Consider the following 44,711-nt stretch of genomic DNA (forward strand, 5'->3'; position numbering starts at 1 on the left):
TATTTCTATCATCATTAAATGAATTTGGTCCTAAAACCTGGGGCATTAGCAATACTCGTGCTTCATATTGTTTTTCTAAAAATAGAATTGTTTCCTGTATACTTTTTATATACTTATTACGATGGGATCCATGATCCTCCACCTCCGGAAACTTCCAATCCCTTACTGTTAATCCTATAATTGGACCTTTATGAGAAATTCTTAATTCATTTATAATTCTATCCACTTCGTTAGATTTTCTTAGCTCCATATAAAATGCAGAATCAGGCACTACTTCAACTGGTGCCTGTATCTCCATTTCCTTCAAAAGGGAATAAGAAATTTTTTCACGAACATAAATTTTGGTCACTTTATCTAGAACTTTCTTGGTAAGATTCTTAATAATTTTATTGTAAAGCGGCCCAATTGATTGGGAATAAATAACAATAGGCTTTTGATAGTCAATAGCTGTTTTAATTTGGACTAGATGCTGAAGAGTCATAACGCTAAAACCATGTGTTAGAAGGAATCCTCCCCCACAACTTACTACCACATCTGCCCATTCATAATCCGGATCCCTTAACATCGGTTTATTTTTTTTATTTTCTAATATTCGAATCATCTCTATGGCTAACTTTAACTTTTTTAATTTTGTTGTATTATCATCAACTAATATATTGTGTATTGCTTCACCAACAGGTATATCATAAGCTTCCTTATCAACTTCAGGAAAACGAGTTTTCACTTTAATATTACAAAAAGGAATATTTGTCCTTAGTGAATCAACCATAGATAAAATGATTCCTGCATCTCCTTTATTTCTAGAAGAATGCGCGTTAATGATTAGTATATTCAAATTAAATTCACCTATCCTTCCATAATCCATAACTTAAGTATGAAACATATTTGCTTTTAAAAAAGGAATTTTATCTACAACCATTCTCCTTAATTTAACTATAACTTTATCTTTTGACTTTAACGTACATATAATATAAACAACTATCCCAATGATAATTTCAATTATTAATAAGTAAACATTTGAAATTGAGTGTAATAATTTTTCCGATATCCATATAGTAATAAGCATAATCAAGCTTGAAATTAGTGAGAAAGTAAATGTCTTAATGTATAAATAAAAACAAGGCCCCAATACTTTACGGATTAGATAGAAATAACTTAGTCCGGTATAAAAGATTTGAAGAATTAGATAAGTTATTGCTACACCTATAAGTCCCCATGTATACGCTGCAAAAATTATCCCAGGGATTTGTGTAAATAATTTTATTACATTAAATTGAAAACTTATTTTAACTTTTCCTGTTGCCATTAATAAGGAGCCTATTGGATTACCTATCGATCTTAATAAACCCACTCCACAAAGAATTTGTAATAATCGAACACTTTCAATCCACTTCTCACCAAATATAACTGGGATAAATAAGTGTGCGGTTATGAATAACCCAAAAAAGATCGGGAAATTTATAAAACTTACAAGTTTTAAAAGCTGAAGGAAACCTTCTTTTAATCGTTCGGAATCATTTTGAATCTTTGAAAAAATGGGAAAGGTTACTCTAGTTATGATTGGATTGATTTTTGTGGATGGCAAAATAATAATGTTGTTGGCCATTGTATAATAACCTAATGCCGTTGGCCCTAATAGTCTTCCAAGCATTATTGAATCAATTTTAGTATTAAAGTAATTAATCGTGCTCTCTCCCATCTGGTAAAGACCAAAACTCAAAAAAGGCTTCGTATCACTTAATTTAAAATGTCTTTGAGGACGATAGTATTTTCTACCATTAACTAATAACAGCAAAGTTCTAAATGTAACGATAATAAGTTGACCTAATACGAGCGACATAACTCCGAAACCTAAATAGCCTAATATAATTGAAAAGACAACGCCTAAAAAGGTTGAAAGAACCTCTACTACAGCTATAAGGTTAAATTTTAACTCTTTTTGTAACAAAGCACGATATTGTTGTCCAATTGGAGTAATAATAAACATTAGAGCTGTTAAATTAATTAAATTACTTAATCTTGGTTCCCTAAATAGATGCACAATTAATGGAGCACTTATCCAAATAAGAATTGCAATTAAAGCTCCCGATAAAATATTTAACCAGTACAAGCTAGATAACTCTTTTTTTGAAATTTGCTGACTTTGTATGATTGCATTTGATATTCCCATATCAACAAACATATCTGCAAAACCTATAACAACCAATACCATCCCCATTAGGCCAAATACAGTGGAATCAAAAATTCGCCCTAACACTATAAGTTGTAATACTTGCAATATTACAATTGAAATTGTTGAAATAGAAGTCCACTTTACTCCTTTAATAGCTTTTTGTTTTAATGACATAGATCATTCCTCTTAATTCAATTTGTTTTATTATGGATGTAAAAAGTTCTATTGAAAAATTTTCTCTAATCTTTTATTTAGTTTGTTTATATCATGTTTTTCGCTAACGGTTCGTCTAGCTGCTTTTCCGATTTGCTCCCAATTTATGTGGTTATCAATCGCATATGCTATTTTTTTACTTAATGATTCGACATCTCTCTCGGGCACCAGCCATCCATTTTCATTATCTATTATAAGTTCTGGGATTCCACTATGATAAGTGGAAATAATTGGTTTACCCATTGCCATGGCTTCCATTAGAACCACAGGAATTCCTTCCATATCGCCGTCTTTACTTGTAATACTCGGTGCCAAAAACAAATCTGCTTTCTTTAATAATTGAATGATCTCTTCTTGTGTTTTCCATCCTAAAATTTTTATATGATTATTCATATTATTTTCTGTAATTCTTACTTCAAGATCCTGTTTTAAAGGACCGTCTCCTATAATCGAAAGTTCAATGTTATATCCCTTTTTAATAAGTTCTGTAACCGCATCAATTCCATAATGAATACCCTTTTTCTCTACTAGTCGAGCTACTGAAATAATTTTTATCTTGTTTAATTCGTAATTTGGTTTAATAAAGTCAAACTTTTCAAGATTAACCCCCATTGAATGGACACTTATTTTGATAGGGTCACACCCTAGTGATTCTAATTTGCTTTTCCAAAAATAGCTGATTGGAAGAAATTTATCTCCAGTTTTAAATAAATAGTTATAAACTTCACTACCTTTAACATTTAAATAAGTTGTCATATCCAATCCATGAAAGGTCGTATATACTCTACCATCAAGAACACCTATATCTTTAAGGATAGTTGCTAATATTCCATTTGGTCCAAAGTGACAATGTATAATATCATAATTTAGTTTTTGTTTATTTTTCAATAGTTTTACTAAACATAACAATGGTCGGAAGGAAAGTACCTCCTTTCCATATTTAAACATGTTTATAGACTTCACGGTTTTTATTGGATTCTTCAACAATGTTTTTGGAAACAACTTTATTGCTCTTTTTATTCTCACTTCTTTGTTTTGCGGATAATCATAATAAATTGTATTTGCTACTAAATTATACTTTTTTACTTCTTCATGAACATTTTCCTGCACATTAGGTTTTTGAGCTAAAATAGTTACAGAATGTCCTTGGTCAATAAGTCCTGTAATTTGATTTAAAATAAATGTTTCCGATAGTTTAGGAAACTCTCCGACAACGAATAATATTTTCATAGTTCTAGTCATCTCCTAGATTAAATAACATTTTAAGCTTGTAATGATTTATATAGCTGTGAAACTTCAAGAACTAATTTAGACATATTAAACATTTCACATGCATTTCCGTAACCTCTTTGGCATATCTCGAAATACTCTCTTTGATCCATCAAATAATACTTTTCTATTTCTTTAGCAAGGCCTTTCGCATCACATTCTTTTATGATTGATCCGCCAGTAGTGATATTGATTATTTCTGGAGCACCTCCAGAATTAGCAACAATTACAGGTGTTTTTACTATTAGAGATTCAATAATAACCCTACCAAAAGGCTCCTTATCCGAAAAGTTCACAGTAATATCACATTGTTTCATAAGTTCCAATGGAAATTTAGTATATCCATAAAAAATTACATTTTTTGTAATTCTATATTCTTTTACCAAGTCTTGTAGTTTTTTAAAATAATCTTTAGAGCCATCTATTGATGTATCTCCTACAATGACCAACTCCCAATTATTTCCTATATTTTTATTTACTATATTTACAGCTTCTATAATTTCCTCATACCTTTTCCATTCTACAATTCTACCAAAGGTCCCTATTCGAATTTTTTTATTCACTTTAAAAACCTTTTCGTAATCTGGTTCCACCCTATCATTTAAATTAACCCCATTATAAATCACATCACATTTTCCAGAGTGTCTTGCAGAGATGGTACTTTTAACAAAATTAGAGATACAGATAATTTTATGAAAGAAGTATGGAAGTAAGTAGTTATAAAAATTTGAATCAAATCTATCTCTATGATGCCAAATCGTTTTGGATTTGGTAATCATCCTAAGCGGAGCTACATACCATGGTGCTCTCCAACCATTTGCATGAACGATATCAATTTTATTTTTCTTAACAATTTTTCTTAGTTTAAAGACTGTTATTAGGTAGTGTAAACCCAACTTATGTTTTATGCTTTCTAAAGATAGATTAATTTCTTTAAAAGGGACAGCTATTTCGTCTAGGTATTCAGTGCCATTTGGACATACAAGAAAAACGTTATATTCTGATGTATCCAAATGGTTAATTAAATGTATTAAACTCTGCTCAGCACCACCTTTCTTCTTTGAATGTGTAACAAAAAGAACATTTATTTTGTTCATAAAAATTTCCCCTTTAAGTAATTAAAACTAGGTACTATCTAGTAAAGGAATGGATATGTTTAAGCTCTTCAGCATGTTCTCTTAAAATCGACTCAAAAGAATATTTTTCTTTAACGCTATTAAATCCTGTTTCACTAATTTGATTTTTGAGTTTTTCGTCATCTAGGAGCTTTATAATGGCATCAGAAAATTCCTGTGCTGAATCTGCTACTAATAAACTAGAAGGATTCAACTTTATTCCCTCCACTCCAACAGAAGTGGTAACAATTGCTGTTTTCATAGCTAAGGCATTTAGTATTTTTATCCTCATTCCGCCTCCTATCTTTAAGGGAACAATAAAAACGTCCGCTTTAGCAATATAAGGTCTTTCGTCATCTACATAACCAGTTATAGCTATGTTATTTGGATATTCATTGCTGACAGCACGAAGCTTTTCTGGTGGATTTTTCCCTACTATATATAGCTTTATTGCAGGATATCTCTTTAAAATTGTTGGAAATATGTCTTTGATAAACCATGTAATACCATTTATATTTGGCAGCCAACTCATGGTCCCTAAGAATACTAAATTGGGAGGTGTTTCTTTATCAGGAATCGATAAAGGATAATATTTGTCCATGTCTACTCCTGCTGGTAAACTTTTCACATGAACTTCGTTGTTCATTTCTCTCATTCTCATTAAATCTTCTTCTGTAATTGTATAAACAGTTTTAAAATTGTACGTTATATTTGCTTCAAACGAAAAAAGTCTTTTATATTGTAATTTAAAATACATCTTTTTTATAAAATTCTTTTCTTCTTTATAGGCTCTTTCAAAGATTGTACTTTCAACATTATGCTGCCTTAAAATCATTGGTAATTCGAAGCCTTGCTTTTTAAGAAATTCAGCATAGTAAGCCATGTGTAAGTGATCTACATAAATCACATCAATATCGTTATTTTTTAAAACCCTTAATATTTCCTCTTCCATATTTTGATCGATATACTTTGCCATATTATATGGCATTTTCTTAAACAAATTTTTAACAGCCTTAATATAGGAATTAGAATAAGAAATTGGAACTAAATGTTTTTCCATTTTAAATGGCAACTTCATAGCTTCCACATTTTCCTCTTTAAATGAGCATAGTATCACATTATGACCATTACGTATCAACTCTTTAATTGTATTAAATGTTACAATTCTCCCTCCGTCATCAGGTGGATATGGATATAAATGTGTCAGGAATAATATATTTTTCAAAGAATAACACTCCTAATTAACTATTTAAATACAAATAAATTGCACAAGTTTAAGTATTACTAACTTCCTCTTTCCCCTTTAATACTTTAAACCATTTATTGAACATTGCACTTTTTGAAAATTCCTTTTGAACAAGTTTTTTTCCATTACTGGAAATATTGTTATTCAATTCAGTGGATGAAACTAATTGTAAAATACTATTTGCAAATTCAGTCTCGTTATCAGTCACAAACATATCCAAACCATTTGAAAAACTTATCCCTTCTGCCCCTATACTGGTAGAAACAACAGGGACATTATAAGAAAGTGCTTCAATTACCTTTGTTTTTATTCCTGTACCAAAAACTAGTGGGGCTACAAATACTGCAGATGTTTCGACTAATCCTTTTAAATCGTCAACAGGTCCAATAACCTTTACTCCATCATATTTTTTTTCTAATTCTCGGACTACTTGAATGGGGTCCTTCCCAATAATATGAAACTCAATATTATTATTTTGTTCTCTTACAAGTGGAAATATCTTTTCGCAAAAATATAATACAGCAGCAACATTATGTGGTATATCCATTTTTCCAACAAAAACAATCCTATTATTTTCATACCTGAGCCGCTTAGACATATTAAAGTTTACCTCATAAGACATAGGTATCCCAATACAGCTATTAGACTTAGTTTGTTCTTTAAAGCTTTTAGCCTCTTTAGGTGAAGTAAATATAAGGCTATTAAATTTTGTAGCAATTTTAATTTCGTATTTCTTTAATAACGCACTTTCAAATTTTAGTATCTGCTTTTGTATCCATTTTCCACTTATTAAGTGTTGAACTGATTTTGGAAAGTTAGATGCTACCCCTCCCAAAATGGAAGGAATATAATCGATATACTTAATTTGTCTCGAATATCTCAAGGATAATAAATCATCATAATTCATTATTAATTTTCCACTAAAGTTCTTAGGGATGTATGGCGCAACTCTAACCATATCATAAATTATGTGTGTTGGATGCTCGTTCTTAATCAAGCTTAATAAGGTGTTATTTGTTTTCCTACTATAATATAATGAAACTTGTAATGGCCACTGCCTCAATATAAGTGAATAAAATAAAATATTAAATATCTTTTCTAAGAAGCTTGGGCGTTTCAATTCTTTAACTTTAGAGATTTTTGTAGGTATATTTTTTAAATACTTTTCGTCGTCCACAAATGATGCATTAATTACTTCAATATTTTTATCAATCTCTTTAATAGTTTGAATATATTGCATTAATATATTTTTTCTCCCATCGTTCGCTGGAAATGGTAATTTATTTGTAATAAATAGTATCTTCAAAATTACTTTCACCTCATCTAAATTTAGGAAGTAATTGCACTGTACCAAAAATAAATATCTAAAGATAGGACATGAATATTCCATATTCTATCTTTAGATATTTATAAATAGAGACAATTGTGACAAAAACCAGTACACAGCTAATTTATTAACAGTACTAACAAAAAGAAGAAGGATGGATTCACCATTGATTTAGATGAAATCCACCATATCTACTGAAGTTGAAAATTTTCAAATCTTTTATCTGCACTGCATTAATAAGCGTTTTTTGATCCAAATAATACTAATACTGTTTTTAATATTATTTTAATATCAAATAGTATTGAACGATTCTGGATATATAGTAAATCTAGATCTACCATTTCTTTAAATCCTACACTATTTCTACCACTAACTTGCCAAAGTCCTGTGCACCCTGGAGTGACCAATAAACGCTGCATATCATACTCTGTGTACTCTGCCACTTCTCTAATAAGTGGTGGACGAGGACCTACTAGACTCATATCTCCTTTAAGGACATTGAATAGTTGAGGTAGCTCATCAATACTTGTCTTTCTAATAAATTTCCCTACTTTTGTAATTCGGGGATCGTCTTTCATTTTAAACATCGCACCAGAAACTTCGTTATATTTTAACAATTCTTTTAGCTTCTCCTCAGCGTTGGAAACCATCGAACGGAACTTATACATTTTAAATTCCTTTCCATTTAGTCCAACTCGTTTTTGACAAAAGAATATGTTGCCTTTAGGATCCTCCAATTTTATTAAAATGGCTATAATAATAAATAAGAAACTAAGAAGTATGATTCCTAATGAAGCACCAATAATATCAATTAATCGTTTTGAGAAAAGATAAGTTTTCTTCTTACTGACAATTTCGTGTTGCTTTTGCTTTAAATAAGAACTATCCTGATTAGCTAAATTATCCAACCTTGACCCCTTCCTTCTCTTTATACCAATACTTCTTTTTTATTAATAGAAGATACTAGATTTTGCAAGTAATCTAGCATGTCATCACGAAGGTCATCATGCTTTAAAGCAAACTCAATCGTTGTCTTGACAAAGCCAAACTTTTCACCGACGTCATACCGCCTGCCTTCAAAATCATAGGCAAATACTCTTTGAATTTCATTAAGTTTTTGAATCGCATCCGTTAACTGAATCTCCCCGCCTGCCCCTGTTTCCTGCCGGCTAAGAAACTTAAAAATTTCTGGGGTCAAGACATACCGCCCCATTATCGCTAAATCTGATGGTGCTGTACCTTGTTTTGGCTTTTCTACAAATTGACTTACTTGATAGCGTCGCCCTTCTTGAGTTAATGGATCAATAATTCCATATCGATGTGTTTCTAATTCAGGAACATGCTGAACACCAATAACTGAAGATAGAGTTTCCTCATATTGACTGATTAATTGGCTTAAACATGGTGTATCACCTTGGACAATATCATCACCTAATAGTACAGCAAATGGCTCGTCGCCGATAAAGTTCCTAGCGCACCAGACAGCATGTCCAAGTCCTTTAGGTTCCTTCTGGCGGATATAATGGATATCTGCTAGATTCGTAGCATATTGTACCCGATCTAATAAATCGTATTTTCCTTTTTCAATCAAGTTTTGCTCTAATTCTAAATTATTGTCAAAGTGGTCCTCAATTGCCCGCTTCCCCTTGCCGGTTACAATAATAATATCCTCAATACCAGAAGCTACCGCCTCTTCAATTATATATTGAATAGTCGGTTTATCGACAATTGGTAGCATCTCCTTCGGCATTGCTTTTGTTGCAGGTAAAAACCTTGTCCCAAGCCCAGCAGCAGGGATAATTGCTTTTCTTACCTTCTTCACCTATATTCCCCCTTTATTGTATTTCGTTTTTCTAAATAAAACTTCAAAAAAATAAATACCTAATGGAAATGTAAATGTTTTCACACATATTCTTTCATTAGATATTTATTTTTTATTTTTTATTTATTATTTATAGGGCATCTACCCCACCCTCAGATCACTCCATCGAGGATGTGCGTCTAAGGTTCATCTTAAACCTACAGTATGACCAAGTACCTCCATTATAAACGGACAGGTAACCTACCTGATCAGGTTTTGATACTCCGTAGGTTAAAAGAATAGGAACCTCTTTTTCTTTTTAATCCTTTCTGGTATTTCCTTCATTATATTTTTGTTTTTCACAAGGAGTTCTGCATTTTCCTTAAACATATATACATAATCCATGCCGTATTCTGATTCTATCAAATCCATTGCTTCCACCATCTTGAAAGCCCGATTTACCACATTATGTGCATCCGAAGCAATAAAATGAGTTAAGTTTGCTTCGATTAACTGTTCTGAAAAGGTTTGAATTTTCTTTCCAAAATAACCGCAAAGACTAGAAGCAGTAACTTGAGTTAGTGCCCCCTTTTCTATCAGATTATACAACACGTCGGGGTGTTCCATTAATTCCGAATTCCGTTCAGGATGAACAATCACAGGTGTAAGACCTTTTACTTGTATATCGAATAATAGTTTTTCAGAGTACCTTGGAACATGGTTGGATGGAAATTCAATGAATACATAACGTGAGCAATTTAAGGTTTGAATTTCATCTTTCTCATAATCTTCAATTATTTCACCATATATTCTTGGCTCCTGACCGGGGAAGATTTTAACTCCGACGCCCTCCTTTTCAAGAACAAGATTTAGAGCATCCACTTTCTCCAGAATAGATTGTTTCCGGTTATTATATTGATGGTTTAAATGGGGAGTAGCAATAATTATATCAATGCCTTCTTTAGCTGCCTGTTTTGCCATTGTTATACTATCTTCCATGCTCTGAGCACCATCATCGATACCAGGTAAGATATGACAATGAATATCAATCATTACTACCACTCCCTAACTTGTTTACTTAATTTGTTCCGTAATAATAGTACTGCTGGCTAGTTTTCATTTTCTTATTATTCAATACAACTCCTAAGAGTTTTCCCTGTGCTGTCTCAAGTAAATCTTTTGCCTTTACTGCCAATTCCTTCTCTGTTTTTCCACTTGAAACCACTAAAATAGTTGCCTCACATTTATTTGCAAGAAGTTGTGAATCTGTTACTGCTAATAGCGGCGGAGCATCAAAAATGATTAAATCAAAAATAGTTTGTGCCTCTTCAAAAAATTGCTCCATGGCTTTTGAGCTAATTAACTCAGCCGGATTTGGCGGAATCGGTCCGCTTGTAAGTACATAAAGGTTTTTCTCAGTTGGTTCATTTACTGCTTTGATTAAGGAGATTTGCCCTGTTAGAACATTGGTGAGTCCAAAAGTATTTGTTTGATTAAATGTATAATGAACGGTTGGCTTTCTTAAGTCTGCATCTACCAACAATACTTTTTTACCTTGCTGAGCAAAAACTACAGCTAAGTTGGCTACAGTTGTTGATTTCCCTTCTCCTGGTCCCGCGGAAGTTACCATCAAAGTTTTGAGTTCACTGTCTACATTTGAAAATTGAATATTAGTTCTTATAGTTCGATATTGCTCAGAAATTGGCGATCTTGAATTCCTTAGGGTAATCAATGTCCTACCATTATTTAATGTCTTTTTCTTATCCTTTTTAAGAGCCAAGTGTCTCACCTCTTAATCTCGTATTCCTATCCTGAAGATTTTTCCCAACTGTTTTGACATCAGACTCATCCATCTTAGGAATAGTACCCAGAACTGGTATGCCAAGAATATTTTCAATTTCTTGTTCATTTTTTATTGTATTATCAAAGTATTCTAGCAAGAAAGCTACCCCTACACCTACCAAAAAGCCAACTACTGCGGCTATTGCAATGTTTAATAATGGTTTTGGTTTAATTGGGGATGGGTTCTCTCCAACTTCCGCGTTTGCAAGAATACTAACATTATCAACCTTCATTATTTTAGAAATTTGTTTTTGGAAGACCTCTGCTGTCTTATTGGCAATCTTAGCTGCCATTGTGGCGCTTGAATCTTGTACTGACAAGTTTACAACCTGCGAATCTTTCTCATTAGCAACTGTAACTTTTTCATTCAGTTCACTTACTGTTAGGTCTAAATTTAAATCTTTAATGACTATTTCTAGAATAGCCGGGCTTTTGATAATTACATTATAGGTATTAATTAATTGAAGGTTAGTTTGAACATCACTAATCTGATATGAAGCTTGTTCATCCTTGGATTTATTGACAAGCAATTGTGTGGATGCTTGATATATTGGTGTTAAGAAAAAGTAACTGATAACACCGCTGACTAGGATGGCAATGAGGGTGATGCTGACTATTAATCTAAATCGTTTGCGCAGTGTTTCCAACAACTCTTTTAAGCTGATCGTCTCTTCCATGTGGTCCTCCCTAAATTTATCCAATATAGAACAAAGTGTATTATAGCACAAATTACTATGATTCGACATAATTTCTAGTTTTTTTCCTTCGCCTGAACTTATTTTACACTGTTTTGTAATTTTTTGTAGTATAAATTTAAAATTGGAAGTAATTTTCAAGTCGAATCTGATATAATGAAATAGCACTTTATAATGGGGGTACATTACTTAATGAAGAATTTTCTCACCTTGTTATTAGGAATCATTTGTATAGCCGTTCTATTTTTCGGCCATTCTTATTGGAATAAACAAATATCAGCATCCGCAACTAATAAAGCTTCCACTGCTATTAAAAAGGAGGAAACAACTACGGCAAATAATCAGCCATCAGCTGATGATACTGAATTGCTTGCCTACACGAAGAATTGGCCTGATAGTGCTGTTGATCGTTTTAAGACTACTCTAGCCGAGAAGAAAACTTTTAAGATTCTTTTTCTTGGATCAAAAGCAATTGGCTCTGATACAGATGGAGTCTTTCCAATTGTGAAGGAAAAGCTTGAAGATAAGTTTGGTTCAGATCATGTGGAAGTTACATACAAAACGTACAAATCTTCTTCTACTCAGTTCGTCAATGCTGACAAGCAGGAAGACATTGCCAAACTTGGAGCCGATTTGATTATTTTTGAACCATTTATTTTAACAAACAATGGTCTTGTTTTGGTGGAGGATACGTTCAAGGATATTGCGACGATTATGGATGACATTCAAGCTAAAAAGTCTGAAACATCTTTTATCTTGCAGCCATCCTATCCCATTTATCCTGCCAAGATCTATCCAAGTCAGGTGGAGCAGTTAAAGCAGTTTGCTAAGAAAAATGACATCACTTATATGGATCACTGGACTGCATGGCCAGACTCACAGGATCCTGCTTTAAAAGAATACTTAACCACTGACCAAAGTGCTCCTAGTGAAAAAGGTGTTAAAGTATGGAGCGATTATATTGTGAACTTTTTGCTTAATGAAGGCGAATCCGAATAAAGGGTTCGCTTTTTTATTTGGTTTGGCTTTTTATTGCCGGATATGCTGAGGCAATTAGCGATGTCAGCCTGTATATCTGTCGGGATAACGCCTCCTTTCTGTCGCATAAGTTTTCTTACTGTCGTTTAAACTTGTATATCTGGCTGATAATGTTATATCTGTCTTATAGCTCTTCTACCACTTATGTCGAAAACTACTCCTTTATCCGCTTACAAAATTCAACTGCTTTCCCGCAAATCATTTGATAGAGTATCATTAACAACTTTTATGGAGGGACTCATATGTACTTTGAAGTTTTACTTGATGCATTACTAGGCGAGCGCGAAATCCTTCATAGCATGGAATGCCCAGTTTGCGGCTTTGATGAAATTTACTACTGTGATCCCGTTACATTGAAGCAGCTTGGAAGAGCGTGCCAGGGCTGTAATTTTGTTCAGAAGTTTGATTTTTAATATACGGGCCATCATAAATGATACCGTTTTCTTCTATTATAATAGTGCCCCGTTAGCACCTCAATCATTCCAATCAGCAGGGTTTATAGTAACGAAGTACCTAAGTCTGGCTGAACGCCTGGCTTTTTTTCTTGAGCTGCGATTCTTTCTTCCGTTTTATAATAGAGAATCCTTGAAATGGAAATAGTATACACAAATGCTTATTAAAGGAGACTGCCCAAATGGAAGATAAGACAAAGATTCGGTTAACCGCCGCGGAGATATCTACCTTGTGGACTCAATATCTGAACGATACACTGGCTGTTTGTATGAACCGTTATTTTTTAGAAAAGGTGGAAGATGAGGAGATACGTCCCATTATAGAATGGACGCTGAATACTGCCAAAGAAAATATTGCTCTCATGGAGGCCATTTTTCAAAAGGAGGATTTCCCTATCCCCGTTGGATTTACAGAACAGGATGTGAATGCGGAAGCCCCCAAGCTGTTTTCCGATACCTTTAAGTTAATGTATTTGCGGCATATGTCGATTCTTGCCATCGCAGCGAATGGAGCTGCTATTAGTTTAGCGACACGGCCGGATGTGGTTGCTTTTCATAAGCGCGTTTTGGGTAAAGGGGTGGAATTACAGGATAAAACGCGCGAATGTATGTTAACCCAAGGGACTTATGTAAGACCCCCTTTCCTCACGATTCCCGATAAAGTGGATTTTGTTGAAAAGCAGCATTTTTTAGCCGGCTTCTTTGGCAAAAAAAGATCTATTACATCCATTGAAGTCACCCATTTATTTTTAAACATTCAAGCCAATGCCGTTGGCAAAGCTTTAATCACAGGATTTGCACAAATTGCCCAAAAAGAGGATGTAAAGAAATTTCTGATGCGCGGAAAAGATCTTTCCGAAAAGTATGTGGAAACGTTCAGCAATATTCTGCTTGACGAGGACCTGCCTGTGCCAATGAGCTGGGATTCCGCCATTCTGGATACAACTGCCCCTGTTTTCTCAGATAAACTGATTATGTATCATGTGTCTGCTATGATCGCGGCGGGAATCGGCAACTTTGGCATGGCTATTGCTGCCAGTCAACGGCGCGATATCGGTGCGGTCTATGCCTCTCAAATTCCGGAAATCACCCTTTATGCGGAAGACGGAGCGAATGTGATGATCAAACACGGGTGGCTGGAGGAACCCCCACAGGCAGATGACCGGGATGAATTAGTGGGGAAGTAAGGGCAGGATGATAAGAATGGTGGAGGAAAAGCAAGGTTGCCGATCTTCGTTTTTTCTGTTCATAGAATGTTCAAACAAATCCATCACTAAAAGTTGTAAAATAGGTATACACCAATATAATGCGATGTGATGGTACCTTTTGAAATTTTTTCTCCTCCGTCTATTCCTCTAGTTGCCATCAAATTTTTCCAGACCTCATGATTTCCTCAAAAGAATAACTCTCTATGGTAAAATGAAGTAAATATTATAAATTGAAGTACAGCCTGTATTTAAACCTAACTTTCTTTAAATCGCATATAGGATTGGTTAAAAGTTTTTAAAAGGAGTGGTTAATGAATGGACCAAAATGAAATGTTTCAACAGATTTTACAAGAAGTTAGGGAATCTAATAAGAAAGTTATGAATGAGATAAACCAGGTTAAAGAAAAAGTTGAAGGTCTGGAAGAAAGGATTGTTGGACTTGAAAATGGGGTTGTTGGTCTGGAAAAGAGATTTGATGGACTAGAAAAAAGATTTGATGGGCTTGAAGATAAATTTGATCGTCTCGAGAGCAAAGTAGATCGAATAGAAAAAACAGTAAATTCCCATACTGAAATATTAAAATCGTTTAAATTTGATGTTGATTATTTAGCCGAAAAGCAGGCTAAAACCGATATGCGAGTGAATCGGATTGAACAGTTACTAAAATCTTAGGGAAATAGGTATCCAAACAATATAGTGGAGGTTTACTGTATGAGTAGTTTTTACAGTAAACCTTTTTATTTTGTTCAGACCTTGATCATTACTTATAAGATATATAATAAATTTACAACTCGCAGATAAGTTCCTTTAACCCGCAGATATATTGTTCAATTTCCAAATTAGATGGCTGCTGGGGTAACTAAAAGTGCCTAATGATGTTATTTTGAGCTGCTCGACTGCCTTTAATTGAGGTCTTTATCTTTAATCGGAGCTGTTCATCTTACAAGGGCGCCGGCTTCTTCATTCCCGGCGCCCTTGGCTATTACTTTATTTCCATTTTCCTGCAGGTAATTTCTTCTAATGCATCCTTATCAATCTCAATTCCCAGTCCAGGCTTATCCGAAAGGGCAATAGCATTTTTCGTAAATGGCAATTGAGCGATATCCTTCGAGAACATCAAAGGTCCGACCAGTTCATGACTTTGAATAGCTTTCTTCGCTGTTGTTAAATGCAGTCCTGCTGCAGTGGCAATCGAGGATTCTACCATTGAGCCGACTTGGCAGGTGATGCCGGCCATTTCTGCGATATGGACCAGCTGACTTCCGCGGTACAGTCCGCCGCATTTCATCAATTTAATATTGATTTTGTCAGCAGCTTTTTTCGCGATGACCTCCCGCATTTCTTTTAAACTGTGAAGTCCTTCGTCAATCATGATTGGGATTGTTGTTTTTGCTCTTACCTCTGCTAGAGCATCAATATCATGGGCCACTACAGGCTGTTCCATCCAGTCAATCCCGCAATCCTCTATTTTTCGAATAACCGAAAGCGCCTCTGATACCGTCTGCCAGCCTTGATTGGCATCGACGCGGATCGGGAAATCTGGTCCGACTGCTGAACGGACGGCATGGATCCGCTCCACATCTTTTTTGGCATCCGTTCCTACCTTCAGTTTAATCGAGGAATACCCCTCTTCTTTCGCTGCCTTTGCCTGCTGTGCCATGACTTCCGGCTCTAAAATGCTTAACACCTTTGGCACGTCCAGCTGGTTATGGAATCTGCCGCCCAATAAATAGTAGACAGGCAGTTCTGCTTTTTTTCCCATTAAATCATAACAGGCAATATCCACCGCTGCTTTGGCGGAGGGATTCTCATACAGCAGCTTATCCATTTTTTCATGAATGGCTTCTATGTTGAACGGGTCCTCGCCAATGACAGCCGGTATTAAAAATTCCGTTAATACCGCGATCACACCGTCAAAGGTCTCGCCTGTTACATGCTCATCAGGTGTAGCCTCCCCGTACCCGGTGATACCTTCATCCGTGTGCAATTCGAGAATGACCGACGGCATATCTTTATAGGTATGATAGCTGATAATGAACGGTTCAATAAAAGGAAGTCGAATTCCGTAAACCGTAGCAGATGTTATTTTCAAGACGCTTCCCCCTTATGTAAAAAATCGATTACGGCTCCCGACAGCAATTTAACCGCCGGCACCAGCATGCTTTCATCAATATCAAACTTTGGATGGTGATGGCCGTATGGAACGTCTTCTTTCCCCACCCCGATAAAGGTATACATCCCTGGAATGCAGTTTGTATAATAGGAAAAATCCTCACTGCCAAGCTGTGGTTTAATTTCAATCACCTTGTCCTCACCAAACAGGTCTGCTGCTTTTCCCTTCATTAATACATATAGTTCCGCATCGTTGACCACAGCTGAATCCCCGTATGTATAGTTCAATTCATATTTCGCATTGTAAGAAATGCAGAGTCCGTGCAAAATGTCATCCAGACGTTTATGAATCTGTTTCGAAACCTCTGGGCTGAATTGCCGGACCGTTCCGGATAATGTCGCACTGTCTGGGATGACATTATAGGTGGTGCCTGATTTCAGTTCGCCGATACTGACAACTGCCTGTTCCAGCGGATGCAGTGACCGGCTGATAATTGTATGAATCTGCACGATCGCAAGGGACGCAATTAAGGTTGGGTCCACCGTTTCATTTGGCATTGAACCATGGCCGCCTTTTCCGAAAATGCGGATGGTGAACTTATCCGCCCCGGCCATGACCGGTCCTTTCCTGACGCCAATGGTTCCTAGCGGGAGCGGCTGCCAGAGGTGACATCCGAAAATAGCATCTACTCCCTCCAGTCCCCCATTCGCTACAATTTCATTGGCACCGCCAGGAACGGTTTCCTCTGCATGCTGGAAAATAAACCGGATGGTCCCTTTCAGTTCATGCTGGCGTTCTTTGAAAAATTGAACCAGCCCGAGCAAAATGGCCATATGACCGTCATGACCGCAGGCATGCATCGTCCCTTTATTTTTTGAAGCAAACGGAAGTCCCGTTTCTTCTTCCACTGGCAGTGCATCCATATCGGCCCGGATGGCTGCCATTTTTCCAGGGTTGGCTCCTTTAAGGTCGACGACCACATCTTTTCCCGTAAATGAAAATGGCTTTAATCCGAGTGATTCCAGTTCCCTTTTGATAAATTCCCTTGTCTTTACCTCTTCATGAGAAATCTCCGGATATTGATGGAAATGGCGGCGGTAACTGACCATTTTTTCCTCTAGATTTGACCAATCCATTGTTTTTCCCCTCCCTTTTCATCAATGGAAACCGATCAAATGGGCAATGGTTACAAAAACTGCACCTAGAGCATAGTGAATGACAATGAGCGGCCAAATCCATTTGACCCATTTTGTCCAGGAGATTCCCGCCAGTGCTAACCCTGCCATGAAGTAACCAGATGTCGGTGTGAAGACATTGGAAATCCCGTCTCCAAATTGGAACGCTAAGACAGCCGTTTGTCTTGAGACGCCCACCAAATCTGACAGCGGCGCCATAATCGGCATCGTTAAAGCAGCCTGGCCGCTTCCAGATGGAACAATATAGTTAATCATACATTGGACAATGTACATACCAAGAGCTGCTAACTGGGATGGCAATGACCCGACGGCACCGGCGAGGCCATGAAGAATCGTATCCATCACCTTGCCCTCTTGAAGAACGGTTAAAATTCCGTAGGCAACGCCGACAACGAGCGCCCCTAAGACAAGGACCGAACAGCCATTAATAAAGGCTTCTGCCATTTGGCTGAATGACATTTTGGAAACCAAGCCGATGGCAATTCCCATAATAATGAACAAACCTGAAATCTCTGGCAGGTACCAGCCAAACTTTATAACCCCAATGGCCAGTGTAATCAGTGCCAAAAGAAGAATAGTAAACGATGCTTTATGGGAGCGGGTAAATTCCACTTTTTCCTGTGTTCCTAAATTGCTCAGTACGGCTTTGCTTTCTTCATGGACAAGACTGCGTTCCGGGTTGGCTTTTATTTTTTTCGCATAGCGCATCACATACCAAATGCTGATGGCTAAAAAGATGGCCCAGAAGATAATCCGCAATTGCAGGCCTGAGAAAATCGGCAGCTCGGCAATTCCTTGCGCCACTCCGACAGTAAAAGGATTCATGAAGGCTGCGGTAAACCCGGCTGATGTTCCGAGGAGCACAATGGCCGCCCCTACCATCGAGTCAAATCCAAGCATAATCACTAATGGCACGATAATCGTGATGTATGGAATCGTTTCTTCAGCAAGACCCAGCATGGCACCGCCAAGAGCAAAGAACGTCATTAGAACCGGGATCAGAAAATGCTCTTTCCCCTCCAGCTTGTGGGAGATGGTATGCACCGCCCCTTCAATTGCACCGGTCGCCCTAAGAATGCCAAATGTTCCGCCGACGATAAAAATATAAAAAATAATGCTGGCGGATGAGACCATTCCTTTATGAATAGATTCAAAGATAGCTAGAAAAGAAGTAGGGGAACTGTCGACAACATGATAGCTGCCATCCACTACAATGGTCCGCCCATCCTGTTCCACCCGGTCATACTCCCCCGCAGGAATAAAATAAGTGCTGATTGCGGCAATAATAATAACGGCAAATAAAATGACAAATACATGCGGGACTTTCCACTTTTTCCGTTGCGGAACTCCTGTGGTTACAGTATCTAAATTGGATGACATGTGGTTCTCTCCTTTTTGAGTAGTTTTTTGTGTGGGTGTGTCGGTAATGTGTCGGTTTTAGTGGTTGGACTCCTTTCTCTTTTGTCATAATGTGTCGTAATTTTAGAATTTTAAAATAATTATAAGTATACTCATATTGGCTGTCAATATAAAGTTTTCTTCATCAGCAGGGGTCATACCGCTAGTTAATGCAGCCTAAAAAAATAGCTCCCGCCATCTGGGAGCTATTTTAATTGAAACGTATAAATGGACCGCGGCCTTCCATGTTCGTATAACTGTTCCTCGCCGATTTTTACAACAAGGTGTTGATCAATCAGCTTTTTCAACAGCCTTTCCGCCGAACGTCGGGTCACGGCAAAATTCTCTGCCAAATCTTCTGTTGTAAACTGGTTCATAGGGAGGCTGTTGACGAACGAGGCAAACTGATTGAACTTCGCCACACTGATTCCCACCTTTTTCGCCAGTTCTTGAACCTTTTTATCATAACTGTTTAACCGGTATTCTTTGTTCTCTTTCTCCCCCAGCGGACCAATGATGGTTTCGTTATCCGTGACAATGAAGGCAATATTTTGGCTCGCGTACTTTTCCGTCCTTGATAACGCCACCTTGGCATTGCGCTTCGCTTCTTTGGAAGTAAGCCCCAATCCGATGCCCAGCTTGAGTTTCTTTTTCAAAAAATGCTGGCGGGGGAACAGCTGGAAATGATGGGTCGCTTTCTCGACTTTTCCCCTCGTGCTGTAAAAAATAAATAGCCCGTCATCAAGATATTGGGCGGAACATTCAAATTCCGCGTCAAAATAAGCGATCACTTCCTGGATCAGGTTGTCTGTCAGGTTCTCTGATTCTAGTAAAATATAACCCACCGCCATCTGGGACTGCTTGGCTTGATAGATTTTGGCCTGGACAACCGCCTCTTCAATGGATTCTACGATATTCTTCTTCGGGTCCACCATTTTCCTGCAGGGAATCCCTCTTGCCTTTAAGGCATCATATACTGCATGAATACTAGTTAAGGTGATATCCACTTTTTCTTCCAAATACAGTTTCTCATGATGGGTTACAATCTTGCTGGTGGAAAAGTGGGACAGTTCTTTGTTGAAAATTAAGGGATAATCAATGATGGATACATGCTCTGGATTCAGGTTAAGGTCATTCAAGCATTGCAAGAGGATCGACCGGTCCGGCAAATCAATCGAAATCCGCTCAAGCGGCACCCCCTCATGATACAGCAGCTGGAAAAGGGAAATCGTCAGCATGTATTCATTAATCGGCATATAGAGACAGGGCTTTTTATAGGCATCTAATGAGCTTTGTGCGTGTGCGAAATAATAGGGAAGCAGTCCGGAAAAAAGCATGACATCACAATAGAAAGCCTGGTCGAGATGATCGACGACCTCTTCCGGTTTCTTATAAATGAAGGGAATCAGCAAAATATCCGGCATGTCTTTCGTATACTCCTGTGCCTGCTCTACTATCGCTTGTGGCCCAAAAAAAGCAATCTGTGTCGGCATCGGTCTATCCTCCTTTTGTGTGGGATTTGGTTGATTCTTATTCTACCGTGTTTGTGGAGGGAAAACCAATAGGGAGATTTTATTCAAGTTGCAGATCTATTTTGGGAAATTGCAGATATAATTGAAAAATCGCAGATATATTGGGGCAACTCGCAGATATATTTGAGAGTCTCAGATATATGGGGCAAAGTCGCAGATATATTTGAAAAGTCGCAGATATATGGGGCAAAGTCGCAGATATAATTGAAAAGTCGCAGATAAATTGCCTCAACCCGCAGATATTTCTGTTTTTAGATGGCTTGGGAGCTGCAGAGGGGTGATAAAGCTCGGTTATCTGCCTCTGTTTGCTATTTTTTAATTCAGAGTGCCAATAGAGTTCGGCTATCTACCCTCTTTTGGCTATTTTTTCAATTCAAAAGGCTGATAGAATTCAGTTATCTGCCTTCTGTTTGCCATTTTTTCAATTTAGAAGGCTGATAGAGCTCAGCCTTCTGCCCTCTGTACCAGTTTTTCCTCCTCAAACACAGATAAAGCCGCCCTGCCCTATTACTTTATTTTTTCAATCTGTGCATTTACCTTTGCCACCGCATTTACTACTTCTTCTGCCTCTGTGCTTTGGATTTCCATACTCTGATTGAGTCCTTCTGTTTGTTTCAGGACATTTTCTACCTCGAGTTTGATGTCCTGTCCATATTTAGCCTGGTCATTGGTTTCAATCATGATTTGTTGAATCATTTTCTTCATGTTGTTAATATTTAAAACAATTTCTTCGGAGGTGAGTGCCTGTTCCCTGGTTGCTGCTTTCATGGTGAGCGATTGGTCGGTGACCTGTTTGACCACATCGATAATGGAGGAGCTGCCACTCGCCTGTTCAGCCGCTGCCATGGTAATTTGTTGAATCATCTCTTTGATTTGCGTGATTCCTTTAAAAATCTCACCCGCTGTAATGGATTGCTCTTTTGCTGAATGCTTTAAAACCGCAGCTTGACTGGATACATTTTCAACGGATTTCGAGAAAAATTCACTGCTTTTCGTTTGTTCCTCCGCCGCCTTGGCCACCTGCTCTATTTCATCTGATACTCTTTCGATTCCATTTGTAATTTTGTGTATGGCCGTATTCGTTTTTCCAACCAGTTCGTTCCCGACACGCACTTTTAAGGCACCGTCTTCAATAGAGTTAACAGCCGTTTCAATTTCAGACTGGATTTTCTCGATGACATCCGTGATTTCTTGTGTGGCTTTTACAGAACGCTCTGCTAGTTTTCTCACTTCATCTGCGACAACGGCGAATCCTTTTCCATGTTCACCAGCATGTGCCGCTTCGATTGCAGCATTAAGGGCTAAAAGGTTCGTTTGTTTGGCGACCTCATCAATTACCTCTATGATGCTGCCAATCTCTTTGGACCGTTTTCCGAGACTATCCATTATATGATTGGCATAGGCAATTGTCTGGGAGATTTCCTTCATGCCGTTCACGGTTTCGTTTAAGGAGTTTGCCCCTTCGAACGCATCTGCCTTTACAGAATTGCTCAATTGGTTAATCGTCTGTGTACTGTCGGCAACCTGCTTAATCGAGGTAACCATTTCTCCCACTGTGACCTCAGCTTCGCCAGCCAAATTGGTAAGCCCATTGGCCTGTTCACTTACTTGCTTAATCGATGTACTCATTTCCTCAATCGCAGCCGATATTTGTTCCACACTTGCACTCGAGTCCTCTGCATTTGCCGCTGCCTGTTCGATGGATGCTGTCATTTGCTGGATTGATGCCGCCGCTATTTCGGCCGAAACATCCAGTTTGTCTGCACCTGTTGCCACCAAGGCGATGGACGTGCTCATCTCTTCCACCGCTGCAGAGATTTCATCCACATCAGATGCCGTTTGATTGGTTTTGTCGGCAACTGATTGAATCGACGCCACCATATCACTTACCGATTTATGAGCCGTATTCATGGAATGGTCTAAGCTTCCTGAACTATGTACATTTTGGTCTATCGCCTTCTTGATTTCCAAAATTGAATGGGTGGTCGTGTTCACATTTTTGGCGACCCCTTCAACTGCTTTTCTAATCATTTTTGTAATGAAAAATCCCACAAGGATACTAAATAGTGTGACAAGCAGAGAGACAAGGACCATTTGCTGGATGGTACGGGAAGAATGATTCTCTGACTCCTTGATAATAGTTTGACTGTCTTTTTGAATGCCGCTTTGAAGCTGATTTAAGGTGGTGATGGTATTTTCCCTAAGCGGGTTCAATACATCCATTTGTTTTTTTATGGCTTCATTATTCCCGGTGATTGAATTGGCCACAAACTTTGGAATGGCATCAGAGTATTGATTAAAATTATTCTTAAAGTTCGCAATCAACTTTTGATCTGCTTGACTGGAAGGGTATTTTCCCATTTGCGCTATATCTGCTTTGACTTTTCGAATCTCCCCGCGTAAATTGGAGGCTATTTTCGACTTATTGTCTGTCTCCAGCTCACTTGCATGCTGGGTAACTAACATACTGACATTGCTGACCTCTTCTTTTAAGTTCGCGATTACCTCAAGTTTCGGCAGTTTATCATTTCCAATATTATGTATTTGATCATTCAGCTGTTTATTATTTTGATAAGCAGCCAGCGTACTGAAAGTAAATAATAGAATAATAATGAAGTAACTTCCCCATAATTTCATCCCCATAGAGGTTCTGATTGAACGAAACGGCCATTTTAGATGTATTTTTCTTAACCTGAACATACAGATCCCTTTCCCTTACTATTTTTAGGAATAATATACACCTTTTGGCCTATCACTCTTTCCTTCTATCAAAAACTTTACAAAGTATTTACAAAAACTCAATATTACTGGGGGACTTTTGATTTATTAGTCAAAATGAATCAAATTGTTGGAGTTGCAGATATATTGGTTGAAATCGCAGATATATATGACAAAGTTGCAGATAAATCACCCAAAATCGCAGATATATTGCCTTAACCCGCAGATATAACGTAGGATTACTTGAATATTGATATCTAGAACCACTCTTACTTACCGAAATTGGGGAAATCTATCCATTTCGGGCAAGTAGACTCCTTCTAGATGACCGAATTGCTTTTCAACCCATCCGTTCGGGCAGCTAGACCTGTTCTAAATGACCGTATTCCCTTTCGACACATCCATTCGGGCAGCTAGACCTGTTCTAAATGACCCTATTCCCTTTCGACACATCCATTCGGGCAGCTAGACCCATTCTATGTGACCGAATTCCCTTTCTACCCCATCGTTCGGGCAGCTAGACCCGTTCTAAGTGACCGTATTCCCTTTCAACTCACCCATTCGGGCAGCTAGACTCCTTCTAAGTGACCGTATTCCCTTTCGACACACCCGTTCGGGCAGCTAGGCCTGTTCCCATTAACCGAAAAGGTATATTTTTTGTCCTTCCGATGACTTCGCTTATTAAAAAGTTCCAAATCTTTTACTCTAGTTTAACCAAACATTGTAAAATAGATATATAAACCATAAAGGGGGATGCTGATGAAGGATTTCCATTGCTGTGCGACATGCCGGCATTTTCGTGCGGAGAAGAAACCAGAGGGCATGAGTTATTTTTGCAGCCGGCTGGGGTATGAAACGAAGACCAACTATAAATTTAATTGCTGGAGTCCTAAGGAGCAGGTGGTTAAGTTAATGAATCAGGAGAACACATCCAAAAACAATACACCTTTAAAAGACTGAACCAACTGAAAACTTCTCGGTTCAGTCTTCCCCCTTCTTTCACTGCTTTCCTGAATCCAGCCAAATTCCGGGCACTCTAGCTTAGTTTTCATTCTGGCCGTTTGAGATTAACTGAATGGCATTTAGACAAATGCAACGATTGAATTCGTCCTTCTTTTAGAAGCCTCCATTAAACCTTTAGAAAATTCCTAATTCACTGTTGAAAAAATGAACAAAGTATAATAAAATAACTTACAACCATAAAACATAGTATTCTTATATGAATTATTTTTTTAATAAGGAAAATGTTGAATGAAAAAAGAGGTGTGTAAATGAATAGTCAAAATCCTCAGATGATCCAAGTTGAAAAATTGTATAAAAGTTTTCCTAATAAGAAACAGACCGTTGAAGTGTTAGGAGATATTTCATTTACGATTCATCAAGGGGAAATCATCTCCCTATTAGGAGAGAGCGGCTGTGGTAAAAGTACGTTATTAAATATTATTGCTGGGTTTGAAAAGGCTGACAGCGGCAGCGTGTTACTCGATGGCAAACCGGTTGAAAAGCCGACTCGAAAATGTATTATGCTTTTTCAAAATTATGGCCTCCTGCCTTGGCGGTCTGTTCTTAAAAATGTGGAATTAGGCCTGGAGGAAGTAAAGCTTCCTGCTGCTGAAAAGAAGGAAAAGGCCTTACACTATATACAATTGGTTGGATTAGAAGGAAAGGAAAACCTTTTTCCACATGAACTTTCAGGTGGAATGCAGCAGAGAGTGGGTATTGCCAGGGCACTCGCGATGGAACCGGAGCTCATTTTAATGGACGAGCCATTTGCGGCTCTGGATACGTTTAATCGCTATCATTTACAGAATGAACTCCTTCGCATCCAGGAGCAGGAAAAGACCACCATGATGTTAGTCACCCATGATATTGACGAAGCGATTTATTTGTCTGACCGAATTTTTATCATGCATCCCAATCCTGGACGTATCCATAAAGAGTTGAAAATTGCTCTTTCCAAGCCGAGGGACCGGAGCCATAGTGATTTTCAATATTACCGCAGTATCATTTTTAAAGAATTTCATTTTAACCGTGCAGACGCACCACTAGAATTTAATATTTAATAGAGGAGAATGATGATGAAAAAGATGTTGAAGTCGGGGATTTCTTTCGTTCTAACAGCCGTCTTATTATTTACTCTGGCTGCCTGCGGATCAAGTGATGCTGCTTCCGGCAAGACCAAAGACGGGAAAAGGACGATTAAGATTGGGTATTTACCGATTACCCATGCCGTTCCATTATATATTGAAAAGGAACAGGAAAAATATAAAGATTTCAATTTAGAACTTGTCAAATTTGGTTCATGGCCTGAGCTGGCCGATGCCTTGAATACGGGCAAAATTGATGGAGCATCGATGCTGGTTACCTTGGCGATGAAGGCGAAAGAACAAGGTATTGACTTAAAAGCAGTAGCACTAGGACACCGGGACGGGAATGTCCTTGTTGTAGGGAAAGATATTGATAGTGTCAAAGACTTAAAAGGGAAACGCTTTGCCATCCCGCACAAATTCTCCACCCATAATATTTTGCTTTATCAAATGCTTAAGCAAAATGGACTTAAATACGATGACATCACCCCAGTTGAGATGCCGCCGGCTGAAATGCCAGCAGCCTTATCAGAAGGGAGAATTGCTGGATATGTGGTTGCTGAACCTTTTGGAGCCGCTTCTGTCGCGATTGATAAAGGAAAAGTCCTTTTCCAGGACAAAGATGTTTGGAAAAACTCCATTGACTGTGCTTTAGTATTGCGCGGTGAGTTCATCGAAAAAGAGAAATCAATCGCGGAAAAGTTTGTCGATTATTATGTAAAAGCTGGGGAAACAGCTGAATTAAAGGATAAAGCTATGCGTGAAATGTCATCCAAATACATGAAAGTGGATCCAAAAGTCTTGGATTTATCTCTTCAATGGATTGGTTACGATGATTTAAAAATTCACGAAAAAGACTACAATGACTTAACCAAAAGCCTTGTAGAGATGAAATTACTAGAAAATCCTCCATCCTATAAAGATTTTGTCGATTCTTCTCTTATTGATAAAGCCAATCCATAATCTATGGATTGGGCTTTCTATGAATCTCTAGAAAAAGCGATGTGAAAAAATGCTAAAGTTTAAAACCATTGTCAATATCGTCATCAGTATCATTATTGTCATTGCCGTTTGGCAATTATTGATTGTCATTGGAGGTTTTGATGCCGCCCTTTTTCCAGCCCCATTACAAGTATGGCATGGAATCATTGAACTGATTAAAGATGGGACCCTATTCGAACATTTTAAAGTGAGTATCCTCCGCTTTTTGGCTGGATATCTTTCGGCAGTGATATGCGCTGTTCTCTTAGGACTTATTTTTGGCAGAATTCCTGCATTATGGGGCGTGATCGACCCAATCGTCCAAGTGTTACGGCCGGTTTCTCCGATTGCATGGTCACCTTTTATTGTCCTATGGTTTGGCATTGGGAATATGCCAGCCATCGTGATTATTTTTATCGCGGCCTTTTTTCCCGTATTAGTCCCTACTGTTGCTGCTGTGAGAAAAGTCGATAGCACCTACTTGAAGGTAGCCCAAAATTTTGAAATGAAAGGGTTTCAGTTATTACGTAAGATTATCTTTCCAGCGGCCTTTCCCTATATCGCAAGTGGACTTCATATTGCGGTGGGGACGGCGTGGATCTTTCTTGTAGCTGGCGAGATGGTAGGAACACAGTCCGGTCTGGGATATTTGATTGTCGATTCAAGGAATAGCCTGCGGCTTGATTTAGTCATGGCTGGGATTATCTTTATTGGTGTTGCCGGGCTGCTTCTCGATAAAGCGGTTGGGCTCTTTGAAAAATGGATCAATCGGATTTGGGGAAGAGCTTAGTTTTCTGTCTTCCCCCAACATCTAAGGGGATTATAAAGTTTTCCATTAAAATATGAAAAGGCTGCCGATTTCAATTCCGGCAGCCTTTCCTATTTATATTTAGCCAATCATTAAATTCCGCAAATCTGTTTTTAATTCTTCCATGATTTCTTCGAGTGTTACTTCTTTGTTATTCCGGCCCTTTTCATATGCCTTTTTTACAATTTCGAAAAACAGAGCATTGTCCGGGCTGAGTTTTATTTCCTCCTTTTTCAATTCAAGGATCCTCCTATATTTTCATAATTACATATTTTACTATAAGGATAGGCGATTGTAAATCAATTACCATTTGAAATTTGTAGAAATTTTGTGAACTTCGTCGATTTAAGTCTATTTCGAAAGGCACATCACGATCATTCTACAAAAACCTCAGAATAATTTTCATTTTTATGAAAATCTTTCCTACAAAACCTAGCAATCTATGGTAAAATTATGAGAAAAACAGAAGAATTAGAGGTGATTTGTCAAGTGAAGAAAACAATCGTTCGGACGCTGTCGACAGCTGCGTTTTTTTCTATTGTGTATGCTGGGACGGCGCACGCGGATACATATCATGTAAAAAAAGGCGATACTTTATCAAAGATTGCCAGCCAATATCATACAAGTGTTGCTAACCTAAAAAAACTTAATGGCTTAACATCAGATCTTATCCACATCAATCAGCCGCTTCAGGTTTCCACTGCTGTTAAAAACACCCAATCATCAACGTCAACTGCCTATACTGTTGTCAAAGGTGATGCGCTAATTAAGATTGCCAATCGTTTTCATGTGACCGTTGGTGAACTTAAAAAGTGGAACAATCTTGGCAGCGACATGATTTATGTTGGACAGAAGCTAAAGGTTTCAGGCAGTGCAGGAGCTGCGTTTAAAACTGAAAACGTGAAACCAGCGGCATCGAAGCCGGCTGCAACCACCACGGCACAGAAACCAGCAGCATCAACCGGAACAGCCACATATACCATCAAAAGCGGCGACTACCTGGGTAAGATTGCTAAGAATGTTGGCACAACCGTTGCACAATTAAAGTCTCTTAACCATCTTAAGTCTGACTTGATTTTTCCTGGACAGACACTGAAGGTGCCGGGAAAAGCGCAAGTGAAGCCGGCAGTGACTTCAAAACCAGCAGCACAAGCAAAACCAGCTGTAACCGCTAAGCCTGCAGTTTCAGCAAAACCAGCGGCAGCCTCTAAGCCAGCAGCAACAACTGATTATGTCATTAAAAGCGGTGATACACTCGGCAAAATTGCCGCTCAGTTTGATTCAACCGTTTCGGAAGTGAAAAGGCTGAATAATCTTTCGTCCCATTTAATTTATGCCGGACAAAAACTGAAAGTGCCTGGCCAAGCTAGCGCGAAACAGCCTGTTACTTCCATTAAGACAGAATCCATTTCGAATTCGAATTCCTTTTCAGGTTCGAATTTGGTTTCGGTTGCGAAAAGCTTAATGGGCACTCCATATACCTGGGGCGGCAGCAGTCCTTCAGGTTTCGATTGCAGCGGATTTATCTATTATGTTGCCAACAAAGCTGGCAAGTCCGTTCCACGTACTTCTGCGGAAGGCTACTACAGCCGGAGCTATTACGTGGACAAGCCGAAGATTGGCGATCTAGTCTTTTTTGAAAATACCTATAAAAAAGGCATCTCCCACCTTGGCTTCTATATCGGCAACAATCAATTTATTCACGCCGCCGATCAAGGTGTCATTATCTCAAGTCTGGATAATGTATATTACAAAGCACATTTTGATTCATTTAAGAGTTTTTATTAATCATAGTGAAAGCCAGTCCACATTTATTTATGGACTGGCTTTTTCATTGAACGGGTTCTTTACGGCAAAGAAACAGATGTATCCTTAAACCTGCAGATATCTCTTTTAAAAGGTCCTCATTAAGGCCTCTAAAAAACACCTAAATGTATGCGTCCATAGTTATGTCAAAATTACGTTAATAGGGGTCCCACTTTTGCCTGTGGGACCCCCTTGTTTAGCTATTTCAACACACTAAGTTTTTAGTCTATTATGTTTTAATACCAGCATCCTCTTGTTCATCGGTTAAAGAAGCCTTTTTAAAGGGTAAAAACCTTTTAAAAACGTTCCATAGTACAATTAAGATTGATATTCCTAATAAAATGGCTGTGATTGGTCTTTCAAAGAACATAAGGAAACTTCCTTCCGTCATTATTAACCCTTGACGGAGACCTTCTTCAAACATTTGTCCTAACACCAATCCGACCACTAACGGTGCAGGTTCATAATCACAATACTTCATGATAAAACCAACTACTCCAAATACAAACATAATCCATAAATCAAAAATGCTATTATTAATACTATAGGCTCCAATAAACATAATGCCAGTAATAATTGGCATAAGGATTTTAATTGGTACTTTAGTTAAGGAGGCAAATACTCCTACAAGAGGAAGATTTAAAATTAGCAGCATGACATTCCCAATATACATACTTGCTACTACTAACCAAAATAAATCACCATGTTGTGAAATAAACATTGGTCCGGGGGTTATTCCGTGAATTAGTAATCCTCCAAGCAATAAAGCAGTTGGTGGCGAAAAGGGGAAACCTAATGCTAAAAATGGAATCATTGCACTTGTTGATGCAGCATTATTGGCAGATTCCGGTCCCGCTACACCTTCAATCGCTCCTTTTCCAAATTCCTCTGGGTGTCTAGAGAGCCTTTTTTCCAGCCTATAAGAAATTAGTGTGGACATAAATCCAGCTGGTCCAGGAAGTAATCCCATTGGAAATCCAACAAAGGTACCTCTTATAATAGGCCATATTGACCTTTTTGTTTCTTGTTTATTGGGATACATCTCCTTGAGTTTTATTTTTATCATTTTATTGTTTTGATAAGGTGTAAGGGCAACTGAAAAAATTTCAGCAAGACCAAACAACCCCATTACGACTGGTACTAAATCGATTCCTTTAGACAGTTCCAGCACATTAAAGGTTAAGCGGTCTTCACCGGTTACTAAATCAACTCCAACCGTGCTTAACATTAATCCAATGATCACCATCAAAAATGACTTTCCAAAAGAGCCTCCAGTTAAATTACTTAAGATAATTAATCCAAATACGCCTAATGCAAAGAATTCCGGGGGACCGAAAGCGAGTGCCGCATTTGCTAACAAAGGTGCAAAAAACATAAGTCCAACTATAGCAAGCGTGCCAGCAATCCAAGAACCTATTGCAGCTATCGATAAAGCAGCTCCGGCCCGGCCTTTTCTTGCCATTTGATATCCATCAAGTGTAGTAACTAGAGAGGCTGCTTCACCTGGTAAATTAACAAGAATAGAAGTAATAGAACCCCCATACATCGCTCCATAATAAATACCTGCGAGCATGATAAGTCCTGCTCCCGGCCCCATCCCAAAACTTAAAGGCAATAGAATGGCCATGGCACCAGTTGGCCCAATTCCCGGCAGAACCCCTGTAATTTGCCCGACCAATACCCCCAAAAAACATACAAGTAACATTTCTAATGAGAGAGCAGACATTAAACCATTTGCTAAGTTAGCAAGTGCATCCATACTTATTTAGTTCCTCCCTTAAAAGATCCCAGAAGGGAATGGAATTTGAAGAAAAGTAAATAGAAAGTAAACAATTGTTGTGAAAATGCCTGCAAATAAAATAGAAGAAATCCATCTGCGGAGACCAGAGATCTTAGCTAGACTAACAATTAACAGAAATAACATAATGATCCCAATAGTTTTATAGGTTAGTAAAAATATGACGATGCTTAGGACATAACCAGCAAATCGGAGAATGCCCCGTTTGGTGAAATCCTCCAATTTCTCTATCTTTTTAATAAAGAAGCCTTTTACCAAAAATCCAAAAGATAAAAGAGTACCTATTACTCCGAGAGTAGTAGGTAAAAATCCAGGTCCTGGCATGCCAGCACTGCCAAAAGATATTCTGAAGGAATAAATTAAATACACTATACAAAACAAAAATAATCCGGCATTCGTTATGTTTGTTATCAATTTGTTACTCAAATGATTACCACCTGCCTATCCAAAATAATATAAATTGATCATATTCCGGTTTGAATCAACTAATCGATAACATTCAAACAATATTTTTATTGTTTTCCAACACCAAATTTGTCAATCATCTTTTGATTTACTTCCTTCATCCCATTCAATTGGGTTTTAATTTCTTCACCTTCTATAGCTTTCACTGTCATTTTTAATGTTTCCGCATTTTTTTTGAAATCAGGATCCGCTAAAACTTTTTTCATATTTTCTTGTAAATATGTCACAATTTCATCAGGTGTGTCTTTAGGAACTGCTAAGTAATACCAAGCTGAGAAGTCGTGATCTTTAAATTCAAAATCAATTCCGGCTTTTTCCAGCTCCTCTGCAATAGTTGGAACATCGGGAAATAGATCGAGTCGTTCAGGTGTAAAGATACCCAGCACCTTTAACTGTCCATTTTTAATGTACTCTGCTGATTCCATTGGATGTACTGCTGCAATATCAATATGTCCCCCAATAATTGCGGCAATGGATTCATTATTTGCCTTAAATGGGACATTGGATGTTTTGATGCCTGCAGCGTTAAAAAAGGCGGTATGTGCCAAATCATTTACTGTACCTACTCCAGGATGTCCAACTTTCAGTGTTTTTCCTTTTGATTCGTTAATGAGATCCTGAACAGAATTGATTTTACTCTTGCCATCTACAACCAATAGTAATGGATTATATACAACACTTGAGATAAATTTAAAATCATCCATGTTGTAATTTAATTGTTTTACTAGTGGCTGCATCGTAAGTGTTGTACCGGTAACAAGGCCGACAGTATATCCATCTCCAGCTGCATTTGCTGTTTCAGATGCTCCAATCGTTCCGCTGGCCCCCGCCCGGTTCACTACAACCATTGATTTTCCAATGTATTTTTGGGCTGATTCTGCAATCGCTCTACCTACTGTATCCGTACTGCCGCCAGCAGCGAAAGGAACGATTAGATTAATGGATTTTTTAGGAAAATCAAGTTTTGTTTCAGTAGATGCAGACTTTGAATTTGCTTGAGTAGATTCTGAGGTTTGATTGGAGTTACAGCCTGCTAGTATGATAGAGATCAACCCCAATGCCCAAAAGAGCTTTTTCAATTTCATTATTTTCATTACCTTCCCACTCCCCCACAATTTTCTTACTGCCTGAAGACAATTATTTTCCTAAAGCTGATCAGATTTCATCACTGCCTTTAAACCATCTCTGTACATTCAAAAGCATCATATCTTTAATCTGTGCTTCAGTGACTCCTAGTTCAATTAATTCAGGTACAATTTCATCCATAATATAGGACATTGACCACTTGGGCCTTTTTTTCTTTTCGCTTTCCGGAAACCAATCCGTAGAGCAGCAGTAATCCTGGGATAAAAACATTCTATTAGAAAAACCCTGCTTCACCAATTCAATAACGGTTGCATTTCGTTTTTCAGATGACATTCTGGCCGTTATTCCATAACGATCCATACCAATAAATGCTCCATAAGATAGAACTTTTAATATATATTCCAAGTTATCTGTGTCTCCAGTATGTCCAATGAGAATAGAATTAGGTGCAACACCTTCTTCCATTAAAATTTCTAACTGCCTAATTCCATTCATACTTTGTGGATGTGAGTGAGTCATAATAGGTACACCCGTTACTTTATGGGCCCGTGCCACAGCTCGTATGACTTTTTCAACATCTGGGGTAAATCCCTGTTCGTCTGTTGCACATTTCAGAAATCCTGCTTTTATAGAAGTATTTTGAATACCAACTTCTATGTCTCTGACAAAAAGTTGTGCCATATAATCAATATCCCTATTTTGAAAATGTTGTGGAATATCGTTAAATGTGTAAATCCCTGTTGCACAGATAATCTGCATCTCTGTTTCAAGGGCAACCTTTTCCATAAATTGAACATCTCTTCCAAGCCCCATGACTGTTGGGTCACAAATTGTCTTGATCCCCTGCATCTTTACCCTGTTTACTTGTTCTACTGCATTCTTAAATTCTTTTTCTTCATCATAAATATGAGGAAACTGAACGAGTACTGCTTCAGAACAAATCCGCAAATGTTCATGTATTAATGTACTACCAAGTTCTGAAATACTTAATCTACCAGTGACAGTATTCACATATTGCATAGATGAATCTCCTTTTTACTGAAAGTTTCTTAGATAATTAAGGCAAAAAATAGTATTTTTTTAAATATCCATAATAGCTTCATCATTAGAATATTCGGATGCGATATGTTCTGTTTTATTTAGAACAGTAAATATGATTCCAAATACATAACAAATGGATCCAAAGATTAATACTGCAGTGCTTAGCTGCATATTTTCTGCCATAAATCCTACAATAGTGGGTGCAAAAGCCCCTCCTATCCTTCCTATATTAAATGTAAGTCCAACTCCAGTTGCTCTTAAGTGGGCAGGATATAATTCTCCTAGATAAGCACCGAATGTTCCCCAATATCCATAAATAACAAAACCAAATAGGATTCCTACTAGAAAAAGCAAGGTTACATTTTGAATGAGCATATAGGCGAAAATGAGGACGATTGACAGAGATTGTCCTAGCAATAAGGTGAGCTTTCTAGAGTATTTATCCGATAAATATCCACCAACTTGGTGACCAAACACCGCACCAATATTTAAAACTATTAAAAACCAACTTGCCATCCCAACCGGCAAATGATGACTTTTCACTAAAAAAGTGGGTATCCAAGACGAAGCAGCCCAGTATGCACCTAAATTAAACAGCATAAGTATACTTGCCAATATCGTTCGTTTTGCATAACCATCTTTAAAAAGCATCAAAAGGGTAAAGGTACTTTTTTCTTTCTGAACATCTTTTGTTTCTTTCTTCCAATTTGGCGGTTCCTTTAATCCTTTTCTAAAAAATAATATAATGAAGGCAGGTAATATACCTATTAGGAACAGAGCCCTCCATCCAAATGCAGGTAAAATTAAGAATCCAAGTAATGATGCAATAGCATACCCCACAGGATAACCACTATGAACAAGTGAAGTTGCCTTTGCCCTATGCTTTTTCGGCCAATATTCGGAAATGAGTGAGGCTCCAAGCCCCCATTCTCCTCCTAATCCAAATCCAACGAAAAATCGAATAATTCCAAGCTGCAATGGATCTTGTGCAAAAGCTGAAATACCAGTAAAAATGGAAAAAAAGATGACAGTGAATGTTAACATTTTTACTCTGCCAAAATAATCACCTAAGATGCCAAAGCTAATTCCTCCTACCATCATTCCTACTAATGTGGCAGAACTAATAAGACCTGCTTCCCCGGTTGACATATTCCATTCTGTTAATAAAAGAGGAATAACAAGAGCCAAAAGCATTGCATCCATTGAATCCATGCACCAACCTGCAAAAGATGTCCATAAACTTTTCCATTGGTTTTTTCCTACTTCAGGGTCTTTTCTTACATCTGAAGAAAAAATCATAATTTTCCTCCTCGCCTATTTAGTAAAATTCTTACCTCCAAAGTTTTGCAGCACCTCCTTTTAAATTAATTTAGGGCATCCTCTTGATGTAAGCGCTTGTATCTTTTACAAGAGCAAATGAGAATAAAAGCATGATTATCTAAAGCAGAAGAAAAAATAATCAGCAAGGATCCTACAGATATTTCTAAAAAGCTCTCTCCTACTTGTCAGATAATTCATAATCCTTTATTTCATGATAAACAAACACTTTACAAATGTACAATATATTTCTAATATTATTATCATATCCCCAACATATGATAATTGAGTAAATTATCAAATAAACTATGGTTATGTCATTCTGAAAATTCGAAATACACAAATAAACGAGGTGGGAGCAAATGGACTTTAGAAATTTTAAGTATTTTGAAGCAGTGGCAAGGTTAGGTAATATTACAAAGGCTGCTAAGGAATTAAACATGTCCCAGCCACCACTTAGCCAGCAAATTCTAAATATGGAGAATAACTTAGGGGTCATGTTATTTGAAAGGCATAAAAAAGGAGTAACCTTGACTGAAGAAGGAAAACTCCTATTACAAAAGGTAACCCCTATCCTTCGTCAATATCATGAACTTCTCGGCTATTTATCAGATCCTCAAAAACTGGTTATGGGAAATATTACGTTAGCTACTTTACCAATTTTCTCCGCTCCTATTTGCGAGACATTGACACAGATATGGAGCGAAAACATAAATATTCATTTTTCAATTAAAGAAGGCCATTCCAAAACCATCGTTTCATTAGTCCAAAGTGGAGAGGCCCATTTGGGAATTACTCGTTTACCTATACATAATACAGAACTTAATTACTCTATTCTAGGAAACGATCCTATTCGAGTTGTTCTTCGTAAAGATGATCCATTAAGTTCAAAGAAAAAAATTTTACCAAATGATTTAAAGGGGAGGCCATTGGTTTTAATCCGTGGAAGTACTACCCATAGTGCATTCTCACAAATTGTGCAGAGGTTTGAAGAGAATAAGATAAAGCCTAATATCATCGGACATGCAGAAACGGTTCTTACACTTCTTAAGATGGTGAAACATGGACCGGGAATCGGACTCGCCCCGCAGTCTGGATGTTCCCAATCAACAGATGATTTAGAAATAGTACCATTTGGAGAATCAGAGATTTACATCCCTACTGCTATTATATGGCGGCAAAATGAGACGAATCCTACAGTATTAAAATTAAAGAAGTTAATCACTAAGTATTGTGCTATAAAGTAACGTTCCTAAGTTTATTGAAAAAAAACCATCTCTATTTTATTAGGAGAGATGGTTTTTTTATAGGTGTACAGACTTAGGTACTGTTTTTTTATAAATTAAGTCTTTTAAGTATAGATTGATATTTATAAAACATATGAGTTACATATGGATAACATATCATTTTAATATTTTACATATTGATTACTATTTTTTAAACTTTTATTAAAGAGTTAAATTCGAAATGTTCTAAATATTGTGGTGGATATATCCTTTAGACGTTTATTTTTTAATTCTTTATCAATTTAAATTCAATAAACAAACTAAAATTAGTAACAACTTTTTTAAAATGTTTATATTTTCGAAGGAGCGACGATATGGGGAATTTAAATAATGCTGTCAGCTGGGTAACAGGGGCCACCGGGAGTATAGGAAGTGCGGCATGTAAAGCTTTAGCAAAATCAGGTAGTCACGTAGTAGTTTCAGATATTGACTTTGACCGTGCTCAGGACCTTTCTATCCAATTAAAAGATTTAGGTGTTGAGGCTTTACCAATTAAACTAGACGTTTCGGATCAAAAAGGCGTTGAATATGCTGCAAAGGTTATAAAAGATACGTTTGGGCGATTGGACATTCTGGTAAATGGTGCGGGTATATCACCAAAAGGAAAAAACGGACGAGTTCCTGTGGAAAACATGGATGTTGAAGAATGGCATAGAGTGATAAACATTAATTTACATGGTGCATTTTATACCTCGCAGGCTGCTGTTAAATTAATGAAAGAAAATCAAAGTGGTCATATTGTGAATATTGCCTCTCAAGCTGGAAGATCCTATAGTGCCGTTACCGGAGCCCATTATGCTGTTAGTAAAGCAGGTCTTATTTCTCTTACGCGCCAAATGGCTGGGGAACTCGGTCCAAGTGGAATTTATGTAAATGCAGTTGCTCCAGGACGTATTGACACTCCTATGATTAAAGATGTTGCTGAAGAAGTAAACCGACAAATAATAAATAATATTCCATTAAGACGACTAGGAACACCTGAAGAAGTAGCAAATACTATTCTATTTCTAGTTACTCCTCAATCAAGTTATCTTACTGGAGTAGTTATAGATATAAATGGCGGAAGATTGATGATATAGTAATTAATTTTGGTAAAGTACACCAGGCAGGTATTTCATTGAAATAAATTGGAGGAATTATTGGTGAAAGCTCTACTTAAACAAAGCTTTGATGCTGGGGATGTTTCGTTGCAGCAAGTAGTTAAACCAGAACCTGGTCATAATGAAGTGGTCATTAAAGTACACTTTGCCGGGATTTGTGGAACAGACATGAAAATATATGATGGACATTATCATGCTTATAAGAAGCCTTTGGTCCTTGGACACGAATTTAGCGGCCAAGTTGCAGAAGTTGGTCCTGGTGTAGAGGGTTTAGTTATTGGCACGAATGTTGTAGCCCGTACGATTTACTCTTCATGCGGGAAATGTGAATCATGTATTAGAGGAAGAGAAAATCTTTGTCCGGAAAAGACTCGAATTGGTTTTGATCATGATGGAGTTTTTACTGAGTATGTAAAAGTTCATAAAGATCAAATCCATGTTCTGCCAAAAGAAATTGATTTGGTTACAGCAGCATTATTAGAACCTTTTACAGTGGCAGTACATGCTTTGAATCAAATTACAATTAAGCCATCCGACGTAGTTCTTGTAATAGGTCCTGGGCCGATTGGACTTATGACAGTACTTCTTTGTAAAGCCTATGGTGCTACAGTTGTTGCAGCTGGACTTGAGCAAGACAAGAAGAGACTGGAATTAGCTCAAAAAGTGGGAGCTGATTTGGTTTTAGTTTCTGATCAAAATAATAGTGAGGCTGCATTATTGGATTTAACAGACGGCCAAGGCCCAAACATTGTTTTGGAGTGTTCTGGGACTGCAGGAGGCGTTAATCAAGGTTTAGAGTTATGCAGAAGAAGTGGTCAATATCTGCAAATAGGCACTCGGAGCACCCCTATAACTGTTGATTTTATGAAAATTGCTTACAAGGAGATTAAAGTTACTGGGAGTATTGGACACACGAAACTTGATTGGGAAAACTCGATTCGTATTGTTCAAGATGGAAAAGTTGATTTTTCACCTTTAATTGATCATTTTTATTACCTAGAGCAGTGGAATGAGGCCTTTCAAGCTTTTAAAAACAAAGAGCAGACCAAGGTACTCTTTAAGCTATAAGTTGGTGCTTAGTAGATTTCTAACCATATCTTTTCTATAAAAATACAAATTCACAGGAGGAATAGTTATGCAGCGTCATGGAGGTTATGTATTAGTTGATACACTTATTAGACATGGAGTAACACATATTTTTGGAATGCCAGGCGGGCAGGCAAATGCGTTTTATGATGCCTTATCACAACGTAAAGAAGATATCACTCATATTTTGATTAGAGATGAAACGACAGCAGGTTTCGCAGCAGATGCTTTTTCTAGAGTTACAGGCAGAATTGGGGTTTGTGATGCTACTGTAGGTCCTGGAGCTACTAAGTTCCCTTCCGGACTAATGGAAGCATTTAATAGTTCAGTACCTATTCTAGTACTTGTAAGTGACCACCCGCGAAATTCTGTTCTATTACAGCAATATGGCCGCATTAGTCAAGGTGGAAATCAACTTGACATGTTAAAGCCTTTTGCTAAAGAAACGTTTCATGTTCCAAGTATAGAGATGCTTTCTAAAGTGGTGTCTTCTGCCATTCATACGGCTGTTTCCGGACGTCCTGGTCCAGTTGTGGTTCAGATTCCTCAAGATGTTTTCCAATCTACAACAGAACTGGAACCGCTGTCAGGAACTAGTAATCACCCTAAATTCAGATGTTCAGCACCTGAATCTGAAATTGCTAAAGCAGTACGTCTTCTTACATCTGCTAAGAAGCCTATTATTCTTGCAGGTGGAGGTGTTCAACTTTCTCAAGCTTATGATGAGGTTGCCCAGTTGTCAGATAATTATAAGATTCCGGCGGTAACGACATTATCCGGTAAAGGAAGTGTGGCTGAAACTAATGACATATGCCTTGGAGTTTTGGGTGAGCTCGGAAGCCCTTGTGCGAAAACAGCTGCTGACCAGGCAGATGTCATTCTAGCTATAGGATATAAACATTCTCAAAATAGCTCTTATCGTTGGACTTGGCCAAGACAAGATCAGAAGCTCATTCATATTGACATTGATCCTGCTGAATTCGGACGAGTGATTCATGCAGATATTGCATTATGGGGAGATGCACGTGAGGTCCTTAATCAAATCTTGGCGGGGTTGAAGAGTTCAAACTTCCAAACTTCTAATGAATGGTTAAATGTGGTGAAAGCAGAAAAAGAAAAGTGGTTACAAACGCGTCATTTGGAGTGCTACAGTAAAAATAATCCTATATGGCCGCAAGCTGCTGTTCAAGCTATAGCGGATCAATTAGGGGAAAATGATTTTGTTACTTGTGATGCTGGTTTTTCCAGCGGCTGGGCTGGAGGTTTCCTGGAATTAAAAAGACAAGGTCGTCAAATTCTTCTGCCGCGTGGAGCTGCGGGATTAGGTTCTTCTTTACCATTTGCTCTTGGAGCCGCTATGGCTCGTCCAGGATCACATATAGTAGCTATTAGTGGTGATGGCGCATTTAGTTACAATGTTGGTGAACTAGCAACTCTAAAACAGCTAAATTTACCAATTATCAATGTGGTCTTTAATAATTCAGTTTTATCATGGTCAAAATGGACGCAGCAACTTAATTTTGATGGAAATAATCAATCTGTTGAGTTAGGAAGTTACGAGTTTGGAACGATTGCTGAAAGTTATGGAATCGTTGGAGAAAACGTTCGAAACATAGAAGATTTAGGACCGATTTTGAAACGTGAACTTGCAGCAAATCGTCCAAGTGTAATTAATGTGTATACAGATGAATGGCAATCTCCATCTATGCCTTATCGAGAAGCAATGGAAAAGGCAAAACAAGGAAATGTAACTAGTCAAGCATACTAACTTTTAATTTTGATATTAGTATTTGTTTTCAAATCATTTTTTAAAAGAAGTAAGTTTAGTATGTTAGTACAATCAAAAATCACCATATCTTTGTAAATTCGTATTTTCTTGCTTACCCCAAGTAATAAATGGGCCCTTATAAATAAGTAAGGGTCCATTTTATTACCGACTGCTGTCACAACAAGAATACTAGGTGGAAACCTTATAACAGAAAAGGGATTTTTTGCATCCAAACAAGTCGTTCATACAGATGTATATTTTGATGAATCGGCTAAAGGAGGAATAGGAGTTGAAGTCAATTTAATTCTAGACTTTTAGAAACCCAATCTACTAAATAATTAATTAGGAGTGCATATTCAAATGTTAAATACAGCCGTAAAATATATAAAAAATTATGTTGGCGGATTATGGATTGAAGCAAAGACTGAAAAAAGAGCAGGTTTATAACCTCGCAGCTGGAGAAGTCATTGCTCACGTACCGTTAAACGGAGTAATACCTCCAATTACTCCAATAGGATCACGGTAACGTCCAAACAAAACTGAAACATCAGAAACAGCGAAATATGTGAACAAAAACGGCCTCTTCCCCCCCGTCGCGGATATACAAAGCAATGTAATATGCTTTTTGTTGAATATAGATGAAGAATTTGCAAAGCGATTTGCTATTCTAGATATTTAACAAAACAGAGGTTATTTCATTTCTTTATCGGTCCATAAGACTTTGTATAAAAGTGCCGTCTCGGCATCTTCTATACCTGCAGGTAATTCACCATTTTCGCTTTCAACAGAACGCAGAGTATTTTGAGTCGTGCCTGCCCATGCTGCTAAATATACTGGTTTATTTTTTTCTAGACTCACCTTTTTATCTATTAGTCTGCTAAATGTAGACATGGTCATATGATTGGAATAATCTGTTGTGACAAGTCCAGATGGCACACCAGTTAACAGTTTTAAAGTATGGCCTTCCACCTCTTCGATACCACTGATTCCAAAAGAAATGAGGCTGTCTTTAAATTTTACTGTTTTTGGCCCATCCGAAGATTTTTGCAGTTCCTTTTCAAACTTACCGTTTTTAAACTCCTCCACTGAAAATTGCAGCAGATCCTCTTCCTTCAAAGCGCCATTCACTTTGAAAAATTCAATTTGCCCTACACCTGTCTTGCTAATAAGCAGTTTTTCCTTTTCACTCATGGTATAGGACTCAATGGTTATTTCCCTAGATGATGACGGTTCTTCTTTTTCTACACCTGTACACCCTGTTAACAACAAGATAAAAATGATAAGCAAACCATACTCTTTAAAATAACGCATCTTTTACTCCCCCTATTAACCACTATTTCAATTATTGTAAATTATCACCATTTTTTCAAATGAACAATGACTTGAATTCCCCCATACACTATTCAAAAAATGGAGTTGAAACTTATGGCGAGATGGATTGACGTATCCACTTCCAAACATCAATTAAAACTTTTTGATCGTCACAGGCTTTTAAAAACCTACCCGATAGCTGTTGGAAAGATTTTGTCACCCACTCCATCAGGGACCTACACAATTATCAATAAACAAAGCCATCCTGGCGGGCCATTTGGAGTGCTTTGGATGGGATTATCAAAACCTCATTATGGTATACACGGAACAAATAACCCAGCTTCTATCGGTAAGAATGTCTCACACGGATGTATTAGAATGTTTAATCATGATGTTTTAGAATTATCATCTAAAGTTCAAATTGGTACGAAAGTTTTAATCCATAAATGAATTTGTGATTTCGACGCCTATTTTTGTGTCCAAGACTTTGTCGTGTCCATCGTTGAATTTTTAAAAATAGGTAAACAACTAGTCCGCACAAGCAACAGTCACATAGACTAATGTGTGGCACAAGATAAATTCACATGGAGGTTATTTTAATGAGTAATAGAAATATGGGAATGGGTGGTTTTCCGTCTCCTATGATGCCGGGCCAATACGGTGCACCTGGATGCGGAACTCCGCCTCAATACTGTCCCCCTCAAGCGTTCCCGGCACAGTATGACCCGCCGCTTGTTTCACCGACACAACAATATGTGAAGACAAACTTATTCAACAAGGTGGTTCCGCATGTTCATCCATCACATACCACAACGGTGAACAAACTGCACGTTAATCATCAACACTATTTTCCGCACACTGAATCTTGCGTAAATGAATGCTGTGAAACACATACAATGTGCGGATGTCCAGTTAACCCTTGCTGCCCGTCAGGTCCATTCGGGTTTTAATATTCCCCCCTCCCCCAGGGGGGTTTTTCGTTTGCCAATTAAAATATGACGCTACAAGGACGTGGAACGTCAATACGCCTTTATTATACAGTTCAAATGATTCTTCAACTTGTTTTACTGCATCTTTCTCTAGGGAGCTCAGTTGATTCCTCTGTTCTTTCCCGCTGCTTCGTAAACCCTAATTTTTGTAAAAAAAATTAAAACAAGGATTTTTATGGAAAAGATGTACAAAAGATTAAATTTGTTAGTACATAAGAAATACTGAAGAAAGACTTTATATAAAAAGGCAGCCCATTGGTATGATAGAATGTTGGGAATATGTGACAATATATGTCGAAGGTTGTATAATGGAAGTACAATAAAATATTACCTAAACTGGATAGATTCAGTAAATTAAGAAGTTATTATCAGATGATATCCATTTGACCACTTAGAAAATATCAATCAGCAATAGATGAATGTTTAAGACATCATAAACTGTGTAAAAGAAATAGAAAGTAAGAATATATAATAGAAGGCTTTGTATCCCTCATGCCATTTTTATCGGGATATGTTTCTGTTCGTCAAAGTCTATCAATCTATCAAAAGGAATATGAGGTGAAGCTATGAAAAGGAGCAGGCGGATAAATATTAGGGGAAAAATTGTGGTGACGTTTCTTTTGACCATCATGATGGTTCTATTGTCTGGATTGGTTGGCAGTCATGAGGATAAGGCTAAAGGAAGTGACCCTGCTATACATACGACACCATTGGAGGCCTTGTCTTTTTCCTTTGAACCGGCAGCCTTTGCTGATTCTCCTTTAAGGCATTCCATTATTGAAAAAGAAATGCAAGAAAAAGAGATTGCCGGACACAAAGCAGCTGCCAAGCAAAATGAAGCAGATCAACGGGAGAATGCTATTTATCTAACATTTGATGATGGTCCATCATCGGTTTCTACTCAACTATTGGACATCTTAGATGAATATAAGATGAAAGCTACCTTTTTCATGCTTGGCCCCAACATGGAGAGATATCCTAAGGCCGTGAAACGTATGCATCAAGACGGATATGGACTGGCTTTACACGGTATTTCACATAGTGCTAAGAAGATTTATAGCAGTCCTGCTGCTCCAGTAGAAGAAATGGCAAAGGATCAGGAAATATTAGAGAACTTAACAGGTGTTCATACGAAACTTATCCGCCTTCCATATGGGAGTATCCCATACTTAACGGAAGATATGCGTTATTTATTGGATCAAAATGACTTTAACATTTGGGATTGGAATGTTGACAGCAGGGATTGGGAATTAAGGAGTAAACGGTATGTGCAGCATACCATTTATGAAATTCAGCAAATGGAACACTCAGGGGAAACCCCGATTATACTCTTGCATGATATACCAAAGACCGTTCAATACTTGCCGGAATTACTATCTTATATTAAGAAACAGGGGTATAAGACAAAAGTATTGACCAATGACATCCCACCAGTAACTTTTCCATGTAAAGGTCGCTGTCATCCAATTAACTAATTTTTCATGAGTCGAATTACGGGGGAAAATTTGGATGAATAGGTTTATTGTCGTTACCATTATACTAGGTTTAGCTGTTTTTCTTACTGGATGCGATTCTGACGAAAAGCAGGCAGGCGAAATCCATCAAAAAATGGAGGAATCCGCATCCTTTGAAAAAGAATTTGCTATGAATCAAAAAGAATTAGAGAATAATAGAAAAAAGGCACAATCCGTCTACAACAACTTAATGAATCTTGACATCAACGATACCGATGCAATCAAACAAAAATTAGATGATGCCAATATATATATTAAAAAGCAACAGAAGTCTTTAAGGGAAGCTGAAGTAAATTTCCAAAAGGCCTACACAAAATCAGCCTCTATCAAGGAAAATGCAAAGAAAATTCAAGATAAAAATCAAAAAAAGCAAGCAGCGAAACTAATGAAATTGATAGACGATCGAAAAAAGATTATAGATACCTTTTTTGACGAATATCACAATCTATTAAAACTACAAACTACATTTTACGAGGACCTTGGCAATAGGAAATATAACGTTGATAAATTCAATCAGCAAATTAATGAAATAAATAAGTACGGTCAAAACATGAAAGATATTATCCAACAATTCAATCAATATACCGAGCAGTATAATGAAGTAGAAAACGAGTATTATAAGCTGGCTGAACTAATTTAACAGGTAAGCGGAAAATCCCCCCGCCTTTCTTAGGAGGCCACTGAAAATCTTCGATTTTTTAGGAGACAAAATAAAATATAAAAAAAAGACGACTCAAGAATTCCAAAAGGTTGAATTTTGAGTCGCTTTTTTGATTAAGTGGGATATATATTCCACTTATATTAATCCATTAGTTTCAATATTCTTTTCAAATTAACTGTAAATATGGCCATGGCACCTTGTAATTCCATGCCAATTAGACCCGAGGATTTTGCTACATCATACCCGTGTCTGTGTTTTAATTCGCTATTTT

At 37.5% G+C, this 44,711-nt stretch carries 40 protein-coding genes (1 of these 40 only partly in view); 17 read left to right on the plus strand and 23 right to left on the minus strand.

The genetic code is table 11. The annotated features are described in order from the left end of the window. From M3183_RS14900 to M3183_RS14950, 11 genes are all read right to left on the minus strand, one after another. Positions 1-835: the 5' portion of a polysaccharide pyruvyl transferase family protein gene (locus M3183_RS14900; protein ID WP_251470891.1), read on the minus strand. 392 nt of this gene lie to the left of the window's left edge; 835 of the gene's 1,227 nt are visible here — the first part of the coding sequence; it begins with the start codon at positions 833-835; the stop codon falls past the left edge of the window. 33 nt (positions 836-868) lie between these two features. Beyond that, positions 869-2,347, minus strand: a complete 1,479-nt coding sequence (locus tag M3183_RS14905) for an MOP flippase family protein (protein WP_251470892.1) — start codon at positions 2,345-2,347, stop codon at positions 869-871. A gap of 48 nt (positions 2,348-2,395) precedes the next feature. Further along, entirely contained in the window at positions 2,396-3,616 is a 1,221-nt protein-coding gene (locus M3183_RS14910) for a glycosyltransferase (RefSeq protein WP_251470893.1), read from the minus strand. A gap of 32 nt (positions 3,617-3,648) precedes the next feature. Then, on the minus strand, positions 3,649-4,752 hold the full coding sequence (locus M3183_RS14915) for a glycosyltransferase family 4 protein (RefSeq protein ID WP_251470894.1): 1,104 nt from the start codon (positions 4,750-4,752) through the stop codon (positions 3,649-3,651). A gap of 34 nt (positions 4,753-4,786) precedes the next feature. Further along, a complete protein-coding gene (locus M3183_RS14920; protein ID WP_251470895.1) occupies positions 4,787-5,995 on the minus strand; it encodes a glycosyltransferase family 4 protein in 1,209 nt (402 codons plus the stop codon). A 49-nt stretch (positions 5,996-6,044) separates the two neighbouring features. Next, on the minus strand, positions 6,045-7,322 hold the full coding sequence (locus M3183_RS14925; protein ID WP_251470896.1) for a glycosyltransferase: 1,278 nt from the start codon (positions 7,320-7,322) through the stop codon (positions 6,045-6,047). A 254-nt stretch (positions 7,323-7,576) separates the two neighbouring features. Beyond that, entirely contained in the window at positions 7,577-8,197 is a 621-nt protein-coding gene (locus M3183_RS14930) for a sugar transferase (RefSeq protein ID WP_396953727.1), read from the minus strand. A gap of 74 nt (positions 8,198-8,271) precedes the next feature. Then, on the minus strand, positions 8,272-9,165 hold the full coding sequence (galU, locus tag M3183_RS14935) for a UTP--glucose-1-phosphate uridylyltransferase GalU (RefSeq protein ID WP_251470898.1): 894 nt from the start codon (positions 9,163-9,165) through the stop codon (positions 8,272-8,274). Between the two features lie 270 nt (positions 9,166-9,435). Then, on the minus strand, positions 9,436-10,197 hold the full coding sequence (locus M3183_RS14940) for a tyrosine-protein phosphatase (RefSeq protein WP_251470899.1): 762 nt from the start codon (positions 10,195-10,197) through the stop codon (positions 9,436-9,438). 25 nt (positions 10,198-10,222) lie between these two features. Beyond that, complete coding sequence (locus M3183_RS14945; RefSeq protein WP_251470900.1) at positions 10,223-10,924, minus strand: CpsD/CapB family tyrosine-protein kinase; 702 nt, start codon at positions 10,922-10,924, stop codon at positions 10,223-10,225. After that, on the minus strand, positions 10,914-11,663 hold the full coding sequence (locus M3183_RS14950; RefSeq protein ID WP_251470902.1) for a YveK family protein: 750 nt from the start codon (positions 11,661-11,663) through the stop codon (positions 10,914-10,916). Before M3183_RS14950 ends, M3183_RS14945 begins: the two co-directional genes overlap by 11 nt. A 210-nt stretch (positions 11,664-11,873) precedes the next feature. Between M3183_RS14950 and M3183_RS14955 the strand changes: the two genes are divergently transcribed. From M3183_RS14955 to M3183_RS14970, 4 genes are all read left to right on the plus strand, one after another. Continuing rightward, positions 11,874-12,680, plus strand: a complete 807-nt coding sequence (locus M3183_RS14955; RefSeq protein WP_251470904.1) for an SGNH/GDSL hydrolase family protein — start codon at positions 11,874-11,876, stop codon at positions 12,678-12,680. Positions 12,681-12,961: 281 nt separating this feature from the next. Further along, on the plus strand, positions 12,962-13,132 hold the full coding sequence (locus M3183_RS14960) for an acyltransferase (RefSeq protein ID WP_251470906.1): 171 nt from the start codon (positions 12,962-12,964) through the stop codon (positions 13,130-13,132). Positions 13,133-13,353: 221 nt separating this feature from the next. Next, complete coding sequence (locus tag M3183_RS14965) at positions 13,354-14,358, plus strand: DUF3231 family protein (RefSeq protein ID WP_251470908.1); 1,005 nt, start codon at positions 13,354-13,356, stop codon at positions 14,356-14,358. Between the two features lie 336 nt (positions 14,359-14,694). Beyond that, positions 14,695-15,051, plus strand: a complete 357-nt coding sequence (locus tag M3183_RS14970) for a hypothetical protein (RefSeq protein WP_251470909.1) — start codon at positions 14,695-14,697, stop codon at positions 15,049-15,051. A 310-nt stretch (positions 15,052-15,361) separates the two neighbouring features. Here the strand turns inward: M3183_RS14970 and M3183_RS14975 are convergent, their stop codons facing one another. The 5 genes from M3183_RS14975 to M3183_RS14995 all read right to left on the minus strand — a co-directional run bounded on the left by M3183_RS14975 (position 15,362) and on the right by M3183_RS14995 (position 23,318). Then, on the minus strand, positions 15,362-16,471 hold the full coding sequence (locus tag M3183_RS14975; protein WP_251470911.1) for a mandelate racemase/muconate lactonizing enzyme family protein: 1,110 nt from the start codon (positions 16,469-16,471) through the stop codon (positions 15,362-15,364). Further along, positions 16,468-17,628: a M20 metallopeptidase family protein gene (locus M3183_RS14980; protein ID WP_251470913.1), complete on the minus strand. Its 1,161-nt coding sequence runs from the start codon at positions 17,626-17,628 to the stop codon at positions 16,468-16,470. The genes M3183_RS14975 and M3183_RS14980 overlap by 4 nt, the downstream gene beginning before the upstream one ends. 21 nt (positions 17,629-17,649) lie before the next feature. Further along, positions 17,650-19,068, minus strand: a complete 1,419-nt coding sequence (locus M3183_RS14985) for a YfcC family protein (RefSeq protein WP_251470914.1) — start codon at positions 19,066-19,068, stop codon at positions 17,650-17,652. Positions 19,069-19,292: 224 nt separating this feature from the next. Then, positions 19,293-20,579 (minus strand): hypothetical protein, encoded by a 1,287-nt coding sequence (locus tag M3183_RS14990; RefSeq protein ID WP_251470916.1) that lies wholly within the window; start codon positions 20,577-20,579, stop codon positions 19,293-19,295. 546 nt (positions 20,580-21,125) lie between these two features. Continuing rightward, positions 21,126-23,318 carry a methyl-accepting chemotaxis protein gene (locus M3183_RS14995; protein ID WP_251470917.1) on the minus strand — a complete coding sequence of 731 codons (2,193 nt, stop codon included), beginning with the start codon at positions 23,316-23,318 and terminating at the stop codon, positions 21,126-21,128. A gap of 777 nt (positions 23,319-24,095) precedes the next feature. Between M3183_RS14995 and M3183_RS15000 the strand changes: the two genes are divergently transcribed. The 4 genes from M3183_RS15000 (at position 24,096) to M3183_RS15015 (ending at position 27,194) form a co-directional block, all read left to right on the plus strand. Then, positions 24,096-24,296, plus strand: a complete 201-nt coding sequence (locus M3183_RS15000; protein ID WP_251470918.1) for a hypothetical protein — start codon at positions 24,096-24,098, stop codon at positions 24,294-24,296. 311 nt (positions 24,297-24,607) lie between these two features. After that, a complete protein-coding gene (locus tag M3183_RS15005) occupies positions 24,608-25,399 on the plus strand; it encodes an ABC transporter ATP-binding protein (protein WP_251470919.1) in 792 nt (263 codons plus the stop codon). A gap of 15 nt (positions 25,400-25,414) precedes the next feature. Next, positions 25,415-26,386 carry an ABC transporter substrate-binding protein gene (locus M3183_RS15010; protein WP_251470920.1) on the plus strand — a complete coding sequence of 324 codons (972 nt, stop codon included), beginning with the start codon at positions 25,415-25,417 and terminating at the stop codon, positions 26,384-26,386. A gap of 49 nt (positions 26,387-26,435) precedes the next feature. Continuing rightward, positions 26,436-27,194: an ABC transporter permease gene (locus tag M3183_RS15015; protein WP_251470921.1), complete on the plus strand. Its 759-nt coding sequence runs from the start codon at positions 26,436-26,438 to the stop codon at positions 27,192-27,194. Between the two features lie 99 nt (positions 27,195-27,293). On the opposite strand, the gene M3183_RS15020 is transcribed toward M3183_RS15015, so the two are convergent. Further along, positions 27,294-27,449, minus strand: a complete 156-nt coding sequence (locus M3183_RS15020) for a hypothetical protein (RefSeq protein WP_251470922.1) — start codon at positions 27,447-27,449, stop codon at positions 27,294-27,296. Positions 27,450-27,701: 252 nt separating this feature from the next. Here M3183_RS15020 and M3183_RS15025 point away from each other — a divergent pair, with 252 nt between their 5' ends. Further along, positions 27,702-29,000 carry a C40 family peptidase gene (locus M3183_RS15025; protein ID WP_251470923.1) on the plus strand — a complete coding sequence of 433 codons (1,299 nt, stop codon included), beginning with the start codon at positions 27,702-27,704 and terminating at the stop codon, positions 28,998-29,000. 247 nt (positions 29,001-29,247) lie between these two features. Here M3183_RS15025 and M3183_RS15030 read toward each other — a convergent pair whose 3' ends face one another. From M3183_RS15030 to M3183_RS15050, 5 genes are all read right to left on the minus strand, one after another. Continuing rightward, complete coding sequence (locus M3183_RS15030; protein ID WP_251470925.1) at positions 29,248-30,777, minus strand: tripartite tricarboxylate transporter permease; 1,530 nt, start codon at positions 30,775-30,777, stop codon at positions 29,248-29,250. Positions 30,778-30,795: 18 nt separating this feature from the next. Further along, positions 30,796-31,242: a tripartite tricarboxylate transporter TctB family protein gene (locus tag M3183_RS15035; RefSeq protein WP_251470927.1), complete on the minus strand. Its 447-nt coding sequence runs from the start codon at positions 31,240-31,242 to the stop codon at positions 30,796-30,798. Positions 31,243-31,328: 86 nt separating this feature from the next. Next, entirely contained in the window at positions 31,329-32,375 is a 1,047-nt protein-coding gene (locus M3183_RS15040) for a tripartite tricarboxylate transporter substrate binding protein (protein WP_251470929.1), read from the minus strand. Between the two features lie 61 nt (positions 32,376-32,436). After that, positions 32,437-33,387, minus strand: coding sequence for a phosphotriesterase family protein (locus M3183_RS15045; protein ID WP_251470930.1), 951 nt, complete (start codon positions 33,385-33,387; stop codon positions 32,437-32,439). Positions 33,388-33,447: 60 nt separating this feature from the next. Beyond that, positions 33,448-34,707, minus strand: a complete 1,260-nt coding sequence (locus tag M3183_RS15050) for an MFS transporter (protein WP_251470931.1) — start codon at positions 34,705-34,707, stop codon at positions 33,448-33,450. 380 nt (positions 34,708-35,087) lie between these two features. On the opposite strand from M3183_RS15050, the gene M3183_RS15055 reads away from it, so the two are divergent. The 4 genes from M3183_RS15055 (at position 35,088) to M3183_RS15070 (ending at position 39,965) form a co-directional block, all read left to right on the plus strand. Beyond that, positions 35,088-35,972, plus strand: a complete 885-nt coding sequence (locus tag M3183_RS15055) for a LysR family transcriptional regulator (RefSeq protein WP_251470932.1) — start codon at positions 35,088-35,090, stop codon at positions 35,970-35,972. Between the two features lie 353 nt (positions 35,973-36,325). Continuing rightward, positions 36,326-37,090 (plus strand): SDR family NAD(P)-dependent oxidoreductase, encoded by a 765-nt coding sequence (locus M3183_RS15060; protein ID WP_251470933.1) that lies wholly within the window; start codon positions 36,326-36,328, stop codon positions 37,088-37,090. 63 nt (positions 37,091-37,153) lie between these two features. Further along, entirely contained in the window at positions 37,154-38,179 is a 1,026-nt protein-coding gene (locus tag M3183_RS15065; RefSeq protein WP_251470934.1) for a zinc-dependent alcohol dehydrogenase, read from the plus strand. A gap of 67 nt (positions 38,180-38,246) precedes the next feature. Beyond that, a complete protein-coding gene (locus tag M3183_RS15070) occupies positions 38,247-39,965 on the plus strand; it encodes a thiamine pyrophosphate-binding protein (protein WP_251470936.1) in 1,719 nt (572 codons plus the stop codon). Between the two features lie 690 nt (positions 39,966-40,655). On the opposite strand, the gene M3183_RS15075 is transcribed toward M3183_RS15070, so the two are convergent. After that, positions 40,656-41,276, minus strand: a complete 621-nt coding sequence (locus M3183_RS15075) for a hypothetical protein (protein ID WP_251470938.1) — start codon at positions 41,274-41,276, stop codon at positions 40,656-40,658. 114 nt (positions 41,277-41,390) lie between these two features. On the opposite strand from M3183_RS15075, the gene M3183_RS15080 reads away from it, so the two are divergent. The 4 genes from M3183_RS15080 (at position 41,391) to M3183_RS15095 (ending at position 44,419) form a co-directional block, all read left to right on the plus strand. Then, positions 41,391-41,726: a L,D-transpeptidase gene (locus M3183_RS15080; protein ID WP_251470940.1), complete on the plus strand. Its 336-nt coding sequence runs from the start codon at positions 41,391-41,393 to the stop codon at positions 41,724-41,726. A 149-nt stretch (positions 41,727-41,875) separates the two neighbouring features. Then, positions 41,876-42,226 carry a CotD family spore coat protein gene (locus M3183_RS15085; protein WP_285879916.1) on the plus strand — a complete coding sequence of 117 codons (351 nt, stop codon included), beginning with the start codon at positions 41,876-41,878 and terminating at the stop codon, positions 42,224-42,226. A gap of 605 nt (positions 42,227-42,831) precedes the next feature. Beyond that, positions 42,832-43,740: a polysaccharide deacetylase family protein gene (locus M3183_RS15090; protein WP_251470942.1), complete on the plus strand. Its 909-nt coding sequence runs from the start codon at positions 42,832-42,834 to the stop codon at positions 43,738-43,740. 34 nt (positions 43,741-43,774) lie between these two features. Then, positions 43,775-44,419: a YkyA family protein gene (locus tag M3183_RS15095; protein ID WP_251470944.1), complete on the plus strand. Its 645-nt coding sequence runs from the start codon at positions 43,775-43,777 to the stop codon at positions 44,417-44,419. Positions 44,420-44,711 lie beyond the last annotated feature (292 nt).

Source organism: Neobacillus mesonae (genome assembly GCF_023715155.1).
In the GTDB taxonomy this organism is placed as follows: Bacteria; Bacillota; Bacilli; order Bacillales; family Cytobacillaceae; genus Neobacillus; species Neobacillus mesonae_A.

Coding starts and splice junctions, on each gene's coding strand:
- M3183_RS15005 (WP_251470919.1), top strand. CDS start 24,608: ATGAATAGTCAAAATCCTCAGATGATCCAAGTTGAAAAATTGTATAAA.
- M3183_RS15090 (WP_251470942.1), top strand. CDS start 42,832: ATGAAAAGGAGCAGGCGGATAAATATTAGGGGAAAAATTGTGGTGACG.
- M3183_RS15030 (WP_251470925.1), bottom strand. CDS start 30,777: ATGGATGCACTTGCTAACTTAGCAAATGGTTTAATGTCTGCTCTCTCA.
- M3183_RS15055 (WP_251470932.1), top strand. CDS start 35,088: ATGGACTTTAGAAATTTTAAGTATTTTGAAGCAGTGGCAAGGTTAGGT.
- M3183_RS15045 (WP_251470930.1), bottom strand. CDS start 33,387: ATGCAATATGTGAATACTGTCACTGGTAGATTAAGTATTTCAGAACTT.
- M3183_RS14985 (WP_251470914.1), bottom strand. CDS start 19,068: ATGTCATCCAATTTAGATACTGTAACCACAGGAGTTCCGCAACGGAAA.
- M3183_RS15085 (WP_285879916.1), top strand. CDS start 41,876: ATGAGTAATAGAAATATGGGAATGGGTGGTTTTCCGTCTCCTATGATG.
- M3183_RS14965 (WP_251470908.1), top strand. CDS start 13,354: ATGGAAGATAAGACAAAGATTCGGTTAACCGCCGCGGAGATATCTACC.
- M3183_RS15070 (WP_251470936.1), top strand. CDS start 38,247: ATGCAGCGTCATGGAGGTTATGTATTAGTTGATACACTTATTAGACAT.
- M3183_RS14910 (WP_251470893.1), bottom strand. CDS start 3,616: ATGAAAATATTATTCGTTGTCGGAGAGTTTCCTAAACTATCGGAAACA.
- M3183_RS14950 (WP_251470902.1), bottom strand. CDS start 11,663: ATGGAAGAGACGATCAGCTTAAAAGAGTTGTTGGAAACACTGCGCAAA.
- M3183_RS15015 (WP_251470921.1), top strand. CDS start 26,436: ATGCTAAAGTTTAAAACCATTGTCAATATCGTCATCAGTATCATTATT.
- M3183_RS14915 (WP_251470894.1), bottom strand. CDS start 4,752: ATGAACAAAATAAATGTTCTTTTTGTTACACATTCAAAGAAGAAAGGT.
- M3183_RS14995 (WP_251470917.1), bottom strand. CDS start 23,318: ATGTTCAGGTTAAGAAAAATACATCTAAAATGGCCGTTTCGTTCAATC.
- M3183_RS15040 (WP_251470929.1), bottom strand. CDS start 32,375: ATGAAAATAATGAAATTGAAAAAGCTCTTTTGGGCATTGGGGTTGATC.
- M3183_RS15080 (WP_251470940.1), top strand. CDS start 41,391: ATGGCGAGATGGATTGACGTATCCACTTCCAAACATCAATTAAAACTT.
- M3183_RS14970 (WP_251470909.1), top strand. CDS start 14,695: ATGGACCAAAATGAAATGTTTCAACAGATTTTACAAGAAGTTAGGGAA.
- M3183_RS14980 (WP_251470913.1), bottom strand. CDS start 17,628: ATGGATTGGTCAAATCTAGAGGAAAAAATGGTCAGTTACCGCCGCCAT.
- M3183_RS15000 (WP_251470918.1), top strand. CDS start 24,096: ATGAAGGATTTCCATTGCTGTGCGACATGCCGGCATTTTCGTGCGGAG.
- M3183_RS15050 (WP_251470931.1), bottom strand. CDS start 34,707: ATGATTTTTTCTTCAGATGTAAGAAAAGACCCTGAAGTAGGAAAAAAC.
- M3183_RS14940 (WP_251470899.1), bottom strand. CDS start 10,197: ATGATTGATATTCATTGTCATATCTTACCTGGTATCGATGATGGTGCT.
- M3183_RS14960 (WP_251470906.1), top strand. CDS start 12,962: ATGTACTTTGAAGTTTTACTTGATGCATTACTAGGCGAGCGCGAAATC.
- M3183_RS15060 (WP_251470933.1), top strand. CDS start 36,326: ATGGGGAATTTAAATAATGCTGTCAGCTGGGTAACAGGGGCCACCGGG.
- M3183_RS15075 (WP_251470938.1), bottom strand. CDS start 41,276: ATGCGTTATTTTAAAGAGTATGGTTTGCTTATCATTTTTATCTTGTTG.
- M3183_RS15010 (WP_251470920.1), top strand. CDS start 25,415: ATGAAAAAGATGTTGAAGTCGGGGATTTCTTTCGTTCTAACAGCCGTC.
- M3183_RS14955 (WP_251470904.1), top strand. CDS start 11,874: ATGAAGAATTTTCTCACCTTGTTATTAGGAATCATTTGTATAGCCGTT.
- M3183_RS14905 (WP_251470892.1), bottom strand. CDS start 2,347: ATGTCATTAAAACAAAAAGCTATTAAAGGAGTAAAGTGGACTTCTATT.
- M3183_RS15095 (WP_251470944.1), top strand. CDS start 43,775: ATGAATAGGTTTATTGTCGTTACCATTATACTAGGTTTAGCTGTTTTT.
- M3183_RS14990 (WP_251470916.1), bottom strand. CDS start 20,579: ATGCCGACACAGATTGCTTTTTTTGGGCCACAAGCGATAGTAGAGCAG.